Source organism: Niastella populi, from assembly GCF_002078015.1.
Lineage (GTDB): Bacteria > Bacteroidota > Bacteroidia > Chitinophagales > Chitinophagaceae > Niastella > Niastella populi.
In genome coordinates this window covers 1-43,210 of record NZ_LWBP01000220.1, presented here as the reverse complement: position 1 = coordinate 43,210, position 43,210 = coordinate 1, and the positions used below count along the sequence as shown (strand labels likewise).

Here is a 43,210-nt window from a genome sequence, read left to right as displayed (position 1 = left end):
GTTGACCAATGGTCAGGTTGGCGCCTACATAAGCAAGCACATAATTCCCACTCAGCGCCAGATCGCCTATTGTAATTGCGTACTCACCTACATCTTCACCGGCAATTCTTTTCAATGCTCCTGTAAAATCATCTCCATTTACCAAACTTCCCGTAGTAACGTTATACTCCAGCTCCGGATCATCATCCCCATACGTTTTACTCTGCGCATCGGCCGTTACAGTAACCTCGCGTTGACCTATTACCAATGTTCCATTTACATAACTAAAACTATAATTAGCCGCAACGCCACCGGAGGGCTCAATAGGATAATTCCCCACTGCGGAGGCTGCCGTAGCTGTACTGGCAGCCGTCGGCTGCGTTGTAAGGGATGATGCGTTCTCCCCACTTACAAAACCCGAATAACTGACAGTAAACGCCGGGTTATTATCACCATAAATCCTATTCTTATTATCGGCCGTAACCGTTAAACCGGCCTTATTCACCGTTAACGGCACATCTGTGCTTGTAACCGAAGCGCAGGACGTTGCCATACACCGGTACCGGTAATTATTATATGCAACCGGTGGTTTCGCTACCGTAAGTGTATTGGTTGTAACACCTGAATATATGCCGCCATTCGAAATGTTGTTCCAGCTTCCACCCCCATTAACTGACTCCTGCCACTGGTAAGTGGCAGTTCCTGTTTGAAAAGTAAACGTGGCATTGTTGCCATAAGTGACTGTTTGCCCTGAAGGCTGCGTCGTGATCGAAGGTGCCGCACAAGCCAGGACAGTTACAACCGGATGCTGCTCATTCCCATTGACTTTAAGTATTGAAATATTAGCGTTACCACTAAATGTATAATCATTACGGTCTGATGCTTTAGCAAAAAATGTATAAGCCGTTTGGCTTGTTATAACCGGACTGGTAGCTGTAAATGTGATCTCTACATAAGGCGCCGGATCCGTATCCGCCTGCAAACCATTACCGGTTACAGCTTTACAACGAATGACGCCATTGCCGATACTACTGTTATACCCATTCGTATAACCTGTGCCAGCCTCAAAAGAAAATGTTGAGCTGGCATTTGATGATGTCGTAATTGACGTCGTTGCAATACCAGTCCACCCGGCGGGTATAGCAATTTCAACCGATCTCACATTAGCGGCCGACTGCCCCTGACCTTGCCCCTGCCCACTGATTTCAGAAATATTTGACACCCGTATTGTAAAAGAGCCGCTTACCCCCGAATTCACAGAATTGGGTGTTACAGTTGCAGTAAATGCATTACCATCCGTAAACGTAGTGGTTGCCGTAAACCCCGAGCTCATACCGGTTGCCGTTAATATAAACGACTCGCCCCAATGTATTGCCTGTATAACATACTGTTCATTCCTGATATGCCCTCTGTCGTCAGCAGTTGCATATAATACCGTGTTGCCGTGAGTAATAGTTGAATGATCGATCTCGAGCTTTACCTGCTCGCCAGGCCGCCAGCCATCCCCTTCAATGATCACCACCTCACCTGGCTGGTAATCGGCTTTATCTGTATAAACGGTTGGAACTAGCTGGCCAAAAGAAGATATGGCCATTAATAAGGTGACAAGGGTCACCATTATGCCTTTGATATGCATACGACAGCAGTTGTTTAGGTTTTAGAACGAGACCTGTCTGACAGAGGAAATGGAGTAACGAGGTTTTTCGAAAGATGTATAATGCAGGAAAAGGTCTTGTAACTATGAGAAGGCAATTAAGATAGTCATATCATTCTTAACTGGAAACGTAGAGATTGCTGTTATAAATGTAGCACAATCCCGCTCACATAAATAATAAATCAAATGTATTTGGCGGATTTATATTTTTATTGATGCCAGTCAAGCAATTATCATGACGGCGATCATAATACCGTATAATTTAGAGAAATGTTTTTCGTGTGATCATTACCTTATCGATCTTCGGACCGTCCATATCCACGATCTCAAATTCAAATTCATTCCATTTTACAACCTCCCCCACCCGCGGTATATAACCGATCTGATGAAGAATTAGTCCGGCCAGGGTATTGTAATCGCCTTCATAATACTCCTCTTCATGCACATTGAAGAAATTGAGGAATTCAAAGAAAGGATAAGCGCCGTCGGCCAGCCAGCTTTTATCGTCCCGTTGCACGATCTGGTATTCCTGCTGGTTGTATTCGGTTACATCCCCTATCAATGCATCGAGAATATCGTCCATACTTACCATACCCTGTACCGATCCATATTCATCGAGCACGAAGGCATAATGGATCTTGCTTTCCTTAAACCTTTCCAGCACTTTATAGGCAGGTGCCGATTCGGGCACCATTACCGGCTGTTTCAGAAATTCGGCGAGGTTGAAATCAGGGCCTTTAAATTCTTTGGGGAAAATATCTTTTACTGAAACGACGCCGATCAGGTTATCGGTTGTTTTGCGATACACCGGGTACACGGAATGCGATTCTATCTGCGCTCGTTCTTTTATGCCGCGCAGGTCATCGGTAATATTAAAACACAAGAGGTCGCTGCGGTGGGTCATGAGCTCGCCCACCTTCCGGTCGCCAAGCGCAAACACGCGCTGCACAATATTCTGTTCTATCTGCTGTATTTCCCCGCCCAGGGCGCTTTCCTGCACCATGGCCTTTATTTCCTCTTCACTTACAATACCATCCTTTCTGTCTTTCAATCCAAAGATGCCGAGAAAAAGATCATTGGTTTTTGTAAGCAGCCAGATGAACGGCTTGGTGATAATGGAGATCAATGTCATTGGCTGTGCCACCGTGGAGGCAATGACTTCGGGAAACATCAAACCGATGCGTTTGGGGATCAGTTCGCCGAATACGATCGAGAAAAAGGTAACGACAATAACGATAATAGTGACTGCTATGCTTTCTGCATAGGGCGCCAGTACCGGTATACCCATAACAGCAGCTTTCAGATCCTCTTCGATCTTCTCACCACTGAAAATACCGGTAAGGATCCCGATCAGGGTAATGCCTATTTGCACCGTGCTTAAAAAGGTATTGGGATTATTGGCCAGTTGCAGCGCCCTGCGGGCATTGCCATTCCCTTTCTTCGCTGAGCTTTCCAGTTTGAATTTCCGGGCAGAAACCAATGCGATCTCGCTCATGGAGAACACACCATTGAGCAGGATCAGAAAGAGTATGATCAATATTTCCATATCACCAGGTTGTGCATATTAATTTCAGCAGGCTGAAAAGTTGCATCACAAAATTACCATTTGTATGTGAAGAAGGCAGGCTTTTTATTCTGCCAGTGCCTGCTTTATATTTTTAACATACTCCCTGTTATTCGACCTCTTTATATCGATATCCGTACATTGGTTGAACCGGGCAAAGGCTTTAATGGCATCGGTGATCTTACTGATCTGCGTTTTGCTCAATTTTACTTTTTCGAAGTGAAGATTGTGGATGGTCAGTACCCGTTGCTTACGATCGGCTTTGGAATCCATGCGGGCCACAAAAGTATCGCCTGCCAGTACGGGCAATGAAAAATAACCATACCTGCGTTTGGGTTCGGGAACAAAACATTCTATCTGGTAATCGAAATCGAAGAAATCGCGCAGGCGGTGCCTGAACACATTCAATACATCGAATGGAGAAAGGATGAATACATCGCCCGACAGCCGGATCTTTTTATTCTTATAAGCGGGCAAAATATATTGCTGGGCGATCGTGAGCCCTTTTATCGTAACCGGGATCACGGCTCCTTCCGCGGCCATTTTTTCGAGTTCTTTTTTCACTACATTATTCTTTACATAATGCGCACGCCAGGCCATTTCTTTTGCCCCGGCTATTCCCAGCGAACCCAGGGCACGGCGAATGATGTACCGTGCAAACTCCTCAGGCGTTGGTTTCGTTGTGTCGATATCGTTGGGAACGATATTCACCGGCAGGTCGTACACTTTATGAAAGTCCTTGCCACGGGTGCACATCAACCGGCCATCGAGGTACAACCTCTCCAGCGCTATTTTCGATGGCCGCCAGTCCCACCAGCCCGAGCTGGCCACTTCGCGGTCATAGTCGAAATCCTTTAACATCAGCGGTCCTTCCCGCGCAACGCGGTCAAGCACTCTTTCCATCAGGTTGATCTCCGCCTGCGTTACTGGTTTGCGGCTCTTGGCAAAACCTTCTTTTACGCACAGGGAATAGCGGTAGTCGTACATGGGAATGAACCCGGAGTCGGAAATGAAGAACTCAAAGATGCGGCCATCCGCCTGCAGTTCTTCCAGCCATTCCCGTTTATAATCAGGCACCCGCGCTGCAATGGAATGATGATGCGCGCGTTCTACGGTATAATTGGCATCTATCTGCACATGACCAAGATGGTCGATGAGTTTGTATACGGCCTCGCGCCCTTTGCCAAACTGGCCGGCACGCGATAAACCCGCCGCATATAAGATGATCTTCCTGGCTTCTTCCCTGGTAAGGACCAGCTGTTTCATAGTATCAGGCATACAGGTAAAATTAACTTATTTCAGCCTTATACAACGTATCGGGTACCGGAGTACATTTGATCTATTTCGTATTAAAAAGCTGAAATAAGAAGCAGGAAGTGCCAAGTTTGCTGCCTGTTATGGTATTAATTCACATTAACCTGCAGTGTCACCACCGGGTGACTCTTCGGCGCATTTATAGCGCTAAGCACTTCAAACGGTATGTCAACACTGGTTAACTTATTGACGGTTTTCACCATTATTGTCGTTTTTTCACCGGGCTTCAACGTTATCACATCTGCATGCCCGTGAAAGGTATATTTCGATCTGTTCTGCAGCATGAATTCGCAGCTGGTCACATTCTCAATCTCCACTTCGAGCACCGTTGTTTTTGGGGTGTATTTTGCACCGCCTGTCTTCAGCGATTCCTTTATCAGCGGTACCAGCACCTCATCGCGACCGATCAGCAGGTTGTTATGGAACACCACGGTTTTGCGGTTCATCAATCCTTCCCTGATAGATTCGGCGGTGGCTTCTTTGGCAAACACCAGCGTTATTGGCCGGTGGCCGCCTTTGGGAACATCAAACACCCAATCGACCAGTTTATGAATATCACTGGTACCCATGATCGTGAGGTTATTGTCGAGGGCTATCTGCAGGGCTTCGTCGGAATAGGTAACATCGTTCACTACCTCTATGCCATCGAGCAGTTTTTCTTTGATCAGCTGCTTGTGCATGGGCGTTAAGGTAGCAATGCCATCTGTGCGTTGTTTTATCCAGTTGGGATGGTTCCAGAAAACAAAAGCGTTCTGCCGTTTGGCTTCCCTGAACACTTCTACAGAATCGCTGATCAGCATTTTATTGGCGTCGTTGATAAAAACGGCGTTGCAGTGGCCGGGCGGCATTTTACGGGTGATCTCCGACCCGCGAATGACGATCAGTTTATGGTCCCTGGCCTCTTTGAGCGCCAGTTCATAAGAGCGGTTGCGGTCGGGATGCGGAATATCGTCTTTATGCGGCTGGTACTCGAGGTGTTCGGTGAGAGAAATGGCATCGAGCCCATCCATTAACGCTTCCGCCACGCGGATATCGGGCCATACGCTGCCATCGCTGAAAACGGTATGCTGGTGCAGGTCGCATTTCATGACCTTATAACCGGGCACATCGGGAAATTGCAGGCTGCGGGCCAGTTTATGGCTATGACCGGGTTCGGCCTGCGCAAAAACGGCAACAGAAGTGATACTGAAAAGCAAACCGGGCAATAAACTGCGCATAGGAACTATTTTAGGCGTTGGAAGATAGAGCAATTTAAAAAAGAGGGATATTAAATCATCATGAATTCCCTGGAAAATATTTTCGCAAAAAGCTGCAACAACGAGCTTCTTAACTATTATAAAAGGCCGTCCCGTTGAAACGGGACAGCCTCTCATTATATGGGAACGAACAACAACGGTATCCGGAGAAAAATTAAACAGTGATCTCCATTGTGCCCTTATTACCAGGCATGTCCTTCGCCATTGCCTGCCCCGGAAACCGGCAACTGTATTCTGTATTTCCCTGTATTCCCGGAAACCCGGCACCCCGCAACCCACCATCAACCGTTTATTGTTTTATGTGATCCAGACCCGTATCTTTATAGGGCTATTTTTGCCAAACCAAGTACCAGCCACATAAATGTTATTTTGACATATGAAAAAACTGAACGCGCGTATACTGTCTTTATTGTTGCTTTTTACAGCATCCGGTATCAGTAAGATCCTTTTAGCCAACGAACCCGATTCCGTTTATTTCTTTTCTTATGCCACCACAAAAGATCAGGGAAGAAGCGGTTTGCATTTTGCCTGGAGCGCCGATGCCAAACAGTGGAACCCGGTGGGCAATGAGTTCGGTTATGTAAGATGCGACTATGGCGAATGGGGTTCGCAAAAACAAATGAACAGTCCGTACCTGTTCAGGGACGCACACGGCATCTGGCATTGTATCTGGAGCCTCAACGAAACAGGCAGCCAGTTTGCCCATGCCGCCTCTGCCGATCTGATAACCTGGGGCCGGCAAGTGTATCCTTACCTTCCGCAACATCAAACCTTCCGCCAACCGGTTGTACAGTATGACAAAAGCAATCAGCAGTATATTATAAAATACCTGTCGGGCAACCAGCACTTCCGCATCGTTACAAAAGATTTCAAACAGTTTGAACCAGCGGCAGCTATTTCCGCTGCGGAATATAAAGACGATCGAACTACGGTGAACCTGCCTTCAGGCCCTGCAACCGGCACCATAACCCGGGTAGCATGGCCCGTGATCGCCCAACTCACCGATGTGTGGCAACTGGCTCAATACAGAAGCAGCCAGAACCGCGAATCGTTCAACACCGACAGCACGCGGTACGGAAACCTGAAACAACTTGCCGCCACCATTACCCTGCAACCTGAAAACAAAAAAGCCATTTCCGATCTGCTGATCGGCGTTTTCTTTGAAGATATCAATTACGCCGCTGATGGCGGACTGTATGCCGAATTGATCCAGAACCGCGATTTTGAATACACGCCGGCCGACAGAAAATACCGCGACAATACCTGGAACAGCAAACATTCCTGGGCAACCAGCGGCCAGCAGCTTGTTTTTTCTATCGACAGTACCACGCCCCTGCATGCCAACAACCCGCATTACGCCGTGCTGGATGCCACACAAACCGGCGGCGCTTTGATCAACAGCGGTTATGACGGAATTCCCCTGAAAAAAGGCGATGAATATGAGTGCTCGCTTTTTGCAAAGAACAGCGATGGCAAAAGCAGGAGTCTGCTCGTAAAACTGGTGGCGCAGGATGGCAGCACGCTAGCGCAGGCAACGGTTCGAACCAGGGCAACGCAATGGAAGAAATACAGTACTAAACTGGTGGCAGCAAATGACGCAAAAGACGCCCGGCTCGAACTGCAGCCACAGGCTACCGGCCGTATTATGCTCGATATGATCTCACTGTTCCCTAAAAAAACATTTAAAAACCGGAAGAATGGTTTGCGGCCCGATCTGGCAGCAACCGTGGCGGCCATCAGGCCCCGTTTTGTGCGTTTTCCCGGTGGTTGTGTGGCGCATGGCGATGGCCTTGAAAACATCTATCGCTGGAAAAACACTATCGGTGCGCTCGAGGCGCGCAAACCGCAACCCAATATCTGGCGCTACCATCAAAGCGCGGGACTTGGTTATTTCGAATACTTCCAGTATTGTGAAGATATAGGCGCTCAGCCTTTGCCGGTACTGGCAGCGGGTGTTCCCTGCCAGAACTCAGGCATTGGGCCAAAAGGCGGCGGACAACAGGGCGGTATACCCATGAGTGAAATGGATGAATATATACAGGACATTCTCGATCTGGTAGAATGGGCCAACGGCCCGGCAACGTCGAAATGGGGAAAGCTGCGGGCGGAAGCCGGGCATCCGGCGCCGTTCAATCTAAAATATATCGGCATCGGCAATGAAGACCTTATCACCGATCTTTTTGAAGAACGCTTCAACATGATCTATAAAGCGCTGCAGCAAAAACATCCTGAAATAACCGTGATTGGCACTGTAGGCCCTTTTCATCACGGCACCGACTATGAGCAGGGCTGGGCGCTGGCCAGCAAAATGAATGTGCCGATGGTTGATGAACACTATTATGAAAGTGCGGGCTGGTTCATCAACAACCAGCATTATTACGACAATTACGACCGCAGTAAACCCAAAGTATACCTGGGTGAATACGCCTCGTGGGGCAATACCCTGTTCAATGCCCTTGCCGAAGCCCTGTACCTTACCAATGTAGAACGCAATGCCGATGTGGTGCACATGACCTCCTATGCGCCCCTGCTTGCCAAAGAAAAACATACACAGTGGAACCCCGACCTTATTTATTTCAACAATACAGAGGTAAAACCAACGGTTAATTACGAGGTGCAGAAATTATTCGGCAACCATGCCGGTAATGAATACCTGCCTTCGAACGTAAAACTCACGAGCGATGATGAAGCGGTTAAAAAGCGCCTTGGCGTTTCGGTGGTACGCAATATCGCAGATGGCAGCGTATTTATAAAGATGGTGAACCTGTTACCCGTTCCAACTTCCATCAAACTCGACCTTGGCAGCCTCGGCGCGGGAACAAAAGCTGAGCGTTCGGTAATGCAGGGGCAGCCAGGTGATAAGGAGGTGGCGGTGAAGGTATCGGCGATGACGGTTACAAATGAGCTAACAGATGTATTGGGGCCTTATTCGTTTACAGTATATAAAATCTCCAAATAGTTGAAAAGTTGATAGAGTTGATAAGAAATACATGGCCCGCTCAGTCTTTCAACAATTAGAAGGACCACTGCCCATGAAGTTCTCTATCAACCCTATCAACCCTATCAACTTTTACCCATTAATCACCCTGATCAGCTGATTCGCTTTATCACCCAACTGCATACCCTGTGCTTTCAGCGCGTTGAATAACAAAACGGTAATGGCGCTTTTTGCGGCGCCTGTTTTATTTACATCAACACACCAGTAAAACACTTTCAGCTCGACGCCGTTATCGGTTATACCGGTAAACAGCACCGATGGCTCGCGGTTTTCATAAATAAAGCCCGACTCGAGAATAGCTTTTTTAACGGTATTCGTCACCAGTTCCATATCATTGCTGCCGGTGATGCTCAGATCGAGCTCTATGCGTTTTTGATTATTGCTCAGCGTCCAGTTGGTGATCTGCTGCGACAATACATCACCGTTTGGAATGATCACTTCTGCCCCATCGCCGGTAATTAAGGTACTCGACCTTAAACCAATTTCCCGTACACGGCCGCTTTTATCGCCAATTTCCACCACATCGCCGATCTGCAGCGGGCGGTCGAAGATGAGGATGATACCCGACACGAAGTTGTTTACGATATTCTGCAAACCCAAACCGATACCAACACCGAGGGCGCCGAGCACGATGGTGATCTTATCGACCGGTACACCCGAAGCGGCTACCGCCAGCAGGTAACCAACGCATAACAAAATAAGCCGTGCGATAAGCAGGCGCGAACGCTGCCCTTTGTTGTGTGTTTCATCGTCGTTACCGGTGTCGCCAAAGAAATAACCAACATACTTCTGCAACAGGTGCGCGATCCAGATAATGAAGAAGAATAACAGCACACCGCCAATGGTAAAGGTGGCATTGCCAATACTGCGCTGGTGCGTCAGCAGATCGCCCAGCACACCCAATGCCGAAGTATAAATATTCAGGTTGGTGGCAAAAACGATCAACCATAAAATAACAACAAGGAACAGTACAGGCCGGCGGAAACCGGCAAGCACCGGTTCAAAATTCATTGGAGAATGAACATTGCGGCGCAAACGGCTTGCAACGATCTGCAGCAGGATGGCTTCCATACATATTTTACTGAATACGGCGAGGCCGATGGCCTGTGTAAATCCGAAAATGGCCGAACTGCCGAGGATCTGCGCCAGTGAAACCCGGCCTAAGATGTTGCACAACACGCCCACAATGTTCATTATGTTATGCAATATGATAACGGAGCGCAGGAAGTTGCGGAGCGGCAGCTTTTGCTGCATTTGGGAAAGGAACAGCATACCGAATGCCACCGACAAAATATTCAGCAAAATCAAAAAGTTCCGTTGCCAGAAACCGGGGTCTGCCATATGATGGGTAAACGAAAAACAGATGTACAGCACCACCATGGCGATCCAGTAAACGAACAACCTGCGCGGCCATTTCCTCCAGCAAATGACTGTGAGAATTACCAGCATCAGTAACTGCATAGATTCAATATAGGCCGAAGGCGCATGCAGATCGAACAGGGGCGCTATGGCAAACATCATAATAAAGGCCGCAACGATATAATTATTCGGCAGGTATTCAAAAGAAAAATGGCTGATGCTGTCCATCGCATTCAACCGGCGCACCGTCCTGATGTTGCGTAACAGCCATACTAAAAATACCACGCCAATCAGCAGCAGGAACAGCCGTTTGTGATTACTGTCTTTAAAATAGTAATGCAGCGCTTTTTTCTCGCCGGCATATGCTTTCTTCATCGAACTGCGGGCGCGGGCCGAAAGGCTGGTTGTATCTCTTTCCCACAGGTAATTATGTTCCTTGCCGAAGATGCGGGCGGCCGAAGTGCTTAACAGGGCATTCACCCTATCGAGCAATTGCGAAGTAATGATGATATTCGACGATACCTGGGTTTGAAAATGATTGATCTTCGCGAGGCTTTCCTTTAATTTCTTTGTAGCACCGCGAAACGATTCGCGCATACCTTTCAACTGGGGTGAGAATTGCTGGCGCAAAAGCGAGTCGCGCCAGATCTGCCGCATAATGGTATCGCCAACCAGTACCTTCATGCTGTTGCGCAGATCGATGAGCCTGTTCTCTGCGCTGTCAAGCACCTGACGGTCTTCGTTACTCTCTGCCTGAATGTTCAGCAGCAGGGTTTTGAACACCTGCAGGTTGCGCAGGTTGAGGGCCGCGCTGTTGTTGAGCACATTATCTTTCAATACCGCCAGCATGGAATCGGTATCGGTAAGTTTTTGTTTTATCAGTTTTATGGGCAGGCCCAGTTCGCTCCTGCTGCCGACCTTATTCAATATCAGGTATGTTTTTTCAATCTGTAACTGGAAATCGCTGGCGGTTAATTTGCCCGAATCGGCGAATAGTTCTCTAAGCAGTCCCCTGCCCCTGCGAATCGTATCGGGCTGCTTCCGGGAGGAATCGGTTATATTGGAATTACGTTGTGCGCGGCTGGTATCCTGCGCCCATACGGGTGACGCGCAAGCCAGGCCGGTCACGATGGCCAGGAAGCCAAATAGGTTTTTCATTAAAATATTAGTTTTACGGCGCTAATCTATAAAAAAGAATCGTCAAAAAAGATAGGGATGCCCTTACCGGGGTTCCGCCGCTTAACTTTATTTTTGTACTACTGAAACGTCCATGGCAAAATTTTCATATTGATACATTTAACAACGAAAATTTTGCCATCGTAAATTCCCCGTCATCCGGGCGGACACCTGGCCAAAACAAATAAATATAATCAGATGAAAAAGGCCCATCTTCCTGAACCAGAAGCGCCTGTTACTACGGTCGGTAGTCTCGAGCAGGAAAGAAAGATCTTACTCGACCTGGGAAGCGATCTTACCCGGGTTCGCGACAAAAGCGACCTTATTACGTTATTCTCGAAGCGTTTAAAGGGCCTTTTCAACATCACCCACGCCATCGTTACCATTTTTGATTACAAAACAGGAACCTACGGCGCTTTCCTGTACGACATTGAAACTTCGCCCATAAAATTGCATCCCGGCTATCAGCAACTGTTCAAAAGCCGTTTTCCCATCAACGTGCCCTTTATACAAAGGGCGCTGGCGGCACAGGGACCGGTATCTTTTATTCTGGAAGAAATAATGGACCTGCCGGAAAGTCCACCCTACCTGCGGGTGAATTATGAAGGCGGCATCAGGGAGATGCTGATGACAAAACTCCAGCATGCCGAACAACCGATCGGCTTTATGCATCTCTATTCTACCCGAACCGGCAGTTTTACCAACGAGTTCAGGAGTATCATGAGCCGCATTGCCCCGCAGTTGTCAAGCGCGGTCACCAATATCATAAAAAATGAAGCCATTCAGGCAAAAGAGCAGGAACAATCGTTCCTCCTGGACTTCAGCGTTGATATCGCCCATGTAAAAACCAAGGACGAGCTGCAGACCGCTATTTTCAGGGTGCTCGATAAATTACTGCATACCAAGCTGGCCATGATCAGGGTCATTGAAGAGGATGGCATTCACATGCCCGCCTATATGTTCGACCGCACCCTGTTCGAAAAAACAAATAAAAACATCGATGAAATGGCGGCCAGCCGTATTACGGTTGAGGAACCTTATACCTCGCGGGTGCTGGCCAGTATTGACGGACTGATATTTAACGTAGAAGAAGAGCTGAAGAGCGGAAATGCTTACGCCAGACTGTGGAGTACTACGGGGCTGAAGAATATGTACGCCCTGCCCCTGCGGGTCAGCGACAAGAACATAGGCACCATCTGGCTGCTGGCCGACAGGCTGAGCCGGCTGATGGTAAGAGGTATTTGCGCACAGATCTCGATTGCCATTGCCAATATACAGGCCAATGAAAAGTTGCTGGCATATAAAAAGCAGCTCGAACAGGAGAACGATTACCTGCGGGAACAGATAAGCACCATTTATAATTTTGCAGAAATCGTAGGCAGCGGTGAAAAAATGCAACAGGTTTACCGGCTGATGTCGCTGGTGGCCGATTCCAATGCGACGGTTTTGGCGTTGGGCGAAACCGGTACCGGCAAAGAGCTGATCGCCCGCGCCATTCATAATGCATCGCCGCGGAAAAACAAACTGATGGTAAAGGTGAATTGCGCCGCATTACCAGCCAACCTGATAGAAAGCGAATTGTTCGGTCATGAACGCGGCGCTTTTACCGGCGCAATCGACCGGCGCATAGGAAAATTTGAGCTGGCCAATAACAGCACCCTGTTCCTCGATGAAATTGGCGAAATGCCGCTGGAAACGCAATCAAAGCTGTTACGTGTTATACAGGAGCGCGAACTGGAACGGCTGGGCGGCAAACAAACCATTAAGATCGATGTGCGCCTGATCGCCGCCACCAACCGCAACCTGGAAGAAGAAGTAAAAGCAGGGCGGTTCCGAGCCGACCTGTATTACCGGCTGAATGTATTTCCTATAACGCTGCCGCCCCTGCGCGACCGGCCCGAGGACATAGAGCCGCTCATGCATTATTTCGTTGAGAAATACAGCCGCAATACGGGCAGAAGAATCAGGAAGATAAAACCAACCGTAATACAGCAACTGAAAAGTTATACCTGGCCGGGTAATGTTCGGGAGCTGGAGCATCTGATTGAACGAACCATATTGCTTACTACGGATGGCAACCTCGATGAAGTGTATATACCGAAGAACAGCGGCACCGAAAAACAGGAGCAGGCATTTCTTTCGAACCGTACACTTGAAGAAATGGAGCGAAGTTATATTATTGACGTTTTGAAGAGATGTACCGGTAAGATCAGCGGACCCGGCGGCGCGGCGGAGATCCTCAATGTGCCGGGGAATACCTTACACTCGAAGATGAAGAAGCTGGGCATTACCAAAGCTGACTATTTCTGAATGCTCAAGGCTGAACGCACAACGCTGAACGCCTGCCTCCGAAATGCGTTCTTCGCGAATAATTGCAGGCAGCTTGAAATTCGGCTTTCTGCCCTCCGCTTTTCGCCTTCCGCTTTTGCCTTCGCCTTCTGCTTTAGGCTTTCCGCTTACAACCTATTACTTACAACTTTCAACTTTCATCCTTCCCTCCATTTAGTGAACCATTTAGTGTTTTCACGAAATACAGTGAAAAAATTATCCGCGCTTTTTCCCATCTTATTGAACTTCAGCAATTTGATCTTTTGGCATTTCATTAGCGTTTCTGAATGAAACACACAAAAATCAAATTATGAAAATTGTAGTCATCGGAGGTACCGGCCTCATCGGATCAAAAGTAGTTGCCAATCTTCGTCAACTCAAACATGAAGTGATTGCCGCCTCGCCGCAAACCGGCATCAATACCATTACGCGCGAAGGTTTGGCCGAAGCTACGCAGGGCACCGATGTAGTGATCGATCTTTCCAACTCGCCCTCTTTCGAAGACAATGCGGTACTGGAATTCTTTACCACATCGGGCCGTAACTTACTGGCGGCAGCCATCAATGCCGGCGTAAAACACCACATTGCGCTTTCTATCGTAGGTGTTGACCAGATGCAGAACGTAGGTTACATGCGCGCCAAAATAGCCCAGGAAGACCTTATCAAACGTTCAGGTGTACCCTATACCATCCTTCGCAGCACCCAGTTCCTCGAATTTCTGGCCGGCATTGCCAACCAGGCTACGAAAGACAATGAAGTGCATATTTCCGACGTTCAGTTCCAGCCAATTTCATCCGACGACGTAGCTGCGTTTGTAACAGAAGCGGCCGTGGGCACACCCGCCAACAACATCATTGAAATTGCAGGCCCCGAACGGTTTACCATGCCGCAGATCGTTGCCCGCTATTTGCACGACACCAACGACAAGCGCAAGGTGGTTGCCAACAGCAATAACAATTATTATGGCGGAACCATTCCCAATGCAGCCCTTGTGCCGGCCGATAATAACAAGGCCAGACTGGGAGCCATTAACTATGAGAAATGGTTGAGCAAACAGGCACTACATCAATAAGCAATTGACAATAGGCAATAAACAAAAAGAAGATTCGCGATTAATGGGAAATTCCGGCTATCGGCAGCCTTGCCAATTGCAAATTGTCTATTGCCTATTGGTTTTCTTCACCCGAAAAAGAAAGCACTATGAATCTGATCTTCATACATCCGTTTAAATTAAAAAGCGCTCAGGCAAACGATCATACGTATGTGCATCACAGGAATTTACACGACACAAGCGAAGGCAGTGAATTTTTAGACGATGCCATTTACAGAGAAGACGTACAGGAAACGCCGGTGTCGTATACCGAAGAGAGTGGGTCCTTCAACCCACAGAACGACAGGCAATAGAAGACTCGTAAACAAGCTCAACCAGCTGAAATACGATCATGAAATAGATTTCCGGAAACTGGTAACCGATAAACAGGCGCATTAAGTACGCAAGTGCAAAGGCATAAGAAGCGACCGTTTTCCGGGTGTAGCCTGCCTTGCCGGGTGGTAAGGCAGGCCACGCCTTATATGATCTCATTAATCATCGATTCCCTTTCCTTCCAGTATTTGCGGTATGTATTTCTCTATCCGCGACTCCCGGGTTTTGGCCTGTTTGGCTGAAGAAAAATGCAGCAGGTAAGCTCTTTGCCGGCCCGGCGTCAACGATTCAAACGCCGTTCTCAGGGCCTTGTTCTTATTCAATCGCTGCTGAAATTCTTCAGGCATATTGAATTCGGAGGTCTTTTTTAATTTCACGGTCAGCCCCGCCTTTTCCACTTCAATAGCTTCGTAGATATAGGCTTTGATTACAGCTTCCAGTTTAACGATCTCCTTCAGGTTAGTAAAACGTAACTGGCGGGCCGCCTGTACATTTTCAGTTTGCTGAACCAGAATGCCGTTGGGGTCGTTCAACAGGGCGCCTTTGAAGAACAGGAAGGCACAATATTCCCTGAACACATGGATCAATACGACGTTGGTTGCATTGTATTGATAACAGGGACACCCCCATTTCAGCTCCTCTGTAAGCCCGCAGTCGAGCGCGATCGATCTCATTTTTTCGATCTCTTTCTGCCAGGCTTCATTCTTGTCGAAATAAAAATCAACTTTGGGATTCATGGTTATTCATTTAATGATTTACAGCAATGATTTTTCTATCTGCAGGTCGGAAGTACCACGACACCAGTGTAAGTGCAAGCAACAGCAGCGATGGAAACATTTCATTGGTTGTGCCCGCTGCCATATGAGAAATAGCCGCGCCCGTCATCATAAAGAAAAAGCCCGCATACGCCCATTCCTTTTGCAATGGAAATTTAGGAATTAGTATGGCGATCACCCCCAGGATTTTACAAACGCCCAGCATAACGATAAAATAGGCAGGGTAACCCAGGTTGGTCACAAACTGCATTTCCTTATCGGTTTGAAAAACCTGTACATAACCCGTCGACAGCATTCCCAGTGCAAGCCAGACAGTGGCGATCCAGTAAATGATCTTATTTCTCTTTGACATAGGATGTTATTTTAGTTTACTTACGATATGCTGTAACCGGTCGTGCGCCATATTGAGGCCCCATTCAAAAGGCATCTTCAGGTGTTCGTCGCGCAGCTCCCCTGTTCTGTAGATCACATGCATTCTGAGTTTGCTGGTCTCTTCTGACACAGGCTCGAACTCGAGGTACTCCAGCTGCACCTCAAACGGCGAATTGGCCATTTCGAACGTACGGATGATCTTTTTACCGGGAATGAACTCATGGATAACCCCATTGGCCTGGAACACGACATTGCCGTTGGCGTCGGTTGTCTGAAACAGGTAGCCGCCGTGCTTTCTGGTCTCCAGTTTAATGACCTTCGTTTTACCATATTCGTGCGACATCCACTCTTCGAATATTTCAGGGTCGGTATGCGCCCTGAAAAGCAGGTCAACAGGCAGATCGAACTCCCGCGTAATCGTTAGATCATGTTTGCCGTTTTCGGCATGGACCTTTGTTTTACGTTCCATAGTGCGTTATTTTTTGGGTTTATACTTTTTCATGATGGCTTCAAGTTTGTTGAACCGGTTGTCCCACATTTCCCGAAAGGGTTCAATAAAATCAGCTATTGCTTTCATCTTTTCAGGATTGAAGTGATAGTAAATTTCCCGGCCATTCTGCTCCTGCTTAAGCAGTTCGCATTCGGTAAGGATCTGAATATGTTTTGAGATCGTCTGACGCGATGAATCGAAATTTTCGGCAATGGCGGTAGGCGTCATGGCCTGTACGGCTACCAGCGTAATGATGGCCCTGCGGGTGGGATCGGCAATTGCCTGGAAAACATCTCTTCTTAGTTCCATTGTGCAGCTATTTGACTGCAAATATACGCGCAGCCATTTAGCTGCGCAAATATTTTTTTGAGGGCGCCAAAAAACAGGGTATCCCCGGCCGGAGATACCCTGTTCTCATAATAACTTATTGTTTTCCGGAACTACAGTTCCCTGATGACTACATTGTTACTACCCTTATTTTCAAATTCATATTTATAGGAATGCCCGGTAGTATCTTTTAAAGTCATAACAAACTTGTAGGGTTCGCCACGCTTATAGTTTGTACCATCAAGCGTGTACTGCGAACTATAGTTGCTTTGCCGCCCGGGCATATCTGTGTTTATCATTTGCGACCAGTCGATGTTACCAACCAGGTTCTTCATTTCTGTAATCGTTGCAGGCCATCCTTCATTATAACAACGAATGTTGATGGTACCGGTATAAAAGTTTGCGAAGTTAACCTTTACAATCGGTTTGAAGTGGCGAACGACATCTTTAACGACGTAGTTTTCTCCGTCGTTTAACAGGCTGGTCCCCTGCCGCATTGCAGCAGCCCCCCGGGAAGAATCATATTCTTTTGGGAAAGCGCTTAACAGATTTTTATATGACATTTTAACTGACGGTAGTGTGCCTGCATGCTTCGTATACTCATTTTCCACTATCATAGGCTTGTCGCTCGTGCATATTACCGGTGTAACTGCAATGTCATCGCCATTAATATCTTCAACTTTTAAATATAACTCATAGCTATTGATACCATCCATTTTCTCCACGGTAATGAAATCATTGGTGGTGAGATGGTGCAGCTTTTCATCCAGCGCTTTTGCCTCCTCGTTAAACCTGGCCACGCTCCTTTTGTGATCCTGCATGCGCTCTACTTTAGTAGCGATAGAGAAAATGATCAGTCCGGCCACAATCAGTATGGGACCGGTAAACGTATACCAGGGTGTTTTTACATTGGTGAGCGAATTACGGGCAAGCGCTTTAATTTCGGCAGGCATTTCATACATTTTGTCGCCTTTACGAACGATCCATCGTTTACCGAGACCAAAGAATGGGATCCAGAACAGGTGAAAATATGCCTGACGCACTTCAAGTTCGGTACCGGGCTCCAGGTTTTTCATGATACCAAGTTCATCCAACGTAAAACTGCGAACCTTCAGGGAGTTCCAACCAAAGACAATACGCATAGGGAATAGGATTAAAATTAAGTGTTATAGAAATGATCAAATGCTCAATAACGATTACAACAACCGGTAAAAATAATAGTAAGTTCTGACAGATACAATGAGCCAACGGGTTTATCAGTCCCGCAACCGGAATTTTTAAATCGATCGCATGGTCATGATCACCCATACAAAAAAGCCATAAAATAATATCTTATATATATGATATTATATTTATGGCTTTTGCGTAACGTTTTATCTACTACAGCGACATCGGTTTCGCGTCAACTGCTGATCTTATACTGCGCCGTTTCGATTTTATCTGTTTGTTCGTCGAGCATGCCGTGATAGATATATCTTATCTGCACGCTATCTGCATTGGTTGAACCGGGCATGCCTAATAACAAAACGGTATATGCGCCTCTTTCATCGAGGTTGATGGTTCTATCGGTATCGATGTTGCCGCCGTTCTTTACGCTGATTGTGACATCGCCGGCATTTACCTCCGAAAAATCCGATACCGCAGCAAAACCAGCATTGCTGTTCATTGATTCGCCGTTATCGGCAATAGATATCATGGCGGTGGAAGAATCGGGTATGGCATTTACATAACGGATATACGCCTTTCCTGATGCGCCCGGCAAGCTATCGAAGTTGTCTTGCACGATCACGTTCCTGTAATTATCGTTGGCGCCTAAGACAAATGCGGAATAATACTGCCCATCTTTAAAATCGAAGTTACCGGAAGCCACAGGATTTGCCGTATTGCTATAATCGAATGTCGAAAGCGTTCTGTTTCCCGAATAAATGGCAAGGTAGCCACCGGTATAATTAGTATAATACAATGGGCCTGGCGTGAGATTATTACCGGAAAGGAACATTCCGGCAGCCAGATCGGGCGCCAGGTTAGCGGCTAATAATCCAGATGCTTTGATCTCCACCGGATCGTCGTCATCTTTATCACAGGCTGAAAATAAAACACCCGTCAACAATAATCCGCCAATGGCCAACCCCATCATCCGCATTGAGAATAATGACTTTTTCATACTACCTCCTTTATTTTATTTAACATATAAAAAAAATACCTGCATCACGATCCGGATCACAATTTTCAACATCGATCAGCCTTGTACAGTAAATAATAAAAAAACAATGCCGCCGGTGCTTTCCCGTACATTATACACGGCCATCAGGTAAGAGCGGAATATTGGAGTCAAAACAATGATAAAATTTTCACGGGGAATTTTAGATACACGGGGTAAATATTTCAGCATCATGTTGATCATTTTCGACACCACCATTCTGTAATAATTAATCCGGTGTGCACAATTTTTGAATGTTTATTATAAAGGGAGGTTTTATGAAACAAATGATATGTGTATTGAGCGCCGCTGTGCTGATAATGATCGTTTCATCCTGTTCGCCGATGGCGTATGCAGAAAAGGCGCCGGGAGCGAACCTTGAGAACTATAGAAGATATGCATGGGTTGAAACCAAAGATTCAAAAAATGAAGACGCTTCAAACCCCGCCGCTTTTGCCAAACTGAGCATTCAAAATGCCGTGAACGAACAATTGAGAAAAGAAGGCTGGGTGCTGGTCACCAATGAGCCCGATGTGCTTATAAGTTATGATATCCTGGTTGAAAAGGGTGAAACCCGGCGCGACGATCCGGTATATACGCGGCCATTTATCCGCTATTACTTTAACCCGTGGCTGAGGCGCTGGGGTACCATTTATTATCCATCGAATTTTTTGGGTTATGAATCTTACAATGTGCCGTACAAAGAAGCCACTGTAACCATTAGTATGATGGATGCAAAAACAGATAAAAAGATCTGGCAGGGTTGGACAACCCAGGAAATGAACAAAAGCCTGATGACCCGCAGCCAGGTCAGAAGCAGCGTTAAAAGCATTTTCAGGAAGTTCGATGATGAAGTGTAACAGACTGGTGTAACCGGGGGCATTATGTAACCCCCGGCCACTATGTAATTATATTTACTATTAAATCGAAAGGTATGAAAGATAAAAAAATTGAAAACTGGGAACCCCTCAAAGACCGGTTAAGGAAAAAATATCCTGAGTTAACCGAAGATGACCTTATTTACGAAATAGGTAAAGAAGAGGAGCTCCTCGAAAGGTTACAAAAAAGGCTCAACAGGAACAAGCAGGAAATCAGGAAATGGTTAAGCCTTATGGGCTGAGCATTGCAACATCATGCGCTTTTACCTCAGTTACCGGTTTGTGTTGAAACGATAATGCCGCAACCGATTCTTCCGCCTGCATTACCGCTGGGCTGGCTGGAATAGTCATCGGTTCCGCTGTGAACGATAATCGTTTTATTGAGGATATCCATATCCGACTTTTCTCCCAATGACCACTTATCGCTTTCCAGCTCCATACTGCCGTTGCCGCTGGCGTCGAGGCTCACATTGCCTATATCGCCGAGGTGAAAATTACTGCTTCCCCATTGACCATGAAGCGCGTTGGTAGGGTTCCAATGACCTCCGGCTGCCATACCGGTATCGCCACAATTACCGTTCTCATGGATATGTACGGCAACCGATTCATTGGCCTTGGAGGGAATAGTTAACTGAAGGTTCATCTTCACTTTATTTCCATCCTTTGTAAATGTTGCCATACCGCTTACAGCCGTATCAGGTTTGAGGCCCTTTATGGTAGCGGTAGACATCTGAGGCTCGTTTTTTTGCTGATCGTTACATGCCAACACGAAGAGGGTCACACTTAAAAGCATAATGGTCGATGATATTTTTTGCATATTCAAGGTATTTAATGTTGAACAGGATATGCAAATTCGGTTCCAGCACATACACTGTAAGGAAACCAGGTGGAAGGAAATGCGCTTTGCCGGGTGGCAAATTTGTTTCTGGTGGCCTTCGCGAACGTATCTTTGTACGCCAGAAGATCAACTAAAACTAAAAAGGATACCCATGTGGCAAAAGGTGTGGACCATCATCAGGAAGGTATTATTTCCGAAAAAGAGCTGTTGTAAGTAAAAGAACAACAATATTTTAAAAAAAGCTGCCGGTATTTTGGACAGAAAATTTCAAAGTTGTAATATTGCCTCCCGTTTTGAAAGACCAATCTTACGGATTACAAATCACTGATTTTAAGTAAGGTAGGTTAAGAATTTCGGAATTTGACATAAATGCCCAGATGGCGGAACTGGTAGACGCGTCAGACTCAAAATCTGGTTCTCGCAAGGGAGTGCAGGTTCGATTCCTGTTCTGGGCACCAAAAAAGAAAAGGCTTTAAGTCGTTGAACTTAAAGCCTTTTTCATTTCTGGCTAACTTCATTTTTTATAAACTAATATCTAAGCCATTGTACAGTAATAGTTTGAATGGTTCGATTCCTGCCGCCTGTATCTGAGCGTAATGTATGCTGAAACAATAGCTAATAATAAATTTGTAACACAATTCCCAGCCATGCTATTCAAACGCCCTTGTTATGTGCTGTTACGCTCTAAAGTAAGTCCACTGCGTTGTCCCATCAAATCTTTTGACCAACTACTTCCTCAGCTGATTCTATTGCTGATTTCACCGTCAAGCCGCCAAACCTTAACTGCGTATATGAGTCGAAGTAGCCGCAGTCCGTCCAGGCGATCACATACTGTTCACCGTTTTCATTGAGTTTAGGCTGCTCACCTTCTTCTAAGTCGCCATCAGCTTTTGTGATCTCATACCAATAGTCGTAGTTTATTGCGAAGAACTGAACTGGTCGCCATGCTGCCTGATCGTTTAGCCACATGCCTCGCAAGACACGCCGCGCATAAACGCCACCCTTATATTCTGTTTCTAAATTTTGTTCTTCCATGGAAGAAAACGAATAGCACATAACGTTTTGGGGCTTTGCGTGCGGGCGGGAAATCGAAGCACAAAAGTCGAGTTTTATTCTTATGTTCAATCGAAGTACTGCTGTTGAATTTTGCACTTCAGCTCGCCTGATGCAAAACCCTTGTTGTAGTCATTTTTTTTATTTACACCTTATCTCTTGCGTTTTTCATCTTGCGTTTAATCTGTTGTTGAATACATTATCCTCTCGCTGTCAAAAGCCATACGAATCTTCTTTTGATTTTTCCTTTTCATCTGGTCGCCCACGCCAATTAGTTTATTAAACTCGTTCTTTATCAAAATCCAGTTAAACTTGGTGTCAACCACTGTAAAATGAGCCCTTGCGTGGTCATTAAATAATTGGTCAATGATGTCAATCTTACCCCTATAAATATTTCTGTTACTCTCAATCGGTAAGACGAAGTATTCCTCCTCTCTCGATAGTATTTTCTTTAATTGGACCAGAACATTTGTTTCCGGATAAAATCGAATTTCAAGAAAGTTCTGTTGCTCGATTCCCCAATATCGATGTTTGTCCCAAAACTCTTCATATGACAATTCGTGAATTAGGCGTTGCCCTTAATTTCTATTCCAATTTGAGGGAATACTATCTCTTTGATATAATCCATCACAGCCTCTCTTGCTTCAATTATTTTGTCTTTTCTTTTTATTAATTCTGTACGAACTAACGTTGCGGCTTTTTCACGTTCTTTATTTTCATTATCAGTATATTCTTCGGGAGAAGCAGAATTGTCATAAAGTAAAACACATACTGATTCAACTATTACTTCGATCTTTCTTTTTAAATATTTCGATTCGTCAATTGCCTTTAACGTCATTGGTAGGTAATCTATTTCGGCCAGAAATAATTCTTCGTCTTGTGGCATAAGAAATAATTCAGGTGAATTCCCCCATATATCTAGCAGTTCCTGATCCAACTTAGGATGATCATGCCCAAGAAATTTACAATTAACTGAGCCACATTTTGAGCAAGGAGTTTTCCAAATTTGGCTTGAGTCATATAGCTCAAATGCTGCTTCAATTTTAGTTAAACCAAATAAGTCAACATTTTCACATTCTTTACAACCTCTAGATAGTTTGTATTCCATCCATATTTAGATTTATAATGAAAATTAAAGTTCTCAAGATTTGATCAAATTCCTGATAGTTGATTTGTAATTCGTTATTTCTTGTTTGCCTTTCGTGTCTATACAATTCATTTGCTCTCTCGGATTTGTAAAGTTTAATTGAATTATATTCTCCGTTTATTTTCGATTGACTCACGTGTCAGAGGAACATACCAGCATTTGTTTGTCTGGCTCACTTTATACCGGTAATCCTTTTTACCAATACATTCAATGCCTGATTTTTATCAAAATATAACCCTAAACATTTCCTGTTCCTGTGAAAAAGTGGTTTTAATACAACTGTATCCATATTCCTGGTTTTTAGCTTTTGGGATGACGATGCGTATTTGGCATACAGCTTCGCCACATCAGTTACAACATGGCGACTAATCAAAACCTATGGAATACTACAAGAGTGGAGATGTTAGCCTAACGATCTCCTGGCACCGAGATTACTAAAATTTGATCAAATAACCGAAGATGTTTTCTCCTTGTTTAATCCATGTGATATTTAAGAATTTGAGTATGCCCTGGTAGCATCTGAAATTATTACATTCATTCCGTTTTGACTATTAATGGTTTAAGCTTAAAAATAAGCATTAAATCTTCCATCTCCTGGTTCGATAATTCTCTAATCCGGGGCACAAAACTGAAACGCCTTGTAAAAATATTTACGAGGCGTTTTATTTATATTCTGAAATGGAATATCGAACCACTTTCAGTTTAAGATTAGAAATTCATTTGAACAATAATAGCTCGGGTAAAAAGCTGAAGCAGTTTTTTTCGTTATCATTAGTTTGACTTTACAGTTATTAAAAGTTCGCTATCAAAAATTGCTTCTGGTGAAATCACAATCTCGTCAAGAGGTATTTTGTCGCCATAACGCTCTTTCATTTTTTTCTTAACCGCTTCATTTGTCAAGTCAAAGTCGCTGAGTTTTTGAAGTTTGCCTATTTCAATCCCTGTCGCCCGTTGATAGATTTTCCAAATAAGCTCAGAACAATAAATTTTCTCATCGGACCATTCAAAAGTCAAGTCGTAGTTTTTACCGTTAAATTTATTACCAACCTGCTTCATCTTTAAAAGTGTCGCAAAAGTTAAAACCTGGTCTGCGTTTTTAAGCCTCTTGATTACATACCTTCCGTCTTGCCCCCGTGCAATCCATCTGTTAAGTGGTGTCCACTTTACTGGTTGAACCGCCTCAAAAACGTAAAAGTCATTACCATCTTTGAAGATAAGTCCACAATGAGAATATTTTGACTTTGTCGCAAGTTGAATGGCTTTACTTTGTCCAGACAGCGAGGTCTGAAAAATAATGTCGCCATTTTTTATTATCTCATTACAGGTAGTTGGCTTTACTTCAGATTTTGCACTGTCAAGTCGGTATTTTGAATCGTAGAATTTTAGTTTGGCATAAAATAAACCCAAAACTGTCAGTCCAATAAGTCCAAGTATGATTATCAGTTTTCTCATTCAAATTTATCTATCCATGTTATAAAGCTCCCATGTATTTGCAGCTAACATCAAATGTAATTAATTATCAATAAGAATCATAAGCTTATAAATTAACTCCACTTCTTCTATCTCCTGGTTCGATAATTCTCTTAAGTGGGGCACCAAAACTAAACGCCTTGTAAATCAATATTTACGAGGCGTTTTTATTTATATACTGGAATGGTATATCGAACCAAGCTCTAATCGTATAATTTAGGGGTCAATCACTTATTCTATCACATCACATAAAGCAGGATCAATCTATTATTATTACCGTTCGATTGTTGTTTTAATTTATTTGTTCGCGGTTCTTCTTTACGTATTGGGTGAAATAGTTGAAACTATTTTGCATCTGTCACATTTGAAGTCATATAAATTGTGCAATTGTTCTTTTAAACTCCATTTTTTATTGCAACCGGGACAAGGTACTACTAATTGGTCTCCTTTTAATTTCCTATAATTGTGTAGGTAGTAATAAGTGGGAATCGAGGTTAGTTTTTCGATCGTTTTGCAAATTTCAAGTCCTTGTCCAGAAAGCTGTGATTTTATTTCCTGCATTTGATTCAAAGCCCATCGTTCCCCTACTTTACAGTTCATTTGCAAACTGTCGCAGGAAATGTAGTTAGTTTCCCAACTTAAAATAGGCATATATCCATAATCGTGGTAAACAGGTAGTCGGTATAGAGGAACAGTTCTGTTACAAGTTCCACAGGTCAAAGGTGAGTCAATCGAAATATAGTTTGTAATAAGAATAAAAAAAGCAGACTTTTTACATGTGCAAGGTGATTTGTAGCTATTATAGGATCTGCCTACTGTTCTAAATAACAATGACGACTTACAGATATCTTCTACCTTTTTAGTCTGTTTATTTACATAAAAGTTATTGTATTTCCTGGCAAGTGAGTTTTTTTCAAGCGTGTAAGGAAGACAAACAATTTTGTTACCAGTTATATATTGAGATTCTATTTTACCTTGTGTTTGACCGCTACCACGATAAAATGACATAAGCGTATGAAACTCGCCAATAAGCTCGTCCTTGCTAACTTTAGACTTTATATCAATTGATATTTCCTGTATGTACACTGTTCGTTTTATTATTTAAAATATGTGAAAACCACCACTTCTAACAAAAATACACACTTTACATAAAACATCAATTTTCAATTCCTAATTAGAAGCTCGTTTATAGGCAGGAGTTACTGTGATCCCCCAACCCGGGCTTAAGTTCATGAATTAGGCCCAGCTTTGCAGAGCCTTGAAACATGTATAAATCATTGTTTATACAGAATCTATTAGAAACTCCAGCAGCCAACTTACCACAGATGTATTTTTAAGGTTCCAATCAAGTACGGCTCCTGGCCCCCGGGGCGCTCCGGAAGATAGATATAATTGTTGGGGATCGGCAATTGCGGCTACGGAAGGCAGGAAAATAGAAGTTGGAGTAGGCATACGGGAGGGCTCATTTTTTGACGCAATTTTAAAAACCTCTTACAAGCCTGAAAATGTCGGGGATGCAAAATTTGGTCAAACAGTTATTAGATTTGCAGATTACTCCCCACTTCAACTTTCTTAAATATATTTTGAACATGCTTCTCAACTGTCAACGAAAATTTTCACTAATTGCATCGTCTATTTACCGAATCTATCTTGCTTTTCGCAGCATGGGTCGTACAGTAGGTGAACTACCGGATTGAATTTCACCAATTACCTCGAAACCGTGACGCTTATAGAGAGAAATATTTCTGGGATTTGAGGATTCAAGATAAGCAATTGCTCCGTTGCGGTCGATAACCTTCAGCGCTTCGGCCATTAATGCGGAACCTACCCCATCGCCTTGACGAGCCGGGTCTACGCCAATCATCGGCAGATACCAATGCGGTTCGGCAGGGTGGAATTCTTCCATTTGCTCAAATATTTTCGGCATATCGTCTTTGATGTCGTCGCTGGCATTTTCGACCAATATTCGCACAAGAGACTCATCATCGGGTCCAACACCCGGAGGTAACCATAAAGCAGCACCTGCAAACCCCTCGGCAATAAAAGACGTCCCGCCTTCGAATGAACTCCCGCCAAATGCTTTCGTCAGCAATGGAAAGGCAGCCAGGAATTTCGCAGCGTCTGGCAGTGACCAACGTGCCATTGGATCATTACTGAATGCCAAAGTTAACACCGCGGTGGCTTGCGCTTCATCCAACGGTGTTCCGGTTCTTATTTTCATATCGTGTTCATTTTAAAAATAACCTGGCACAAACCGGAAAAATCGCCCTCTCGCCATTCTACTGTTCTAAAACCAATCTGTCGTTTGCCCGCCTTCTATCACTATTTCTGATAATACTACAGGAACGGAGATGTCGAACTAACGATCTCCTGGCGCCGGGATTATTAAATTTAATGAATTTTCCAAATTTCAAGTCCTTGTGAATTTTACTTCCAATGAAATTCTCTTACCTGGGGCACAAAAAAGCCTCGCAAGTCGAAAGATTTGCGAGGCTTTTTCGTTTAATGCGTGCCAATCAAGTAAGCTTTTCCCCCTTCGCCCATATGTTTTACAGGCAGATGCCATTATACTTTACGAGGCAACCTGTTTCCATGCCAGCTGAATTATTGATCTTTTAGTTGCGGGTTACCGCAGCAAAAACTGCTTCACTATTTTTCTCACCAGCTCCACCTACTTCATTGAAATCGCCTCTCAACACTTTGAGCGCATATTTCTCTTTATCGATTTCGGCTCTGGTCCTGTAACCCAGCCTTCTAAACAATGGCAGCGGCGGGCACCAGCCCTGGATGGCATGCTGGGCAAAAAAGCCCAGTACTATTGCCGGTAAAACTAACCACCGCCTGTGGTGAAAAGCGCTCAGCGCAACTCCGGTAAGGGCAATTGAAGACATATTAACTTCAAGTACTCTTTCTATATCCCATTCTTCATCCAACTGTTTAATTCTATTCGTTATAGCCACTTTATCAAGAGAAGCATACTGAGTAATCTTTTCCCTGATCTCATTATCGATATTCATGTTTTGCTCAGTTGCCGAATTTCTTCTTACTCTGTCTTTCATATAGCTTTTTTATAAGTTAATAAAAACCAAGGTTTCACTTTAAATGAATATGTAATAACATGACATCAAAAGCTGTGCCCTGCAAAACAGTAAAAAGTGTAAAAAGAAGGGAAGGAAGATGGGAGCGGCGGCCCCTTTAACCGGAATTCACTGTATTAATTTTGCCGGATATATTCCTCATCCGGCATTTCATCGGCATTTTTGTCACAGTGCTGTTGTGCGTTTTGTATAATGTGAACTATGCTGCTCAGTATTGGGCGAAGGGAAACCGAGTGGTACACATCTAATTTTTTGAATCCGTTTTTCCCGGCATACGACAGGTAGGAAGTGTGGAAACTATCTATGATCACGTCATCGAGGAATTCAATAAAAACAAAGTCTATTTCAAATTGATGTACAATTGTGATATATGCGGAATAATACTCAGCCTGATACCTGAAAAAAACCTTTAACACCTGGTCCATGATCGCTGAATTTGTATGGTTACGTCCGAATAAATTAGCATCAATGCTGAACTTCGGCTTATTTTATCTCACCTAAGTTCCATACAAAATATTAAAGGGCTGTTAGAAGCAAATTAGAATCTGCTAATAGATCTGGCACAAGAGACTCCATTATTTATACAAACAGGCCTGTAAAAAATACCGCATACTGCGGCCTGGTAATATTTGAACATTTGTTTTTTTGTTTTAAGGAATCTGGCCGTTCCGTATTTTCTTGTAACACACCCATGGAGCTACCTTGCAAACGGGGCCCGGCAAAAGCAACTTCTCTGCGCTATTCATAGCCGTTATTTTTTCGCCAAACCATAAAATAGTTACCACTATCGCCTATACACGACCCACGCGCAGCAACGGTAGCTTTATGAAGAGGTACTAAAAATCCTGCAGCTATTGCGGGATAACCGATGATGAAAAACGGCAATGACAGGTTTCTTTATCATTATTTCACATTTTGAAACGCAATATTAAAGATACCTCCTTACATTTATAAGGGTAATAATTTAGAAAAATGGCTCAATATGATACGTTTAAATGACTTAGTATGAAAGATGTTCTAACGGCATTAAGCAGGTTTATTAGTCAATTGTTCAATTTACATGAAGATAAGGCGGAAGAGAACGAAATTGTTGAGTCGATAAGAAGGAATGTCAGTTTCAGGGGTACCAATCTATGGACGTTGATCTTTGCCATACTGATCGCATCGATCGGGTTAAATATGAACTCTACCGCCGTTATTATCGGCGCCATGCTTATATCGCCGTTAATGGGTCCTATTATGGGAATTGGTTTGGCAATAGGTGTGTATGATTTCGACCTGCTTAAACGGGGTATCAAAAACATTCTTATTGCCGCTACCATCAGTATTTTTACCTCGTACCTGTATTTTCTCATTACCCCTCTGCACGAAGCCAAGTCTGAATTACTGGCCAGAACCACCCCATCGGTTTGGGATGTTTTTATCGCTTTTTTGGGCGGACTGGCGGGTATCGTAGCCGGCACCAGAAGGGAAAAAAGCAATGTGATCCCCGGCGTAGCCATTGCTACGGCGTTGATGCCGCCGCTGTGCACGGCAGGCTACGGCCTTGCCTCAGGGCAGTGGTTTTATTTTTTGGGGGCCATCTATTTGTTCTTTATCAACAGCGTTTTTATTTGCCTGGCTACCCTTGTCATTGTAAGATACCTGAAATTCAACAAGATCGAATTTCCTACCGAAGCCAGAAAAAAATTTGTCGTGCGGTCTGTATGGATAATGCTGGTGCTTACCATTTTGCCCAGTACATACCTTACCTGGCGTATTGTTCAACGTACGATCTTCGAGGAAAACGCCAGGCGGTTCTTGCAGAATGAGTTTAACTTTGCGCAAACCCAGGTCGTAAACAGGGTTTATAAGTTCGATCATAGTAAACCTAAGATAGAGGTGCTCCTTATCGGCCAGGAACTGCCAGACCAGATAATCGATTCCCTTTCGCACAGGCGTTACTTATACAACCTGGGATTTGCCGATTTCATTGTCAGGCAGGGGCTTGACGCAAAAAACGAGATCGACCTGGCCCAGATAAAAGCCAGTATCCTGGAAGACGTATATTCCGGATCGGCCGGTAAAAAAGACACCCTCCCCCCTGCCCTTGAGAATACCTCCGGCGTTTATCCCGACCTGAAAGCTGAATTGAGGTCACTATATCCTTCCATCCGTTACTACTCTTTGTCAAATGTTGTGGTAAGGCAGATCGATACAGCCAGGCTCGATACCGTTACATTGTTTTACGCCCGGTTTTCACGACGCCAGCCTGCACGGGAAAGGATAAGGCTGAGTTCATGGTTAAAGCAGCGGGTAAAGGCCGACTCTATCAGGTTGGTGATCGAATAACCATTAAAGTTTGCAAGTATGAATAAGAATGCCATCGTAATAAATGAACTGATCATTAAAAGCCTTTCGTTATCAGATTACCAGCACGTTGGCAATTTGCCCAAGGTTGAAAACCTCGACATCCAGTATTCGCAATCGGCGGTCTTTACGCCCTGCGATTTTGCCTTTCCTTCAAACGGCATCAAAAGCGAAGCCACCCCTGATACTGAAATGATCCTGATCTCTGATGTAGACCTGTCGCTTCTTGACGAGTTGCGGGCTTATGGCAGCGTTAGAAACATGAAAGACCGGAGAACAGATTTTTATGACCTAAGGATCAAAGATCAAATGCCCGGCTAATATAAAAGTATCATTGTAGTTATTTAGCTGTGAACGGCTTTTAGCTGACCGGCCAGATCGGTAATGCTGGTACAAATGTAATCAGGTTTGGGCGCAAGCGGGTACAACATCTGTTTCGGTTGTTTAAGATAGGCTGTTTGCATGCCGGCATTAACCGCACCTGCCAGGTCCCAGCCGTGTGCCGAAACCAACAGCACCTCGCCTGGCTGCACGTTCAGTTTGGCTATGGCCCATTCATAAACCTCGAGGGAAGGCTTGTACTTCCTTACGTGTTCGGCGCTCATCACTTTTTCGAAATAGGAAATAAGGCCGGTACGCTCCATTCTTTCCGTAACCGTTCGCTCAGGCGAGTTGGTAAGCGCAGCGATCCTGAAGCCCGCGTCGTTCAATTGAGAAAGTCCCTCCTGCACCCCTTCATGAACAGGCAGGTGTTTCAACAGCTCGAGCACTTCATTGATGTCATGTTCATCTATTTCCTCGCCTAACGTACGCCCGGCCATTTGCATGGTGGCATAAGCAATCGATGCAAAGTCGTTGAATTGTACAATACTGTTGTCGACAAAACAATACTGCATAAATAGTTCAAACCAGATAAAATACCCTCTTTTGTTGTCGAGTATCTGATTGACCCTTTTTTCTATCACGGTCATATCGAGCAGCGTTTCATAAACATCCAACAATACTACGGCCGGCCTGGCTTTTACCTCACTTAATTGCATAAGATCTAAAATTGGTAACTTATTTTTCAGTAATATACAAAATAACCAAAACAACATCTTCAACAGCAATATTAAGGCATAAAAATACCCTTTCTTCCGAAAGGGCATTTTCTAACTGATCACATTCAGTTAACTATAAAAAACAGGGTGGGGTTAATTTTTACCTTCACTTTCTGCGCCGGCCGATACCTTTTTTTCAAGTATCGCTATATAGCGGCGCGCGTCATCGTTGGCCGGGTCGATTTCGAGTACCTTGTTAAGGTTTTCGATGGCTGCCGCATAATCATTTTGTTCGTTGGTTTCCCAGGCCGCTTTATACCCATAGGCCTGAACAAGCCACTTTTTATGGGTGGAGGTGATCGTATCCTTTTCTTCGATCACATCGATCAACTGGTCATAATACGGGATCGCCAACCCTTCCTGCATGGATGAATCACGCAGGGCATTGGTGCGGGCACGCCAGTAGTAACCGAAACCCTGATCGGGATATTTTTCTATATAACGGCCGAATACCGTATCGGCTTCCTTGTATTGTTCGGCCTTGAAATGAGCAACACCCCAATTGAACAGGTCAAGATTAGAGGCACGATCATTATTCTCATAAACCTTTCCAAGCCAGTATGCCTGGCTGGCAAAATCATCGCGTTCCTTATACAGGTCGGCTATTTTTCGATAATAGGTATACCTGGCCATCGTATCATTTGTAATGGCAGCAGCCTTTTCATAATTAACGAGCACCGAATCTTCCGCACCGTCCATCGTTTCATACAGTGTTGCCATCGTTTCGAAATCCTTTGCTACCAGATTACTGTCGGCTTCATAAGAAAAATAATTGTTCATACTGGATATGGCATTTGCCGTATCATTCAAACCCAGGTAACTATACGCCAGCAGCTTATGCAAGCGGGTTATGGTGTCGGCCTGCGGTTGCGAAAGCAATTGCTGCGCTTTATCAATAGCCTCTTCGTATTTTTTTGTCAGGTAAAGCAGGTCTGTGTAGCGATAATCGTTCTCCGGTTCCCTGTCACTGTTTGCAATATACCTGTTGAAATACGCCATCGCCTTGTTGGCATCTGTAAAATAATAATGATAATACAGGTCATACAATGCCGGGGCATACTTTGGATCGGCATCAATGGCCTGCACAAAATATTTCAGGTAAACAGAAGGGTTGTTTTGTGAAGCAAATATCTTCCCTATTTTATAATGGGCGGCGGCGTATGCGGCATTTTTTGAAAGCGCCTGGTTATAGGCTTTATAAGCTTCTTCGCCATTACCCATTTTGCGGTGGGCATCGCCCATTAGCGTATACAAAGCCGGGTTCTTTTTGTCTCTTTTAATGGCCTTCTTCAGCATGTCGAGCGCTGCCTGGCCATCTCCTGCCGGTGTTGAAATATGCGCTCTTGCCACCGCCGCCAATATGCCGGCATCTTTTGACCTCGTCTTTTTTACAGCCTGTTCAAATAACAGGTTCGCACTGTCTTTTTTATGCTGCGTTAAAAGCAGGTGTCCCCGGGCCACCTGAAAATATGGTTCGTTATGAATGTTTTCCGGTGCACGCTGCACCAGGTCCGTTATGGCACTTGTACTGTCGTCGTGTATATATGCCTGTGCAAGCCAGTACCAAGCTTCCGCGTTGGCCGGCTCCCGGCTCACAATGCCGTTCAGCATTTGCTGCGCTCCGGTATAGCGTTTATAATAGATCAGTTCTTCTGCATCGCCTACGTTTTGCGCGAACATCAATACAGGAATGAGCAAAATGCCCATGGTAAATGATAATATTTTTTTCATTTGTTTAATTTTTACTACAAAAAATATGTTAAATCGGTGCAGGCAGTTATACTAGAGAACGAATGGATTTCTGGAAGTGCCGTTAATGCGTAAAATGTGGTTTATATCCTGCAACTAAGTGATATGGTTAAATTTACTACACGGGCTTAAGAGGGTAGTTAAGCTGTAATTAAAATGCCGTTAAAAGCCGGCTGCATTACCACACGGTTAAAATAATATTAAAACAAAGATGGAACAACGTGTAGTATCATAAACTTAAGCAATACCTTAATTGCTGCGAACTGAATTAATTTGTAAATTCAGAAAGGTTACGGCAGGAGTCAATTTTATACGGCGACAACATTAAACAACAGCACAGGATGAAATATTTTATCATATTACTTTTGGGGATCCTACTTATGCAATGCAGGCAGCGACATAATAAAACCCTGCCCGACACATTACCCAGAGACAGCACCATTACCAGGCAAAACGCTTACTCAGAGCTGTTCCTCGATAGTGCAGGAATGGAAGCGTTTCTAAGAGAAGAAGTAGAAAACGACAGTACGAAAATCTACATCCGCAATTTTTATAATAGCCGCAACTATTCATTTGCCTGGTTCAATAAAGATGGCTTAACGGTTCAGGCCGAAGGTTTCTGGAATTTATATGATCAGTATATAAAAAACACAAACGATAGCGCGGTTTATTACCGTAATCTTCATCAGGCCATGAACAGGTTAATGTATGAAGACAGCTTATATGAAACGCCGGCAGATGTACTCGCCAATACGGAACTTCGCCTCACCAGGCATTTCCTTTATTATGTAAAAGCCGTGTACGGCCCCAAAGCCAACCCGGAAGTAATGCGATGGCACATTCCAAAACGAAAGTTGAATGCCCGCGTGCTGCTCGATTCGTTTATTTCTCTTCAAAAACAAGAATGGAAGCCTTTAAGTGAGCGGTTTTACCAGTTACGGAATGCCGTTATAAAATACCGGAGAATTCAGGAGAAAGGCGGATGGATGATTATAGCCCCCCCAACGGAAAAAATTAGAAAAGGCAACCGGAATAAATTGATACCGGCCTTAAAAAAGCGACTGTCGGCCATCGATGCTTATTCGCCATCCGATACAACTGATTTATACAACGATTCATTATTGACAGCGATAAAAATGCTACAACAACAATTTGGCTTACCCCCGTCGAACCATATTGATGCTGCCCTGATAAAGGAATTGAATGTTCCCGTTGAAGAAAGATTGAAACAAATGCTTATCAATCTGGAACGGATGAAGTGGATGCCCCCGCAGCCGGAGAACTGTATTACGGTAAATATACCTGAATACCGGTTAAGGGTATATGAAAATGGAAATGAAGTGTTAGGGATGAATGTAGTGGTAGGAAAGACAGCCAACCGTACCGTTATTTTTTCAGATGAACTGGAGTTTATCGTTTTTAGTCCGTACTGGAATATCCCCCGCAGTATAATACGCAGGGAAATTTATCCTGCCATGAACCGGAGCACCTCTTATTTACAGCGCAACAATATGGAAGTTATCGGTTATTACAGTGACAGCCTGCCAATAGTAAGACAAAGGCCGGGATGGGGAAATGCGCTTGGCGATGTAAAGTTCATTTTTCCCAATAGCTATAATATCTATTTTCATGACACGCCCGCCAAAGCATTGTTTGGCCGCCATAAACGGGCCTTCAGCCATGGCTGTATCCGTTTGCAGCAACCGTTCGAGCTGGCAAAATACCTGCTGAGAAATAACCCTGATTGGCCTGAAAAGGCAATAAGAAAAGCGATGAACAGCGGTACTGAAAAATGGGTAAGGATCAGCCGGCCATTGCCCGTTTTTATAACCTATTTTACAAGCTGGGCCGATGACAGGGGAATGGTATATTTCACGGAAGACATTTATGGGCACGACAAAAAACTGGAAGAACACCTGTTTGAATAACCCGGCAATATGGGAGAACTATCGCCGGATGCGGTTATGTATATGCTCTGGTGGTTGCCGTATAAGAGACCATCGGTTTAATACCCGCTTTTATATTTTTGCATTACAATACTTTTTGGCTTTCCGGCACCGCTCATTTAAAGAAGCACTCATGGGCAGCCTGGCTTGCCGGCGACACGCGCGGCCTGTGATGATAGCAATACCGTCAATTTATAAAATATACCTATCTTCGCATCAATAATGATCTTTCTATTGGTGTTAGGCAATATCAAATAATATGCCGCTACCCTCAGGTTCTTCCTGAATATCCACCCCGGTGAACGAAATAATCTGGTTCAATAACGATCTGTTCATGCAGCTAACTCCCGGCCTGGTTAAAACGAAAAAGATGTTCTACCAGTGTCAGGGATAAAATCCTTTTCAATTATGGAAAAAATACTTGTTCTTACCGACTTCTCCAACAATTCGATGAAAGCATGTATGTATGCTGCAGAAATTGCTTACAAAAGCGGGGCAACTATTCATTTATTGCATGTGGTTGAGCCTGTTGTTGACAAAATAAGACAACCTCATGCACTACATGAGAAACTGGAAGATGAAATAATTAAAAGCAGGTATAGCGAAGTACATGCAGTACGCAGGTCTGTTTTGTCGTTTTTCCCTTCAGTTAACATCGAGTCAGAATTAGCCAGCGGAAAGGTTACAACCTCCATTCTTGATTGTGCACGAAAAATTGAAGTGGATCTGATAGTGATGGGAACAAAAGGCGCAACAGGCCTGAAAGAAATTTTTATGGGCAGCGTGGCAACAGATACCATAGGACAGTCTACCCTGCCCGTACTTGCCATACCTGAGGCCTATAAAATGGAGCAACCGGATGCAATACTGTTTGCCACCAATCACTTTGAAGAAAATACCAATCTGCTGAAGCCGGTAATTGAATTGGCGAAATTATTCCAGGCTACGGTTCATACGGTAGTTTTTTGGGATACCCACCATGCCGACGAGTCGTCATACTTAATAAATACAAGCCAACTGAGTCATTATATGGAATTTTTAAAAAGATCATTTCCCGATGTTTCTTTCAAAGGCGAAGTGTTGAAAGGGGAAGATTTTGAGCAAACGATCGTGAGCTATGACGAAAAAAATGAAGTGGATATACTTGCAATGATAACCTATCACAAAAGCTTTTGGGACAGGTTCCTGAGGCGAAGCAAAACAAAACAAATGACATTTCATTCCGTCATTCCGGTTTTGGCAATCCCATTCGCAGATACTTCAAATAAACAATCATAAAGGGAGTTAAGAAAAGTCAGGGATAATGAAAACATGTTTAAGTCGAAATTAAATGGATATAAAACGATCATTCAATGGCTGAAAAGAAATTAACTTCTGTACTCCCGGACGCTGTCATCAGGTTTTTTAAAAAACCTTCCGCACCGGGCATCCTGCTGATATTTGTTACAATAGTGGCGCTCATTTGGGCCAATTCGCAGGGCAGTAATATTTACTATGAATTGTGGCAACATAAAATTACGGTGGGATTCAGCGGCGGCGTTATTTCAAAACCACTGCTTCTATGGATAAATGACGGCCTCATGGCTATATTCTTCTTTACAATAGGCCTTGAGATCAAGCGCGAAATTATTGCGGGCGAACTATCCACCTGGAAAAAAGCAGCCATGCCTTTGTTTGCCGCTTTAGGGGGAATGATCATTCCCGCAATTATTTTTATAGCATTCAATAAGGGCACGCCTGCATCAGACGGCTGGGGAATACCAATGGCCACGGATATCGCCTTTTCGCTGGGCATATTGTCCCTGGTAGGAAAAAAGGTGCCATTGACGTTAAAAATATTTTTAACGGCATTTGCCATTGTTGACGATCTTGGTGCGGTTCTGATCATCGCTTTCTTCTATTCATCGAAGATAATATTATCTAATGTCGCACTTGGCGCATTTTTTCTTATTGTCATGATCATTATGAATTGGATTGGTGTTCGAAACAAACTAGCCTATGCTATTCCGGGGATTGCCGGAATATGGCTGGCCTTTTTGTTATCGGGCGTACATGCAACTGTTGCGGGGGTATTGGCTGCATTGGTAATTCCGGCCAGTACAGCCATCAATAAACAGGATTTTAAACAAGCCATCATTAACCTGGCGGGCGGGATCCGTGCATCAAAAGGAAAAGAAACCAGGTTCCTGTCAAAGGATGAGCAGTCTGTAGTAACATCTATCAGAGAAAAATGCGAACATGTGGAACCTCCCCTGCAATCACTTGAGCATTCTTTGCATCCCCTGGTCATGTTTTTCATTATGCCCGTTTTTGCCCTGAGCAATACGGGGGTTGCATTGAATACCAACCTGCTGAAGGTGGCCACCGAACCATCCAGTGTGGGAATTATATTGGGATTGGTTATTGGCAAGCCTTTAGGTATCTTCTTTTTTTCATGGCTGGCACATAAAATGAGGATCGGGCAACTTCCAACAGGCGTTAACTGGCTGCAGATATGGGGCGTTGGCCTTTTGGGCGGAATAGGATTTACCATGGCATTGTTTATAACCAGTCTTGCCTACAGTGAACCTGCGCTGATAAACAGCGCAAAGATCAGTATACTGGTTGCCTCGGTAATTGCAGGCATTGCCGGATATCTTATTTTAAGAAAAACGCTTCGTCATTAACACCATGAATAACTTATACCTGTTTATTGCCGGGTTTATTGTCTGCGGCGCCGTTATTGTTTATAGTGGAACCAGGCTATCGTATTATGGCGACAAAATTGCCGACCTCACCGGTTTGGGAAAAGCGTGGGTTGGCCTCATTCTAATGGCCTCCGTCACTTCCCTGCCTGAATTAATAACCGGCTTTAGCGCCGTGGCAATCGTAAAAGCGCCTGATCTGGCTGCCGGCGATATTTTCGGAAGTTGTGTATTCAATCTGCTCATACTCTCTGTACTGGATAGCCGCATAAAGAAGCCGATCTTCTCAATGGTAAAATCAAGCCACATCGTAGCGGCCATATTCGGAATTGTTTTACTAACGGTAGCGGGCATGGCTATCTACCTGTCGCAGTCGGCGCCGTCAGTCTTATGGGTAAGCAGCTTTACCCTGGTCCTGTTTGCCGTTTATCTGGTAGCGGTTTGGAGCATGTTTAAATATGAGCAAAATGAACACCTGGCCTCCACTGCAGAAGTAAAAGTACCTCCTGACGCTTCCGCACTTAAAAAGGTGATCTGGAGCTATGCCCTCAATGCATTTATCGTAATCGGCGCTGCGGTATTCCTGCCTTATTTTGGTGAACATATAGCGGCGGAAACTGGCCTGGGCGACTCCTTTTTTGGCACATTGTTCATAGCAGCGGCCACGTCATTGCCCGAACTGGTGGTGTCGCTGTCTGCATTACGAATAGGCGCACTGGATATGGCTGTCGGGAATTTGCTGGGCAGCAACGTATTCAATATGTTTATTCTTGGTGTAGATGATGTATTCTACAGGGAAGGATCATTGTTTAAATATATTTCTTCCGCTCACCTCTTATCTGTTTTTATAACTATAATAATGACCGCAACAGTAGGCCTGGGACTGCTTTTTAAACCAAAGAAGAAGCAGGCATGGCTGTTGGGGCTCGATACCTTGATCATTGCGCTGTTATATATTGCACTTATGATCCACTTATTTATAAATACATGATATTATTGTACTTCAAAGGGGAACAGGCTATTATACAATCAGCACCTTCGACCTGAAGTATTCGTTGCCAGATTGCGCTAGTTTTGACGCACAAACTCTTCATCCAACAATATATTGGCATTCTGTACGTCTGATACATGTTGTGCGTTTTTAATAATTGTAAACAGGCTGTTCAGGATAGATCTGAAGTACGCTGACTCATAAGTTGGCATTTTTTTAAATTCTTCTGCCACATATGAGATAGTGGAAGCGTTTAATATTCCTATAATATCTTCATCAAGAAACTCGATGTCTATGAAGTCGGTTTCAAACTCACGTATCACTGTAACAATAGCGGAATAGAAACCAGCCTGATGTTTGAATAAAATTCTTATCACCTGAGCCATATCCACTGATTTATTGTATTAACTACTATAAACCATTTCATCAATATCTATGCCCCCGGCCGATGAAGGAAACAGTACGGCTGCGTAGTTTTTGTCCTGTATAATATATTCCCTGAATAAAGTACTATTTTCCTCGCGACCCCGTCTCCACAACATATTAAAGGGTGATTAGAAGCATATTAGAATGATCCTCATCCTTCAACTAACGCCGGGAAAAACCATAAACATCCGCCCGCCCTGCATTGGTAAAGTTGATCAATGCATTTGAACGGTTCCATCTGAATACATTTACCGGTTTTTGTCATGGATGTTCCATACAGCAATACTTACTGCCCGGAACCGGATTTGCATAATATGCCGTAACAGTGTTGTCAGGGTTGAGGTTATAACTTCTAAAAGAACTAAAATGGCATACCAACCGATAGAAAATTATGGAATTATTGGAGATCTGAATACTGTGGCCCTGGTTGCGTTGAACGGCTCTATCGACTTTATGTGTTTTCCTGATTTTGATTCACCCAGCATTTTTGCTGCGTTACTCGATGATAAGAAGGGCGGGTATTTCCAGATCAGGCCGGTTTTTTCTGACATGAATACAAAACAATTGTATTTGCCCGACACCAATGTTTTGCTTACCAGGTTTCTTTCAACAGAAGGTGTGGGCGAAATAACCGATTTTATGCCGGTTGAAGAGTTGTTCGACGGAAAGGAACTGATCAGGCGGGTAACAACCATAAGAGGTGAAGTGCATTATGAAATGCATTGTGAACCCCGGTTCAATTATGGCAGAAGCGATCACAGTGTAAGTGTGGTATCGGATAACGAGATCGTTCTGCAAAGCAAAGGGTCCGACAAAACCGTCATACGCATAAGAAGCACAATACCGCTTAAAGCCGACAATGGCGCCATAACAGCCACTTTTACTTTATCGCCCAATCAGACTGCCGACTTCATACTTGAACATATAGAGAAGGAACATGTAGAACGCGATTTCAAAGAATTTGTAACGGAAAGCCTTTTTGCCACTGTGAATTACTGGAAAGACTGGGTAGCCAGGTCGTTATACAAAGGGCGCTGGATGGAAACGGTGAACAGATCGGCCCTGGTGTTGAAACTGCTCACCTCTCACCGTTATGGGTCAATTGTAGCAGCACCGACATTCAGCATGCCCGAAAGCATTGGCGCCAAAAGGAACTGGGACTACCGCTATACCTGGATAAGGGATGCTTCTTTTACCGTATATGCACTGCTGCTTCTCGGTTATACAAAGGAAACCGGCAACTTCATTAACTGGGTAGAAAAGCTTTGCCAGGATATAAAAGGACACAACAGGCTGGGCATAATGTATTCTATCGACGGGCATAGACAGTTGCAGGAATCGGTACTTGACCATTTTGAGGGATACAGGAAATCATCGCCTGTAAGGATCGGCAATAATGCATACAGTCAATTGCAGCTCGATATCTACGGCGAACTGATGGATTCGGTTTACCTGTATAATAAGTATGGCGAGCGGATCTCTTATGATTTCTGGAAAGACCTGGAGAAACAGATCGACTGGCTGGCTGAAAACTGGAACCAGCCCGATGAAGGCATTTGGGAAGTAAGAGGCGGCAAACGTAATTTTTTATATTCCCGGCTCCTCTGCTGGGTAGCGTTTGACAGGGCCATAAAAATAGCAAAGTCACGTTCGTTTCCCTACAATGAAAACTGGCGGGCTGTGCGGGACGAAATTTTCAATACCATATTTAAAGACTGCTGGGACGAGGATAAAAAGGCATTTATGCAGTATCCCGGCGCACCAACCGTTGATGCGTCTGCACTCCTGATGCCGCTGGTACGGTTTATAAGTGCCAAAGACCCCCGGTGGCTATCGACGCTGAACCGGATAGAAAAGGAGCTGGTATCAGATTCGCTGGTTTACCGCTACCGGCCAAACCTTGCCGCGCCCGATGGATTTGTAAGCCATGAAGGAACGTTTTCCATGTGTACTTTCTGGTATGTGGAATGCCTCTCCCGCGCAGGCCAACTTGAAAAAGCACGGTTCTATTTTGAAAAAATGCTGGGCTATGCCAATCATCTGGGACTGTATTCCGAACAACTGGGTTTCAGGGGCGAACATTTGGGGAACTTCCCGCAAGCCTTTACCCACCTTGGCCTGATCAGCGCTGCTTACAATCTCGACAAACAACTGAATGACAGCAGAAATAAGAATGTAAATCATTTCACATGAAAGCAATTTCAATAGTGCCACACGATGCGAAGGTTATGTTGACAGATGTATCTGAACCGCGCCTGACCTCAGAATACGACATTAAATTAAAAGTACTGCAGGTTGGAATATGCGGTACCGACCGGGAAGAGATATCGGGCGGCCGTGCCGATGCGCCTGCGGGAAAACATTCGCTCATCATCGGCCATGAAATGTTCGGCGTAGTGGTTGAAACGGGAAATAAGGTACAGGCAGTAAAACGGGGCGATTATGGATTATTTACCGTACGGCGCGGTTGTAATGAATGTGCTGCCTGCCTGAATAACCGCAGCGACATGTGCTTTACCGGTAAATATAAAGAGAGAGGTATTAAAGGAGCAGATGGATTCCAGACGGAATATGTGGTTGATCATGAACAGTACTTTATACAGGTGCCGGAATCCTGTAAAAAGATAGGCGTACTAACGGAACCAATGTCCGTAGCAGCAAAGGCCATAGACGAAGCATTGATAATTCAGCTGGCAAGGCAGGGGAACATCCTTGACGATACGAATTGGCTGAAGGGAAAAAGAGCGCTTGTTGCCGGCCTGGGGCCTATTGGATTGATGACAGCATTCGCACTCCGCATCAAGGGCGCCAAAGTAACGGGGCTTGATATTGTGGACGAGTCTTCATTACGTGTTCAAATACTCAAGAACCTGTCGGGCAGGTACATCGATGGCCGCAATGTAAAAACGATCGATATAGACGATGAATTCGGAGAATTTGATTTCGTGTTTGAAGCTACCGGAATTGCCAGGCTGCAGATCCAGTTGATCGACACATTGGCAAATAACGGAATTTATGTGGCAACCGGTATTCCGGCGGGCCATCGGCCCATGGAGATAATGGCAGGTAATATTATGCAACAGCTCGTATTAAAAAACCAGGTATTGCTGGGAAGCGTAAATGCCAGCAAAGAACATTATAAAATAGCCGTAAATTATTTACAACAAAGCCAGGAATACTGGCCGGGCCTTATAGAAAAAGTCATTACAAACAAATTTCAATATGCCGAATATCAGAAGGCTTTACTATCCCATGAAGAAAACGAAATAAAGACAGTAGTAAACTGGGTGTAGGAGATCTGTTTTCCAGGAAAGTATTATTAACCTTAAATATTGATTTTATGGCAAATTATCATCAGTTTCAAAGTTGTATAGACGCATGCCTGCGATGTGCAGCTATTTGTAACCATTGTGCTTCTTCCTGTACACAGGAAAAGGATGTAAAAATGATGGCCCGTTGTATTCAGCTCGACATGGAATGTGCAGCAATTTGCTATGCTTCGGCTCAGCTTATGAGCCTCGGAAGTGAAAAAGCTGTTGAGCTATGCCGTATTTGTGCGGAAATTTGCGAGGCCTGTGGTTCCGAATGTAAAAAGCACCAAAACGAACATTGCCAGGAATGCGCCCGTATATGTGCACAATGCGCAGAGGAATGCAGGCACATGGCCTCCGTTGCTGCTTAAATTTAAAGATGGTTGATCCCGGGCTGAAAATGCCCGGGTTTACCCTAGTTATATGATGATCGTACTAAACTTAATACAGGCGTTTTCGCATGATTGATGATCCGTTGAGAGAAAGGACCAATAAAAAATGGATTACTGGCCAGGTCTAATCCCTGCGAAATAACTACCAGGTCGGCATTTATAGCTTTCGATCTCTGCAATACGTATTCGGCAATATCGTTGCTTTTGCCATTGCTTAAAGCTATGTCGAACTTCTCTTCGTTATATTGCTTTTTGGCCTCCAGAACTGTTTTTGATAAAATTGAAATGTTATTCTTCTGTTCACCCGGGGCTATTCCTAAAAGTTGAAGCATGCACTTTTGGGTATTGTGCCTGGTAAGTTCACAAATAACATCGAACAGTTTTGAAGAAAACAGCGCCGGTCTTACCGGGAACAGGATCTTGCGAAACTCACTCCACTTATTCTGTTCAGGAATTAATAAAACCGGGCAGGCTGCTCTTTTGATGGTGTAGTAAGCGTTCGAGCCGATAAAGAAATCCCTGTACCCCATATCTCCGTGCGAGCCCATTATAACCAGGTCTA

The 43,210-nt window shown here is 44.4% G+C and carries 39 protein-coding genes and 1 tRNA gene; 16 read left to right on the top strand and 24 right to left on the bottom strand.

What is annotated here, in order from left to right; translation table 11 throughout:
* From A4R26_RS28955 to A4R26_RS28940, 4 genes are all read right to left on the bottom strand, one after another.
* Positions 1 to 1,615, bottom strand: a 1,615-nt coding sequence (locus A4R26_RS28955; protein WP_165760456.1) for an MBG domain-containing protein, incomplete at its 3' end; no start/stop codon positions are given.
* Positions 1,616 to 1,895: 280 nt separating this feature from the next.
* Complete coding sequence (locus tag A4R26_RS28950) at positions 1,896 to 3,179, bottom strand: hemolysin family protein (protein WP_081170025.1); 1,284 nt, start codon at positions 3,177 to 3,179, stop codon at positions 1,896 to 1,898.
* 84 nt (positions 3,180 to 3,263) lie between these two features.
* Positions 3,264 to 4,475 carry a winged helix-turn-helix domain-containing protein gene (locus tag A4R26_RS28945; protein WP_242675047.1) on the bottom strand — a complete coding sequence of 404 codons (1,212 nt, stop codon included), beginning with the start codon at positions 4,473 to 4,475 and terminating at the stop codon, positions 3,264 to 3,266.
* Positions 4,476 to 4,600: 125 nt separating this feature from the next.
* A complete protein-coding gene (locus A4R26_RS28940) occupies positions 4,601 to 5,728 on the bottom strand; it encodes an Sb-PDE family phosphodiesterase (RefSeq protein WP_081170024.1) in 1,128 nt (375 codons plus the stop codon).
* A 415-nt stretch (positions 5,729 to 6,143) separates the two neighbouring features.
* Between A4R26_RS28940 and A4R26_RS28935 the strand changes: the two genes are divergently transcribed.
* Complete coding sequence (locus A4R26_RS28935; RefSeq protein WP_081170023.1) at positions 6,144 to 8,726, top strand: alpha-L-arabinofuranosidase family protein; 2,583 nt, start codon at positions 6,144 to 6,146, stop codon at positions 8,724 to 8,726.
* A 111-nt stretch (positions 8,727 to 8,837) separates the two neighbouring features.
* Here the strand turns inward: A4R26_RS28935 and A4R26_RS28930 are convergent, their stop codons facing one another.
* Entirely contained in the window at positions 8,838 to 11,282 is a 2,445-nt protein-coding gene (locus tag A4R26_RS28930; protein WP_081170022.1) for a mechanosensitive ion channel family protein, read from the bottom strand.
* Between the two features lie 216 nt (positions 11,283 to 11,498).
* On the opposite strand from A4R26_RS28930, the gene A4R26_RS28925 reads away from it, so the two are divergent.
* From A4R26_RS28925 to A4R26_RS28915, 3 genes are all read left to right on the top strand, one after another.
* Positions 11,499 to 13,610, top strand: coding sequence for a sigma-54-dependent Fis family transcriptional regulator (locus A4R26_RS28925; RefSeq protein WP_081170021.1), 2,112 nt, complete (start codon positions 11,499 to 11,501; stop codon positions 13,608 to 13,610).
* 328 nt (positions 13,611 to 13,938) lie between these two features.
* Positions 13,939 to 14,700 carry an SDR family oxidoreductase gene (locus tag A4R26_RS28920; protein WP_081170020.1) on the top strand — a complete coding sequence of 254 codons (762 nt, stop codon included), beginning with the start codon at positions 13,939 to 13,941 and terminating at the stop codon, positions 14,698 to 14,700.
* Positions 14,701 to 14,828: 128 nt separating this feature from the next.
* Positions 14,829 to 15,032, top strand: a complete 204-nt coding sequence (locus tag A4R26_RS28915) for a hypothetical protein (protein ID WP_081170019.1) — start codon at positions 14,829 to 14,831, stop codon at positions 15,030 to 15,032.
* A 177-nt stretch (positions 15,033 to 15,209) separates the two neighbouring features.
* Here A4R26_RS28915 and A4R26_RS28905 read toward each other — a convergent pair whose 3' ends face one another.
* The 6 genes from A4R26_RS28905 to A4R26_RS28880 all read right to left on the bottom strand — a co-directional run bounded on the left by A4R26_RS28905 (position 15,210) and on the right by A4R26_RS28880 (position 19,180).
* Entirely contained in the window at positions 15,210 to 15,788 is a 579-nt protein-coding gene (locus tag A4R26_RS28905; protein WP_081170017.1) for a YdeI/OmpD-associated family protein, read from the bottom strand.
* A 10-nt stretch (positions 15,789 to 15,798) separates the two neighbouring features.
* The gene (locus A4R26_RS28900; protein ID WP_081170016.1) at positions 15,799 to 16,179 is read right to left on the bottom strand and encodes a DoxX family protein; all 381 of its coding nucleotides are present in this window, start codon (positions 16,177 to 16,179) and stop codon (positions 15,799 to 15,801) included.
* A 6-nt stretch (positions 16,180 to 16,185) separates the two neighbouring features.
* Complete coding sequence (locus tag A4R26_RS28895; RefSeq protein ID WP_081170015.1) at positions 16,186 to 16,668, bottom strand: SRPBCC family protein; 483 nt, start codon at positions 16,666 to 16,668, stop codon at positions 16,186 to 16,188.
* 6 nt (positions 16,669 to 16,674) lie between these two features.
* Positions 16,675 to 16,998 (bottom strand): ArsR/SmtB family transcription factor, encoded by a 324-nt coding sequence (locus tag A4R26_RS28890; RefSeq protein WP_081170014.1) that lies wholly within the window; start codon positions 16,996 to 16,998, stop codon positions 16,675 to 16,677.
* A 131-nt stretch (positions 16,999 to 17,129) separates the two neighbouring features.
* Positions 17,130 to 18,158 (bottom strand): hypothetical protein, encoded by a 1,029-nt coding sequence (locus A4R26_RS28885; RefSeq protein ID WP_081170013.1) that lies wholly within the window; start codon positions 18,156 to 18,158, stop codon positions 17,130 to 17,132.
* A gap of 260 nt (positions 18,159 to 18,418) precedes the next feature.
* Positions 18,419 to 19,180, bottom strand: coding sequence for a DUF4397 domain-containing protein (locus A4R26_RS28880; protein ID WP_081170012.1), 762 nt, complete (start codon positions 19,178 to 19,180; stop codon positions 18,419 to 18,421).
* Positions 19,181 to 19,494: 314 nt separating this feature from the next.
* On the opposite strand from A4R26_RS28880, the gene A4R26_RS28870 reads away from it, so the two are divergent.
* Positions 19,495 to 20,076 (top strand): DUF4136 domain-containing protein, encoded by a 582-nt coding sequence (locus A4R26_RS28870; RefSeq protein WP_165760455.1) that lies wholly within the window; start codon positions 19,495 to 19,497, stop codon positions 20,074 to 20,076.
* A gap of 74 nt (positions 20,077 to 20,150) precedes the next feature.
* Positions 20,151 to 20,336 (top strand): CsbD family protein, encoded by a 186-nt coding sequence (locus tag A4R26_RS28865; RefSeq protein ID WP_081170009.1) that lies wholly within the window; start codon positions 20,151 to 20,153, stop codon positions 20,334 to 20,336.
* Positions 20,337 to 20,362: 26 nt separating this feature from the next.
* Here A4R26_RS28865 and A4R26_RS28860 read toward each other — a convergent pair whose 3' ends face one another.
* A complete protein-coding gene (locus A4R26_RS28860; RefSeq protein ID WP_207625845.1) occupies positions 20,363 to 20,911 on the bottom strand; it encodes a superoxide dismutase family protein in 549 nt (182 codons plus the stop codon).
* A 392-nt stretch (positions 20,912 to 21,303) separates the two neighbouring features.
* Here A4R26_RS28860 and A4R26_RS28850 point away from each other — a divergent pair.
* Positions 21,304 to 21,390, top strand: a tRNA-Leu gene (locus tag A4R26_RS28850).
* Positions 21,391 to 21,643: 253 nt separating this feature from the next.
* Here A4R26_RS28850 and A4R26_RS28845 read toward each other — a convergent pair.
* The 8 genes from A4R26_RS28845 to A4R26_RS28810 form a co-directional block, all read right to left on the bottom strand.
* Positions 21,644 to 21,967, bottom strand: coding sequence for a hypothetical protein (locus tag A4R26_RS28845; protein ID WP_081170007.1), 324 nt, complete (start codon positions 21,965 to 21,967; stop codon positions 21,644 to 21,646).
* Positions 21,968 to 22,164: 197 nt separating this feature from the next.
* Positions 22,165 to 22,542: a DUF6756 family protein gene (locus A4R26_RS36165; protein WP_081170006.1), complete on the bottom strand. Its 378-nt coding sequence runs from the start codon at positions 22,540 to 22,542 to the stop codon at positions 22,165 to 22,167.
* An 8-nt stretch (positions 22,543 to 22,550) separates the two neighbouring features.
* Positions 22,551 to 23,093, bottom strand: coding sequence for a hypothetical protein (locus A4R26_RS28835; protein ID WP_081170005.1), 543 nt, complete (start codon positions 23,091 to 23,093; stop codon positions 22,551 to 22,553).
* Between the two features lie 810 nt (positions 23,094 to 23,903).
* Positions 23,904 to 24,584: a YiiX family permuted papain-like enzyme gene (locus tag A4R26_RS28830; RefSeq protein ID WP_081170004.1), complete on the bottom strand. Its 681-nt coding sequence runs from the start codon at positions 24,582 to 24,584 to the stop codon at positions 23,904 to 23,906.
* 336 nt (positions 24,585 to 24,920) lie between these two features.
* Positions 24,921 to 25,688 (bottom strand): Zn-ribbon-containing protein, encoded by a 768-nt coding sequence (locus A4R26_RS28825; protein ID WP_081170003.1) that lies wholly within the window; start codon positions 25,686 to 25,688, stop codon positions 24,921 to 24,923.
* A gap of 559 nt (positions 25,689 to 26,247) precedes the next feature.
* Entirely contained in the window at positions 26,248 to 26,823 is a 576-nt protein-coding gene (locus A4R26_RS28820) for a GNAT family N-acetyltransferase (protein ID WP_081170002.1), read from the bottom strand.
* Positions 26,824 to 27,217: 394 nt separating this feature from the next.
* Complete coding sequence (locus A4R26_RS28815; protein ID WP_081170001.1) at positions 27,218 to 27,661, bottom strand: MerC domain-containing protein; 444 nt, start codon at positions 27,659 to 27,661, stop codon at positions 27,218 to 27,220.
* Between the two features lie 155 nt (positions 27,662 to 27,816).
* Positions 27,817 to 28,125 (bottom strand): hypothetical protein, encoded by a 309-nt coding sequence (locus A4R26_RS28810; protein WP_081170000.1) that lies wholly within the window; start codon positions 28,123 to 28,125, stop codon positions 27,817 to 27,819.
* Between the two features lie 580 nt (positions 28,126 to 28,705).
* Here A4R26_RS28810 and A4R26_RS28805 point away from each other — a divergent pair.
* Both A4R26_RS28805 and A4R26_RS28800 read left to right on the top strand, forming a co-directional pair.
* Positions 28,706 to 30,031 carry a TIGR00341 family protein gene (locus A4R26_RS28805; RefSeq protein WP_081169999.1) on the top strand — a complete coding sequence of 442 codons (1,326 nt, stop codon included), beginning with the start codon at positions 28,706 to 28,708 and terminating at the stop codon, positions 30,029 to 30,031.
* 18 nt (positions 30,032 to 30,049) lie between these two features.
* On the top strand, positions 30,050 to 30,370 hold the full coding sequence (locus A4R26_RS28800) for a carbon-nitrogen hydrolase family protein (RefSeq protein WP_242675046.1): 321 nt from the start codon (positions 30,050 to 30,052) through the stop codon (positions 30,368 to 30,370).
* Between the two features lie 23 nt (positions 30,371 to 30,393).
* On the opposite strand, the gene A4R26_RS28795 is transcribed toward A4R26_RS28800, so the two are convergent.
* Positions 30,394 to 31,089: a haloacid dehalogenase type II gene (locus tag A4R26_RS28795; protein ID WP_165760454.1), complete on the bottom strand. Its 696-nt coding sequence runs from the start codon at positions 31,087 to 31,089 to the stop codon at positions 30,394 to 30,396.
* Positions 31,090 to 31,242: 153 nt separating this feature from the next.
* Entirely contained in the window at positions 31,243 to 32,880 is a 1,638-nt protein-coding gene (locus tag A4R26_RS28790) for a tetratricopeptide repeat protein (RefSeq protein WP_081169997.1), read from the bottom strand.
* Positions 32,881 to 33,239: 359 nt separating this feature from the next.
* Between A4R26_RS28790 and A4R26_RS28785 the strand changes: the two genes are divergently transcribed.
* The 4 genes from A4R26_RS28785 (at position 33,240) to A4R26_RS28770 (ending at position 38,519) form a co-directional block, all read left to right on the top strand.
* Positions 33,240 to 34,826, top strand: a complete 1,587-nt coding sequence (locus A4R26_RS28785; RefSeq protein ID WP_081169996.1) for a L,D-transpeptidase family protein — start codon at positions 33,240 to 33,242, stop codon at positions 34,824 to 34,826.
* Positions 34,827 to 35,252: 426 nt separating this feature from the next.
* Positions 35,253 to 36,122: a universal stress protein gene (locus A4R26_RS28780; protein ID WP_081169995.1), complete on the top strand. Its 870-nt coding sequence runs from the start codon at positions 35,253 to 35,255 to the stop codon at positions 36,120 to 36,122.
* A 74-nt stretch (positions 36,123 to 36,196) separates the two neighbouring features.
* On the top strand, positions 36,197 to 37,510 hold the full coding sequence (gene nhaA, locus A4R26_RS28775) for a Na+/H+ antiporter NhaA (protein WP_081169994.1): 1,314 nt from the start codon (positions 36,197 to 36,199) through the stop codon (positions 37,508 to 37,510).
* A gap of 4 nt (positions 37,511 to 37,514) precedes the next feature.
* Positions 37,515 to 38,519 carry a sodium:calcium antiporter gene (locus tag A4R26_RS28770; RefSeq protein ID WP_081169993.1) on the top strand — a complete coding sequence of 335 codons (1,005 nt, stop codon included), beginning with the start codon at positions 37,515 to 37,517 and terminating at the stop codon, positions 38,517 to 38,519.
* 77 nt (positions 38,520 to 38,596) lie between these two features.
* Here A4R26_RS28770 and A4R26_RS28765 read toward each other — a convergent pair whose 3' ends face one another.
* Complete coding sequence (locus tag A4R26_RS28765) at positions 38,597 to 38,905, bottom strand: hypothetical protein (RefSeq protein ID WP_081169992.1); 309 nt, start codon at positions 38,903 to 38,905, stop codon at positions 38,597 to 38,599.
* A 406-nt stretch (positions 38,906 to 39,311) separates the two neighbouring features.
* Between A4R26_RS28765 and A4R26_RS28760 the strand changes: the two genes are divergently transcribed.
* Genes A4R26_RS28760 through A4R26_RS35985 form a run of 3 tightly spaced genes read left to right on the top strand, consistent with a single transcriptional unit; the run spans position 39,312 to position 42,627 of the window.
* The gene (locus tag A4R26_RS28760; RefSeq protein ID WP_081169991.1) at positions 39,312 to 41,138 is read left to right on the top strand and encodes a glycoside hydrolase family 15 protein; all 1,827 of its coding nucleotides are present in this window, start codon (positions 39,312 to 39,314) and stop codon (positions 41,136 to 41,138) included.
* Positions 41,135 to 42,238: a glucose 1-dehydrogenase gene (locus A4R26_RS28755; protein WP_081169990.1), complete on the top strand. Its 1,104-nt coding sequence runs from the start codon at positions 41,135 to 41,137 to the stop codon at positions 42,236 to 42,238. Before A4R26_RS28760 ends, A4R26_RS28755 begins: the two co-directional genes overlap by 4 nt.
* Positions 42,239 to 42,285: 47 nt before the next feature.
* Entirely contained in the window at positions 42,286 to 42,627 is a 342-nt protein-coding gene (locus tag A4R26_RS35985) for a four-helix bundle copper-binding protein (RefSeq protein WP_081169989.1), read from the top strand.
* A 44-nt stretch (positions 42,628 to 42,671) separates the two neighbouring features.
* Here the strand turns inward: A4R26_RS35985 and A4R26_RS28745 are convergent.
* The coding region (locus A4R26_RS28745) for a universal stress protein (protein WP_165760453.1) at positions 42,672 to 43,210 on the bottom strand (539 nt) is incomplete at its 5' end.

Excerpts from the sequence above, each read along its gene's own strand:
- A4R26_RS28950 (WP_081170025.1), bottom strand. The coding sequence starts at position 3,179 with ATGGAAATATTGATCATACTCTTTCTGATCCTGCTCAATGGTGTGTTC.
- A4R26_RS28945 (WP_242675047.1), bottom strand. The coding sequence starts at position 4,475 with ATGCCTGATACTATGAAACAGCTGGTCCTTACCAGGGAAGAAGCCAGG.
- A4R26_RS28940 (WP_081170024.1), bottom strand. The coding sequence starts at position 5,728 with ATGCGCAGTTTATTGCCCGGTTTGCTTTTCAGTATCACTTCTGTTGCC.
- A4R26_RS28935 (WP_081170023.1), top strand. The coding sequence starts at position 6,144 with ATGAAAAAACTGAACGCGCGTATACTGTCTTTATTGTTGCTTTTTACA.
- A4R26_RS28930 (WP_081170022.1), bottom strand. The coding sequence starts at position 11,282 with ATGAAAAACCTATTTGGCTTCCTGGCCATCGTGACCGGCCTGGCTTGC.
- A4R26_RS28925 (WP_081170021.1), top strand. The coding sequence starts at position 11,499 with ATGAAAAAGGCCCATCTTCCTGAACCAGAAGCGCCTGTTACTACGGTC.
- A4R26_RS28920 (WP_081170020.1), top strand. The coding sequence starts at position 13,939 with ATGAAAATTGTAGTCATCGGAGGTACCGGCCTCATCGGATCAAAAGTA.
- A4R26_RS28915 (WP_081170019.1), top strand. The coding sequence starts at position 14,829 with ATGAATCTGATCTTCATACATCCGTTTAAATTAAAAAGCGCTCAGGCA.
- A4R26_RS28905 (WP_081170017.1), bottom strand. The coding sequence starts at position 15,788 with ATGAATCCCAAAGTTGATTTTTATTTCGACAAGAATGAAGCCTGGCAG.
- A4R26_RS28900 (WP_081170016.1), bottom strand. The coding sequence starts at position 16,179 with ATGTCAAAGAGAAATAAGATCATTTACTGGATCGCCACTGTCTGGCTT.
- A4R26_RS28895 (WP_081170015.1), bottom strand. The coding sequence starts at position 16,668 with ATGGAACGTAAAACAAAGGTCCATGCCGAAAACGGCAAACATGATCTA.
- A4R26_RS28890 (WP_081170014.1), bottom strand. The coding sequence starts at position 16,998 with ATGGAACTAAGAAGAGATGTTTTCCAGGCAATTGCCGATCCCACCCGC.
- A4R26_RS28885 (WP_081170013.1), bottom strand. The coding sequence starts at position 18,158 with ATGCGTATTGTCTTTGGTTGGAACTCCCTGAAGGTTCGCAGTTTTACG.
- A4R26_RS28880 (WP_081170012.1), bottom strand. The coding sequence starts at position 19,180 with ATGAAAAAGTCATTATTCTCAATGCGGATGATGGGGTTGGCCATTGGC.
- A4R26_RS28870 (WP_165760455.1), top strand. The coding sequence starts at position 19,495 with ATGAAACAAATGATATGTGTATTGAGCGCCGCTGTGCTGATAATGATC.
- A4R26_RS28865 (WP_081170009.1), top strand. The coding sequence starts at position 20,151 with ATGAAAGATAAAAAAATTGAAAACTGGGAACCCCTCAAAGACCGGTTA.
- A4R26_RS28860 (WP_207625845.1), bottom strand. The coding sequence starts at position 20,911 with ATGCAAAAAATATCATCGACCATTATGCTTTTAAGTGTGACCCTCTTC.
- A4R26_RS28845 (WP_081170007.1), bottom strand. The coding sequence starts at position 21,967 with ATGGAAGAACAAAATTTAGAAACAGAATATAAGGGTGGCGTTTATGCG.
- A4R26_RS28835 (WP_081170005.1), bottom strand. The coding sequence starts at position 23,093 with ATGGAATACAAACTATCTAGAGGTTGTAAAGAATGTGAAAATGTTGAC.
- A4R26_RS28830 (WP_081170004.1), bottom strand. The coding sequence starts at position 24,584 with ATGAGAAAACTGATAATCATACTTGGACTTATTGGACTGACAGTTTTG.
- A4R26_RS28820 (WP_081170002.1), bottom strand. The coding sequence starts at position 26,823 with ATGAAAATAAGAACCGGAACACCGTTGGATGAAGCGCAAGCCACCGCG.
- A4R26_RS28815 (WP_081170001.1), bottom strand. The coding sequence starts at position 27,661 with ATGAAAGACAGAGTAAGAAGAAATTCGGCAACTGAGCAAAACATGAAT.
- A4R26_RS28810 (WP_081170000.1), bottom strand. The coding sequence starts at position 28,125 with ATGGACCAGGTGTTAAAGGTTTTTTTCAGGTATCAGGCTGAGTATTAT.
- A4R26_RS28805 (WP_081169999.1), top strand. The coding sequence starts at position 28,706 with ATGAAAGATGTTCTAACGGCATTAAGCAGGTTTATTAGTCAATTGTTC.
- A4R26_RS28800 (WP_242675046.1), top strand. The coding sequence starts at position 30,050 with ATGAATAAGAATGCCATCGTAATAAATGAACTGATCATTAAAAGCCTT.
- A4R26_RS28795 (WP_165760454.1), bottom strand. The coding sequence starts at position 31,089 with ATGCAATTAAGTGAGGTAAAAGCCAGGCCGGCCGTAGTATTGTTGGAT.
- A4R26_RS28790 (WP_081169997.1), bottom strand. The coding sequence starts at position 32,880 with ATGAAAAAAATATTATCATTTACCATGGGCATTTTGCTCATTCCTGTA.
- A4R26_RS28785 (WP_081169996.1), top strand. The coding sequence starts at position 33,240 with ATGAAATATTTTATCATATTACTTTTGGGGATCCTACTTATGCAATGC.
- A4R26_RS28780 (WP_081169995.1), top strand. The coding sequence starts at position 35,253 with ATGGAAAAAATACTTGTTCTTACCGACTTCTCCAACAATTCGATGAAA.
- nhaA (WP_081169994.1), top strand. The coding sequence starts at position 36,197 with ATGGCTGAAAAGAAATTAACTTCTGTACTCCCGGACGCTGTCATCAGG.
- A4R26_RS28770 (WP_081169993.1), top strand. The coding sequence starts at position 37,515 with ATGAATAACTTATACCTGTTTATTGCCGGGTTTATTGTCTGCGGCGCC.
- A4R26_RS28765 (WP_081169992.1), bottom strand. The coding sequence starts at position 38,905 with ATGGCTCAGGTGATAAGAATTTTATTCAAACATCAGGCTGGTTTCTAT.
- A4R26_RS28760 (WP_081169991.1), top strand. The coding sequence starts at position 39,312 with ATGGCATACCAACCGATAGAAAATTATGGAATTATTGGAGATCTGAAT.
- A4R26_RS28755 (WP_081169990.1), top strand. The coding sequence starts at position 41,135 with ATGAAAGCAATTTCAATAGTGCCACACGATGCGAAGGTTATGTTGACA.
- A4R26_RS35985 (WP_081169989.1), top strand. The coding sequence starts at position 42,286 with ATGGCAAATTATCATCAGTTTCAAAGTTGTATAGACGCATGCCTGCGA.